Source organism: uncultured Pseudoflavonifractor sp. (assembly GCF_944387805.1).
Taxonomy (GTDB): domain Bacteria; phylum Bacillota; class Clostridia; order Oscillospirales; family Oscillospiraceae; genus Pseudoflavonifractor.
The window spans coordinates 1-40,466 of record NZ_CALXGI010000021.1 but is presented as its reverse complement, the minus strand read 5'-3'; the positions used below and the strand labels follow the sequence as shown (position 1 = coordinate 40,466).

The 40,466-nt window shown below is 61.9% G+C and carries 36 protein-coding genes and 1 tRNA gene; 25 read left to right on the top strand and 12 right to left on the bottom strand.

What is annotated here, in order from left to right; all coding sequences use genetic code 11:
* Together nrdD and nrdG are read left to right on the top strand one after the other, a co-directional pair.
* A partial coding sequence (gene nrdD / locus Q0K06_RS07370; protein WP_294550606.1) for an anaerobic ribonucleoside-triphosphate reductase occupies window positions 1-1,176 on the top strand: 1,176 nt, incomplete at its 5' end.
* A gap of 366 nt (window positions 1,177-1,542) precedes the next feature.
* Window positions 1,543-2,070, top strand: a complete 528-nt coding sequence (nrdG, locus tag Q0K06_RS07365; protein ID WP_294550603.1) for an anaerobic ribonucleoside-triphosphate reductase activating protein — start codon at window positions 1,543-1,545, stop codon at window positions 2,068-2,070.
* On the opposite strand, the gene Q0K06_RS07360 is transcribed toward nrdG, so the two are convergent.
* Window positions 2,051-2,305, bottom strand: coding sequence for a hypothetical protein (locus tag Q0K06_RS07360; protein ID WP_294550601.1), 255 nt, complete (start codon window positions 2,303-2,305; stop codon window positions 2,051-2,053). The genes nrdG and Q0K06_RS07360 overlap by 20 nt on opposite strands.
* A 68-nt stretch (window positions 2,306-2,373) precedes the next feature.
* Between Q0K06_RS07360 and Q0K06_RS07355 the strand changes: the two genes are divergently transcribed.
* Genes Q0K06_RS07355 through rsmI form a run of 4 tightly spaced genes read left to right on the top strand, consistent with a single transcriptional unit; the run spans window position 2,374 to window position 4,725 of the window.
* On the top strand, window positions 2,374-2,607 hold the full coding sequence (locus Q0K06_RS07355; RefSeq protein ID WP_294550599.1) for a helix-turn-helix transcriptional regulator: 234 nt from the start codon (window positions 2,374-2,376) through the stop codon (window positions 2,605-2,607).
* On the top strand, window positions 2,594-3,220 hold the full coding sequence (locus Q0K06_RS07350; protein ID WP_294550596.1) for a CatA-like O-acetyltransferase: 627 nt from the start codon (window positions 2,594-2,596) through the stop codon (window positions 3,218-3,220). Before Q0K06_RS07355 ends, Q0K06_RS07350 begins: the two co-directional genes overlap by 14 nt.
* A 1-nt stretch (window position 3,221) precedes the next feature.
* Window positions 3,222-3,869: a methyltransferase gene (locus Q0K06_RS07345; protein ID WP_294550594.1), complete on the top strand. Its 648-nt coding sequence runs from the start codon at window positions 3,222-3,224 to the stop codon at window positions 3,867-3,869.
* 22 nt (window positions 3,870-3,891) lie between these two features.
* Window positions 3,892-4,725 (top strand): 16S rRNA (cytidine(1402)-2'-O)-methyltransferase, encoded by an 834-nt coding sequence (rsmI, locus tag Q0K06_RS07340; RefSeq protein WP_294550593.1) that lies wholly within the window; start codon window positions 3,892-3,894, stop codon window positions 4,723-4,725.
* A 457-nt stretch (window positions 4,726-5,182) separates the two neighbouring features.
* Here rsmI and Q0K06_RS07335 read toward each other — a convergent pair whose 3' ends face one another.
* A complete protein-coding gene (locus tag Q0K06_RS07335) occupies window positions 5,183-5,434 on the bottom strand; it encodes an AbrB/MazE/SpoVT family DNA-binding domain-containing protein (protein ID WP_294550590.1) in 252 nt (83 codons plus the stop codon).
* A gap of 250 nt (window positions 5,435-5,684) precedes the next feature.
* Between Q0K06_RS07335 and Q0K06_RS07330 the strand changes: the two genes are divergently transcribed.
* Complete coding sequence (locus Q0K06_RS07330; protein WP_294550588.1) at window positions 5,685-6,293, top strand: spore maturation protein A; 609 nt, start codon at window positions 5,685-5,687, stop codon at window positions 6,291-6,293.
* Window positions 6,293-6,805, top strand: a complete 513-nt coding sequence (locus tag Q0K06_RS07325; protein WP_294550608.1) for a nucleoside recognition domain-containing protein — start codon at window positions 6,293-6,295, stop codon at window positions 6,803-6,805. Before Q0K06_RS07330 ends, Q0K06_RS07325 begins: the two co-directional genes overlap by 1 nt.
* A gap of 66 nt (window positions 6,806-6,871) precedes the next feature.
* Here Q0K06_RS07325 and Q0K06_RS07320 read toward each other — a convergent pair whose 3' ends face one another.
* Genes Q0K06_RS07320 through Q0K06_RS07305 form a run of 4 tightly spaced genes read right to left on the bottom strand, consistent with a single transcriptional unit; the run spans window position 6,872 to window position 13,131 of the window.
* Window positions 6,872-7,576: an L-ribulose-5-phosphate 4-epimerase gene (locus Q0K06_RS07320; protein ID WP_294550585.1), complete on the bottom strand. Its 705-nt coding sequence runs from the start codon at window positions 7,574-7,576 to the stop codon at window positions 6,872-6,874.
* A gap of 5 nt (window positions 7,577-7,581) precedes the next feature.
* Window positions 7,582-9,063, bottom strand: a complete 1,482-nt coding sequence (gene araA / locus Q0K06_RS07315) for an L-arabinose isomerase (protein WP_294550582.1) — start codon at window positions 9,061-9,063, stop codon at window positions 7,582-7,584.
* 18 nt (window positions 9,064-9,081) lie between these two features.
* On the bottom strand, window positions 9,082-10,680 hold the full coding sequence (locus tag Q0K06_RS07310) for an FGGY-family carbohydrate kinase (RefSeq protein ID WP_294550579.1): 1,599 nt from the start codon (window positions 10,678-10,680) through the stop codon (window positions 9,082-9,084).
* Window positions 10,681-10,734: 54 nt separating this feature from the next.
* A complete protein-coding gene (locus tag Q0K06_RS07305; RefSeq protein ID WP_294550576.1) occupies window positions 10,735-13,131 on the bottom strand; it encodes a glycoside hydrolase family 2 TIM barrel-domain containing protein in 2,397 nt (798 codons plus the stop codon).
* A gap of 779 nt (window positions 13,132-13,910) precedes the next feature.
* On the opposite strand from Q0K06_RS07305, the gene Q0K06_RS07300 reads away from it, so the two are divergent.
* The 8 genes from Q0K06_RS07300 to Q0K06_RS07265 all read left to right on the top strand — a co-directional run bounded on the left by Q0K06_RS07300 (window position 13,911) and on the right by Q0K06_RS07265 (window position 21,330).
* Window positions 13,911-14,975 (top strand): GntR family transcriptional regulator, encoded by a 1,065-nt coding sequence (locus Q0K06_RS07300; protein WP_294550574.1) that lies wholly within the window; start codon window positions 13,911-13,913, stop codon window positions 14,973-14,975.
* Between the two features lie 23 nt (window positions 14,976-14,998).
* A complete protein-coding gene (locus Q0K06_RS07295) occupies window positions 14,999-15,949 on the top strand; it encodes an aldo/keto reductase (RefSeq protein WP_294550572.1) in 951 nt (316 codons plus the stop codon).
* Window positions 15,950-16,050: 101 nt separating this feature from the next.
* Window positions 16,051-16,668 (top strand): uridine kinase, encoded by a 618-nt coding sequence (gene udk, locus Q0K06_RS07290; RefSeq protein WP_294550568.1) that lies wholly within the window; start codon window positions 16,051-16,053, stop codon window positions 16,666-16,668.
* Window positions 16,669-16,850: 182 nt separating this feature from the next.
* Window positions 16,851-17,624 (top strand): DUF4358 domain-containing protein, encoded by a 774-nt coding sequence (locus Q0K06_RS07285; protein WP_294550565.1) that lies wholly within the window; start codon window positions 16,851-16,853, stop codon window positions 17,622-17,624.
* An 89-nt stretch (window positions 17,625-17,713) separates the two neighbouring features.
* Entirely contained in the window at window positions 17,714-19,117 is a 1,404-nt protein-coding gene (locus Q0K06_RS07280; protein WP_294550563.1) for an MBOAT family O-acyltransferase, read from the top strand.
* A 17-nt stretch (window positions 19,118-19,134) separates the two neighbouring features.
* Window positions 19,135-20,292, top strand: coding sequence for a DHHW family protein (locus Q0K06_RS07275; RefSeq protein ID WP_294550560.1), 1,158 nt, complete (start codon window positions 19,135-19,137; stop codon window positions 20,290-20,292).
* A 99-nt stretch (window positions 20,293-20,391) separates the two neighbouring features.
* On the top strand, window positions 20,392-20,625 hold the full coding sequence (locus Q0K06_RS07270) for a hypothetical protein (RefSeq protein WP_294550557.1): 234 nt from the start codon (window positions 20,392-20,394) through the stop codon (window positions 20,623-20,625).
* Between the two features lie 432 nt (window positions 20,626-21,057).
* Entirely contained in the window at window positions 21,058-21,330 is a 273-nt protein-coding gene (locus Q0K06_RS07265; protein WP_006571580.1) for a DUF6514 family protein, read from the top strand.
* A gap of 140 nt (window positions 21,331-21,470) precedes the next feature.
* Here the strand turns inward: Q0K06_RS07265 and Q0K06_RS07260 are convergent, their stop codons facing one another.
* The 5 genes from Q0K06_RS07260 to Q0K06_RS07240 form a co-directional block, all read right to left on the bottom strand.
* Window positions 21,471-21,965, bottom strand: a complete 495-nt coding sequence (locus tag Q0K06_RS07260) for a hypothetical protein (RefSeq protein ID WP_294550553.1) — start codon at window positions 21,963-21,965, stop codon at window positions 21,471-21,473.
* 15 nt (window positions 21,966-21,980) lie between these two features.
* Entirely contained in the window at window positions 21,981-23,252 is a 1,272-nt protein-coding gene (locus tag Q0K06_RS07255; protein WP_294550550.1) for a hypothetical protein, read from the bottom strand.
* Window positions 23,233-24,579, bottom strand: a complete 1,347-nt coding sequence (locus Q0K06_RS07250; protein WP_294550547.1) for a type IV secretion system DNA-binding domain-containing protein — start codon at window positions 24,577-24,579, stop codon at window positions 23,233-23,235. The genes Q0K06_RS07255 and Q0K06_RS07250 overlap by 20 nt, the downstream gene beginning before the upstream one ends.
* A gap of 13 nt (window positions 24,580-24,592) precedes the next feature.
* Entirely contained in the window at window positions 24,593-25,516 is a 924-nt protein-coding gene (locus Q0K06_RS07245; protein ID WP_294550544.1) for a DNA/RNA non-specific endonuclease, read from the bottom strand.
* A 69-nt stretch (window positions 25,517-25,585) separates the two neighbouring features.
* On the bottom strand, window positions 25,586-26,788 hold the full coding sequence (locus Q0K06_RS07240) for a transglutaminase domain-containing protein (protein ID WP_294550542.1): 1,203 nt from the start codon (window positions 26,786-26,788) through the stop codon (window positions 25,586-25,588).
* A gap of 35 nt (window positions 26,789-26,823) precedes the next feature.
* Between Q0K06_RS07240 and Q0K06_RS07235 the strand changes: the two genes are divergently transcribed.
* From Q0K06_RS07235 to Q0K06_RS07205, 7 genes are all read left to right on the top strand, one after another.
* Window positions 26,824-27,030 carry a hypothetical protein gene (locus tag Q0K06_RS07235; protein ID WP_294550540.1) on the top strand — a complete coding sequence of 69 codons (207 nt, stop codon included), beginning with the start codon at window positions 26,824-26,826 and terminating at the stop codon, window positions 27,028-27,030.
* 141 nt (window positions 27,031-27,171) lie between these two features.
* Window positions 27,172-29,298 (top strand): vWA domain-containing protein, encoded by a 2,127-nt coding sequence (locus tag Q0K06_RS07230; RefSeq protein WP_294550539.1) that lies wholly within the window; start codon window positions 27,172-27,174, stop codon window positions 29,296-29,298.
* Window positions 29,299-29,352: 54 nt separating this feature from the next.
* Window positions 29,353-32,673, top strand: coding sequence for a tubulin-like doman-containing protein (locus Q0K06_RS07225; RefSeq protein WP_294550538.1), 3,321 nt, complete (start codon window positions 29,353-29,355; stop codon window positions 32,671-32,673).
* Window positions 32,674-32,757: 84 nt separating this feature from the next.
* Complete coding sequence (locus tag Q0K06_RS07220) at window positions 32,758-34,428, top strand: hypothetical protein (protein ID WP_294550536.1); 1,671 nt, start codon at window positions 32,758-32,760, stop codon at window positions 34,426-34,428.
* A gap of 3 nt (window positions 34,429-34,431) precedes the next feature.
* Window positions 34,432-34,983 carry a hypothetical protein gene (locus Q0K06_RS07215; RefSeq protein WP_294550533.1) on the top strand — a complete coding sequence of 184 codons (552 nt, stop codon included), beginning with the start codon at window positions 34,432-34,434 and terminating at the stop codon, window positions 34,981-34,983.
* 26 nt (window positions 34,984-35,009) lie between these two features.
* Window positions 35,010-36,671 (top strand): hypothetical protein, encoded by a 1,662-nt coding sequence (locus tag Q0K06_RS07210; RefSeq protein WP_294550530.1) that lies wholly within the window; start codon window positions 35,010-35,012, stop codon window positions 36,669-36,671.
* Window positions 36,672-36,675: 4 nt separating this feature from the next.
* Window positions 36,676-39,186: a hypothetical protein gene (locus Q0K06_RS07205; RefSeq protein WP_294550528.1), complete on the top strand. Its 2,511-nt coding sequence runs from the start codon at window positions 36,676-36,678 to the stop codon at window positions 39,184-39,186.
* 56 nt (window positions 39,187-39,242) lie between these two features.
* Here the strand turns inward: Q0K06_RS07205 and nrdR are convergent, their stop codons facing one another.
* Window positions 39,243-39,698 carry a transcriptional regulator NrdR gene (gene nrdR / locus Q0K06_RS07200; protein WP_294550525.1) on the bottom strand — a complete coding sequence of 152 codons (456 nt, stop codon included), beginning with the start codon at window positions 39,696-39,698 and terminating at the stop codon, window positions 39,243-39,245.
* Window positions 39,699-39,844: 146 nt separating this feature from the next.
* On the opposite strand from nrdR, the gene Q0K06_RS07195 reads away from it, so the two are divergent.
* Together Q0K06_RS07195 and Q0K06_RS07190 are read left to right on the top strand one after the other, a co-directional pair.
* Window positions 39,845-39,994, top strand: coding sequence for a hypothetical protein (locus Q0K06_RS07195; RefSeq protein WP_294550522.1), 150 nt, complete (start codon window positions 39,845-39,847; stop codon window positions 39,992-39,994).
* Window positions 39,995-40,227: 233 nt separating this feature from the next.
* Window positions 40,228-40,301: transfer RNA gene (locus Q0K06_RS07190), tRNA-Gln, on the top strand.
* Window positions 40,302-40,466: the final 165 nt, after the last annotated feature.

Sequence of the window (40,466 nt, the reverse complement as noted above, 5' to 3'; positions counted from 1 at the left end):
AACGGCGAGACCCCCATCTTCCCCATCCAGATCTTCCGGGTGAAGGAGGGCGTCAACTACAACCCCGGCGAGCCCAATTACGACCTGTTCCAGCTGGCCATCCGCTGCTCTGCCAAGCGGCTGTTCCCCAACTTCAGCTTTATCGACGCGCCCTTCAACCTCCAGTACTACGATCCCAAGCGGCCCGAGACCGAGATTGCCTACATGGGCTGCCGTACCCGTGTCATCGGCAACGTGTACGACCCCAGCCGGGAGATCTGCAACGGCCGCGGCAACCTGTCCTTCACCACCATCAACCTGCCCCGTCTGGCCATCAAGGCCAAGGGGGACCTGGACGCCTTCTTCGAGGGCCTGGACCGGATGATGGACCTGTGCGTGGACCAGCTGCTGGAGCGGTTTGAGATCCAGTGCCGCAAGCACGTGCGCAACTACCCCTTCCTCATGGGCCAGGGCGTCTGGCTGGACAGCGACAAGCTGGACTGGGACGACGAGGTCCGTGAGGTGCTCAAGCACGGCACCCTGTCCGTGGGCTTCATCGGCCTGGCCGAGACCCTGAAGGCCCTCATCGGCGTCCACCACGGCGAGAGCGAGAAGGCCCAGGTGCTGGGCCTGGAGATCATCTCCCACATGCGGGCCCGCATGGATGCGGAGAGCGACAAGCGGGGCCTCAACTTCTCCCTGCTGGCCACCCCAGCCGAGGGCCTGTCCGGCCGCTTCGTGAAGATGGACAAGGCCCGCTTCGGCGTCATGGAGGGCATCACCGACCGGGAGTACTACACCAACTCCTTCCATGTGCCTGTGTACTACCCCATCTCCGCCTATGACAAGATCCGCATCGAGGCGCCCTACCACGCCCTCACCAACGCCGGCCACATCAGCTACATCGAGATGGACGGCGACCCCACCGAGAACCTGGAGGCTTTCGAGAAGGTCATCCGCTGCATGAAGGAGAGCGGCATCGGCTACGGCTCTGTGAACCACCCGGTAGACCGTGACCCTGTGTGCGGCTTCTCCGGCATCATCGGCGACCAGTGCCCCGGCTGCGGCCGCACCGAGGCCGACGGCGTGCCCTTTGAGCGCATCCGCCGTATCACCGGCTACCTGGTGGGCACCCTGGACCGCTTCAACAACGCCAAGCGGGCCGAGGAGCACGACCGGGTGAAACACTCGGTGTAAGTATGGGATAAAAGCAGTGCCCCTGCCGCATGGCGGCAGGGGCACTTTTTCAGTCAAAAGAGCGGCTTTGCCGCTCTTTTGAGGAAGATGCAGCCCACTGCGCGCATAATTTGTCCGCTTGATGCGGACAAATTCCACACTTGTGGGCTGAGAAGAATTTTCTCCGACGTACATGCCGCCGGAGAAAATAGATTTCATTTGATTCGCGCCTGCGGGCGCGAACGCTGCGAGGCCTTTTGCCTGAGGCCGGTGGTCCAGCTGCCTATGACAAAGCAACTTTTGAGCCTGCGCCCCCTGATTTCCTTGTGCTTTGGCGGGGGAGCGGCTATAATGGAGAAAACAGCGTTTACAGAAAGGAACGAGCCTATGAGAATCGCGTCCACCATGTCCGATTCCATTGTGGACGGCCCGGGGCTGCGCTTCACGGTGTTCACCCAGGGCTGTCCCCACAACTGTCCGGGCTGCCACAACCCGGAGACCCACGACCCAGCCGGAGGGCGGGAGGTGACCGTGGAGGAACTGGCGGAGAAGATGGGCAAAAATCCCCTCACCGACGGCCTGACCCTCTCGGGCGGCGACCCCTTCCTCCAGGCGGAGGAGTGTGCCAAGCTGGCCGCCCTGGCCCACGGCCAGGGGAAGAACGTGTGGACCTATACCGGCTATACCTGGGAAATACTTACCGCTGCGGGACGGCCCGACTGGGACGCCCTGCTGGCTGAGACCGACGTGCTGGTGGACGGGCCCTTTGTGGCGGCGCAGAAGTCCTATGACGCCCTGTTCCGGGGCTCCACCAACCAGCGGCTCATCGACATGCCCGCCAGCCGGGTGGCGGGCAGGGTGGTGCTGTGGACCCGGCCCGACCCGCTGGCCCATTTCACGATTCCCGAGTCGTAAGACACGCCGGTACGGCGGCAGAGCAGTCCCGGGCCAGTCCGGCGCCGGTGCGCAGGCCCAGATAGAAGGCGTGGACGGCCAGGAAGCGGAAGAGGGCCTCATGCTCCTGCCGTGCCTGTACGGTGTGGCTGTTCTCCCACAGGGAAAAGAGAGATTCGGCCTCCAAATCCCTGGGCTGCCTGTCCAGATAGGGCTTGATGTAGCTGCTGTACAGAAAGCGGGAAAAATCGGTCATAACACCACCTCCTAAGTCGTGCTTATTATACACCACTCAAAATGTCGTGTCAAGGGGGAATAATGCCCATGGAGAAGATTATGGAGCCGTTTGGAAAACGGCTGAAAGAGTTGCGGGAGCGGGAACATAAAACCCAGGTAGATATGGCGAATCTTTTGCAGTGCACAGACCGCCACTATCAGCGCATGGAGTACGGCTATGTGAATGTTCCCTCACTGACGCTTATTTTTCTGGCAGATTATTTCCATGTAACCACCGACTACCTGCTGGGACGGGAGGAGAAGCACCATGACGGTGATTGACAAGGAGACATGGCCTCGGCGGGGACACTACGAGTTCTTCGCGCCCATGTCCAACCCTTTTTACAGTCTGACCTTTCCGGTTGACGTAACAACCCTGAAATTCTATACAAAACGGAATAAACTCTCTTTTTATTACAGTTTGGTGTACCTTGTCACCAAGGCCATGGACCAGGTGGAGGCCTTCCGGTACAAGTGCCGGGGGGAGGAGATTGTGCTCCACGACTGCCTCGTCCCCAGCTTTACCGACCTGAAGCCGGGGAGCGAGCTCTTCCACATCACCACCCTGGAGGCAGGGGAGGACATAGCCGACTTCTGCCGCCGGGCGGGCGAGGTGTCCAGGGCCCAGACCAAGTTTATCGACAACGGCCCCTGGCCGGGAGACCAGCTTATCTACTTCACCTGCCAGCCCTGGTTCCCCATTACCTCCCTGACCAACGAACGGGACCTGAACCCGGAGGACAGCGTGCCCCGGGTGGCCTGGGGCAAGTATGAGGAGAAGGACGGACGGCTGGTGCTGTCCATGTCCCTGGAGCTGAACCACCGCCTGGTGGACGGCGTCCACGTGGGGCAGTTCTACCAGTGTCTGAACGCCCTGATGGAGGCCCTGGGCTGACATGGCGCATACGGAACAGCTGGGGCCCTATACCCTCCGTTGGGAGGAGGGCTGCTTCCCCCTGGGGCAGGACAGCCTGCTGCTGGGGGCCTTCGCCACGGTGAAGCCGGGCTGGCGGGTGTGCGACCTGGGCTGCGGTCCGGGAACCCTGCTCCTGCTGCTGTTGGGCCGGGTTTCCACCTTGACAGTGTGCGGTGTGGAAATCTCTCCCATAGCTGCCGGCGTTGCCCGGCGCAATCTGGCGGATAACGGCCTGTCCGGGGAGATTATCACCGGAGATTTGAAGGACATTGCCAGCCTGCCAACTGCGGGACAGTGGGATCTGGTGGTGTCCAATCCGCCCTGGTTCCCGGACGGATCCGGCCGTTCCGGCGGAGCGGCCCGGATGGAGGAGCAGTGCACCCTGGAGCAGCTGTGCGCCGCCGCCGCCCGGTGCCTGAAAAACGGCGGCCGCTTTGCCCTGGTCCACCGGCCCGACCGGCTGACCGACCTGCTCTGCGCCCTCCGCGGGGCCGGTCTGGAGCCCAAGCGGATGCAGCTGGTGCAGCACAGGGAGGGGAAGGCCCCCTCCGCCGTGCTGCTGGAGGCGGTGCGGCAGGGCCGCCCGGGCTTGGAGGTCCTGCCTGTGCGGACAGGACCGTTAAAATGATTGATTTTCTGGAGGTAGCCCAATGGCCGGAATACTCTATCTGGTCCCCACGCCCATCGGCAACCTGGGGGACATGTCTCAGCGGATGATTGACACCCTGGCGGAGGCGGACTTCATCGCCGCCGAGGACACCCGGGTGTCCCTGAAGCTGCTCAACCACCTGGGGCTGAAAAAGCCCATGGTGAGTTACTACCGCCACAACACCGAGACCGGCGGCCAGACTGTGCTAAATCGCCTGCTGGCGGGGGAGAGCTGCGCCCTGGTTACCGACGCGGGTACCCCCGCCATCTCAGACCCCGGCGAGGAGCTGGTGAAGCTGTGCGCCGGCAACGGCGTGGAGGTCATCTCCATCCCCGGCCCCTGCGCCTTGGTCACGGCGCTGTCGGTGTCCGGCCTGCCCACCGGCCGGTTCACCTTTGAGGGCTTCCTGCCCATGAATAAGAAGAACCGGAAGGCCCATCTGCTCTCTCTCACCGGTGAGCAGCGGACCATGATCTTCTATGAGGCCCCCCACAAGCTCTCCGCCACCCTGGCCGATCTGCGGGACACCTTCGGCGGGGACCGGCGGATCTCTCTGTGCCGGGAGCTGACCAAGCTCCATGAGGAGGTGCGCCGCACCACCCTGGACGAGGCCGTGGCCTGGTACCAGGCCAACAGCCCCAAGGGGGAGTTTGTGCTGGTGGTAGAGGGCGCCCAGCCCGTGGAGGAGGAGGGCGTCAGCCCGGAGGACGGCCTGGCTCTGGTGGAGCGCTACCGGGCTGAGGGACGCTCTCTGCGGGACGCCGCCCGCCGGGCGGCGGAGGAGACCGGCCTGCCCCGCAAAGAGCTCTATGACCGGGCGCTGGGAAAGAAATAATCCTTTGTCCAGAATGATTGGACAGTAAAATTATATGCAATCAGCATACAGAGGCGCGGCGTCACCCGACGCCGCGCCTCTGTATGCTGATTGTCTTATTCCACAAGCCGAGAGAAGAAAAATTGACGAGAAAAGAAGAAGGATATCCTATTTTGTAATAAATTGTAAAAATATATTATACGAATAGTATATAGATGGAAGTTTATAACTTCACAGAATCATCAAATTCGCTTCGAATATCAAAGAAAATACGCAAAAACGCGCATATATATTTTCGATGCAAAAAGGTCATATGAGAAGAAAAATGTAACAAAATACAGGTAAAATGTATGGATAAAAGGAGAAGATGTTACTGGTTGAATGGGAGAAAAACAGGGCGGCCCGGCGCCCAAAGAAGAAAAAGAACATATAAAAAGCTCCCCGTTCTCATGAGAAAGGGAAGCTTTTAGATGTATATTTAGCGGCGATCCTTGCCGAGAAGTTCCTTAATGCAGTTGGGGCACACATTTTTGCCCTTGAAATTGATCACGTCTCTGGCGTCATCGCAGAAAATGCAGGCAGGCTGATATTTCTTTAAGACGATAGAAGAGCCGTCCACGTAGATCTCAAGGGAATCTTTCTCGGCAATATCCAAGGTGCGACGGAGCTCGATCGGGAGAACAATTCGCCCGAGTTCGTCCACCTTTCTTACAATTCCAGTCGATTTCATTCCTTTTTCTCCTTTCACCGACTCAAAGTAGTTTCCGCGTTTTTCCACTATTACCTAGAAACTGACATCATTATAACACAGAGTATTCCAAAGTCAATGAAAAAATGGAAAATAAATTACTATTTACAGGAAGTTAATGATTTTCCTAAGTTAAGGGAACGAAAAATTTTTAAAAATATTTATATCAAAACGGGACATGTTTGGCGGCAGAGTTGAATAGCATGGGGGAGAGAAGGCGAGGTGGAAGTGGATGGCAATGTCGGCGATCTGGACGGCCATGGTGGTGGTGTCCATCCTGTGCGGCCTGGCCACCGGGCGTGAGGGCGAGGTGGCGGCAGGGGCCGTAGAAGGAGCCGCGGCGGCAGTGGAGCTGTGCCTGGCCATGGCGGGGCTGCTCTGCCTGTGGATGGGGGTTATGGAGATTATGAAGCGGTCCGGCCTGTCGGAAAAGCTCTCCGCCCTGCTCCGGCCTGTCCTGAGCCGCCTCTACCCCGATTTTGCAGGGGACCGTGCGGTAATGGACGCCATCTCAGCCAATGTGTCGGCCAATCTGCTGGGCCTGGGCAACGCGGCCACGCCCCTTGGCATTCAGGCGGCCCGGAGCATGAGCAAAAAGACGCCGGGGGTGGCCTCTGACTCTCTGTGCATGCTGGTGGTGTGCAACACCGCGTCCATCCAGCTGATTCCCACCACCGTGGCGGGGGTACGGGCCGCGGCGGGCTGCGCCGCCCCGTTTGATATTCTGCCCGCCGTGTGGCTGGCCTCCGCCCTGTCGGTGACGGCGGGGATTCTGGCCAGCCGAATTCTGGCCCGGTTATGGCGGCTGATGGAGGGACGGAGGAAAAAGACGTGGAGCTGATGGTCAATCTGCTGATGCCCGGCATCATCGCCTTGACCGCCCTATGGGGGATGGTCAAAAGGGTGGACGTGTACGATGCCCTGGTCGCCGGCGCCGGGGAGGGGCTGGGGGTGCTGATCCGCATCGTGCCGCCCATGATCGGCCTGCTCACGGCGGTGTATATGCTCCGGGCCTCCGGCGCCCTGGAGCTGGCGGCCAGGGCCCTGGGACCGGCGCTGGAGCTGCTGGGCATCCCGCCGGAGACCGTAGCCCTGCTGCTGGTGCGGCCCATCTCAGGCAGTGCGGCTCTGGGCGTAGGGGCGGAGCTTATCTCCACCTACGGCCCGGATTCTGCCGTCGGCCGCACTGCCGCCGTCATGCTGGGCTCCACTGAGACTACCTTCTACACCATTGCCGTCTATTTTGGCGCCGCAGGCATCAACAAGACCCGATACGCCGTCCCTGCCGCCCTGTGCGCCGACCTGGTGGGATTTGCCGCCGCCGCACTCGCTGTGCGGCTGTTCTTTCCGTGATGAGATGGATGGAATCATAATAGGGAGGGACAAAAGCGCCCCGGACAAAGTGTCCGGGGCGCTGGGTTATGTATGCTGTCTCTGCCCGTAGTACGCGTTGGGGCCGTGCTTGCGGAGAAAATGCTTGTCCAGCATGGCCTGGGGCGCGGCCTGGGCGGCGGGAGAGACCTGCCGGGTGAGGATGGCCATCCTGGCTACCTCCTCCAGCACCACGCTGTGGTACACCGCCTGGGCCGGGGTGGCGCCCCAGGAAAAGGGGCCGTGGCCGGCGCAGATGACCCCGGGCACATGGACGGGGTTGATATTGCGCTGCTGGAAGGTCTCCACAATGACCCGGCCTGTGTTTCCCTCGTAGTCCCCGTTGATTTCCTCTTTGGTCAGCCAGCGGGCGCAGGGGATAGGGCCGTAGAAGTAGTCGGCGTGGGTGGTGCCGTAACAGGGGATGTCCTCCCCCGCCTGGGCCCAGGCCACGGCGTTGGGACTGTGGGTGTGGACCACACCGCCCAAGGCGGGAAAGGCCTTGTAGAGGACCAGGTGGGTGGCAGTGTCGCTGGAGGGGTTCAGATCTCCCTCCACCGTGTTGCCGTCCAGATCCACCACCACCAGGTTTTCCGGTGTCAGAGCGTCATAGTCCACACCGGAGGGCTTGATGACCACCAGGCCCCGATCCCGGTCAATGCCGGACACGTTGCCCCAGGTGTAAGTCACAAGTCCGCGCCTGGGCAGTTCCACGTTGGCCGCCCAGACGGCCTGCCGCAGTTCTTCCAGCATGCCGCTCACCGCCCTCTCAGCTTCCAGGCCAGGTCAGAGAGGAACAGATCGTGTTCCAGCTTCTCCGGCGTGGTACCGGCGGTGATATGGACAAACTCAATGTCCATCATTCGGGCCCAGTCCCTCATCTGCCCGGCGGTCACGTCGTAGCTGAGGACGGTGTGGTGGGCGCCGCCGGCGGTGATCCAGCACTCCACACCGGTGGTCAGGTCGGGAAGGGGCTGCCACATTACCCGGGCTACCGGCAGGTTGGGCATGGGGAAGATGGGCTTGACACAGTGGATATCCTGGCAGATGAGGCGCAGGCGGCCTCCCATATCCACCAGGCTGACCACGATGGCGTCCCCCTCGTGGCCCTCGAATACCAGCCGGGCGGGGGGCTCCCGGTCGCCGATGCCCAGAGGGTGGACCTCAATGCGGGGCCGGGCGGCGGCCACGCTGGGGCATACCTCCAGCATGTGTGCCCCTAGGCTGTACTGATTGCCCGGCTCCAGGTGGTAGGTGTAGTCCTCCATAAAGGCGGTGCCGCCGGTCTGGCCCTCGCTCATGGCCTTGAGGATGGCGGTCATGGCGGCCACCTTCCAGTCTCCCTCGCCGCCGTACCCGTAGCCCTGGGCCATCAGATGCTGGGTGGCCAGGCCGGGCAGCTGGCGCATGCCGTAGAGGTCCTGGAAGTTGTTGGAGAAGGCCCTGCAGCCCTCGCCGTCCAGCATGGCCTTCATGGCCAGCTCCTCCCGAGCCTGGTAGCGGATGGCCTCCAGGTCGTCAGAGCTCAGATCGTATTGCTTCCGGTACTCCTCCACCAGGGCGTCAATCTGCCCGTCGGTGACGGCGTCCATAGTCTCCACCAGTTTGCCCACCGGCCAGGTGTTCACCTGCCAGCCCAGCTTGATCTGGGCCTCCACCTTGTCGCCTTCGGTGACGGCCACCTCCCGCATGTTGTCGCCAAAGCGCATTACCTTCAGCGAGCGGGAGAAGGCCGCGCCCACGGCTGCGCGCATCCAGTCGCCCAGCCGCCGCTGGACAGCCTCGTCCCGCCAGTAGCCGGCAATGACCTTTCGGGGCAGGCGCAGCCGGGCGGCCAGAAAGCCGTGCTCCCGGTCTCCGTGGGCGGCCTGATTCAGGTTCATAAAGTCCATGTCGATCTGCTCGTTGGGGATATCCCGGTTGTACTGTGTGGCCAGGTGGCAGTAGGGCTTGCGCAGGTCCACCAGCCCGTTGATCCACATCTTGGCAGGACTGAAGGTGTGGCACCAGGCCACAATGCCGGCGCAGCGGGGGTCGTGGTTGGCCTCCCGGACCAGGTCGGTGATCTCACCGCAGGTCTTGGCAGTGGCCTTGTAGACCAGCTTACAGGGCAGGCCGCCGGAGGCGTTCAGCTCTGCCGCCATCTCCGCGGCCCGGCCGGCAACCGTCTCCAGCACTTCCTCACCGTAGAGGAACTGACTGCCCACCACGAACCAGAACTCATAATCATGCATGCTCATGCCTGTTAACTCCTTTGCTTATAATGCGCTTACAGCGGCCCGCTCCACCGCCAGGGCGGCGCGGTACCGCTCCAGAAAGGCGGCGAAACCTGCCCGATCCTCTGGAAGGGGCGCTGTGCAGTGCGCTTGGACATTGGAAAATACCCGCAGGGACAGGTAGTCCGCCAGGGTCTCGCCGGGGGCCCTGTTCACTGCATAGGCGGCCAGCAGGGCCATACCCCAGGGGCCGCCCTCCCCCGCCGTCTCCATCACGGCCACCGGCACGTCCAGCGCGCCCGCCATCAGCCGCTGGGCCACACCCTCCACCTTAAAGAGGCCGCCGTGGCCGGTGAGCCGGTCCAGAGCCACCTGCTCCGGGCCGGTGAGAATGTCCATACCCAGCTTCAGGGTGGCCATGGCGGCGTACAGGTGGGCCCGCATCAGGTTGGCAAGGGTCAGGCGGCTGTCCGGGCGCCGCACCAGCAGGGGACATCCCCCGCTCAGACCGGTCACCGGCTCGCCGGAGTAATAATTGCAGGCGGTCAGGCCTCCGCAGTCTGCCTCTCCCTCCAATGCCTTGCGGTAGAGCAGGGTATACAGCGCCGAGGTATCCAGCGGGGCGCCGGCGGCAGCCGCCGTCTCACCCAGCAGGCTTACCCAGGCGTCCAGGTCGGAGGTGCAGGTGTTGCAGTGGACCATGGCCGCCGGAGCTCCCGCCGGGGTGGCTACCATATCAATCTCCGGATAGACCCTGGACAGGGGGCGCTCCAGCACCACCATGGCAAACACCGAGGTGCCCGCGGACACATTGCCCGTTCTGGGGGCCACGCTGTTGGTGGCGGCCATGCCGGTTCCTGCGTCTCCCTCCGGGGGGCAGCAGGGGACGCCGGGCTCCAGGGTGCCGGTGGGGTCCAGCAGCCGGGCGCCGGCGGCGGTCAGACGGCCGGCCGCGGCTCCTGCCGGGAGTACCTTGGGCAGCGCCTGCCGCAGAGTGAAGCTGTGGCCGTGGGCCTGGAGCAGACCGTCAAACCGGTCCAGCATGGTTTGGTCATAGTCTCCGGTGACAGGGTCGATGGGAAACATGCCGGAGGCGTCTCCCACTCCCAGCACCTTTTCTCCGGTGAGCTGCCAGTGGACATAGCCGGCCAGGGTAGTGAGAAAGTCCAGCTGCGCCACGTGGGGCTCGTTGTCCAGCACCGCCTGGTACAGGTGGGCGGCGCTCCAGCGCTGGGGGATGTTGAAGCCCAGGCAGTCGGTCAGAGCCTCTGCCGCCTGGGCGGTGTTGGTGTTGCGCCAGGTGCGGAAGGCTGCCAGCTGGCGGCCCTGCCGGTCAAAGGGGAGATATCCGTGCATCATGGCGGACACGCCCAAAGCGCCCGGACGGCTGAGAGGGACGCCGCACCGCGCTCTGACCTGGGCGGCCAGTTGGGAAAAAGCTGTCTGGATGCCCTGCCATACGTCGTCCAGATGGTAGGTCCACAGCCCGTTCTCCAGACGGTTTTCCCAGCTGCATGCGCCGGAGGCCAGGGGCGCGTGGTCAGGCCCGATGAGAACTGCCTTAATGCGGGTGGAACCCAATTCAATGCCAAGCGCCGTGCCGCCGCTGAGGACGGCCCGGGCCATTGTCTCCTGTTCCATAAACAATCTCCTTTATGCTGGCCGCTCAGGGGCGCGGCTGTCTGGTATGGCTGCTCATCTGGCGCCTTCCTTTCGGCATGGGACATTGACCCGGGCGCTGCCGTAGGGACTCTCCGCCCGCACAGTCACGTCGCCGTCTGCCCGGATGACGGCCAGAGCCTGACCGTAGTAGGTGTCGGTTGTGTCAGTGAGATAGCCGCGCTCGTTGTAGGGGCAGGCGCTGCCCAGGGCCAGCAGCTTGCCGCCCTCCACTTCCACCCGGATATCACCCCGGGCCAGGGGCTTGAGCAGGCCGCTGTCGTCGGTGTAGCGCAGTCGGACGTAGCACAGCCCGTCGGGGCGGATCGTATCCTGCTCCGGCTCAGCGGTGAGGACGGTCTTTTCCCCGGCGCTCCTCAGGCTGGCGCGGCCCAGCTCGGCCCCGTCGGAGCCGTAGGACACTGCGGTCAGCTCTCCCGGCTGCCACACCACCCAAAAAACTGCCCGTCTGTCCCGGTCCGGCGATTTTTCTCCCATGGGCTTGCCGTTGAGAAAGAGGGCCACCTTGGCCCCCCGGGCGTATATCTCCACCCGGGTCTCTTTTCCCTCGCAGCCGTTCCAGGCCCAGCTCTCGTGGGTGTTGCTCATGCGCCAGGCAGAAGGGGAGTGGGGCTCGAAGGCGCGGTCGGCGGGGACCACGCCGATGCGGATGGGGCACATCTCAAAGGCCACCTGGGTGTAGGCGGTCTGGCCGGTGGAGGCGCCGGTCAGGTCCAGCACCCCCACGCCGGCGGCGATCCAGCCCGGGCCGTGGCTGAAATCAGGGGCGTAGTTCCTGTACTCCATGGCCCCCAGGCCCACTTCGCCCAGGTAGTCCATGCCGGTCCATACAAAGTCGCCGATGAGGGCGGGATGGGCCTTGGCCAGGTCCCAGAACCGGGCCGCGTCGGCGCAGAAGGTCTCGCTGCCCAGGATAACCCGGCCGGGGTACTTGCGGAAGTCCCGCAGGTAGCGCTTTTCGCCGTAGTTATAGCCCGCCACATCCAGCTTGGAGAAGGCATCCCGGCTCTTGCGGTCGCTGCCGCCCAGGGTGGCGCCGAACTTCATAAACTCCGAGCCGAAGAGCCCGGCCAGGTTGTTGAAAAACTCGCTGCCCACAGCCTTCTTCCTGGCCGGAGCGCCCTTGCGCTGCTCAGCCCTGGCGGCTTCCTCCTCTGCCTTTTTGTCGCTGTACACGCCGAAGCCCATGGAGGAGAGGAAGTTGAAGAAGATGTTGATGCCGCAGGTCACCGGCCGGTCATCCAGCTGGTGGAGGTACCCGGTCATGTCCTCGGTGAGCTGGATGCCCCGGGGCTGGGCGGTCTCGGAGACCTCGTTGCCGATGGAGTACATGACCACGCTGGGGTGGTTGAAATCCTTGTCCACCAGGTCCCGCAGGTCGCTCTTCCAGCTGTCCGGCATAAGAGAGGCGTAGTCATACCGGGTCTTGTGGATGTACCACATGTCGGCGTACTCGTCCAGCACCAGCATGCCCAATCTGTCGCAGGCGTCCAGCAGGGCCTTGGAGCAGGGGTTGTGGGCCGAGCGGATGGCGTTGTAGCCCGCCTGTTTCAAAAGGCGCACCTTTCGCTCCTCGGCCTCGGGGAGAGTGACGGCCCCCAGAATGCCGTTGTCGTGGTGAACGCAGGCCCCCCGGAGGATGACCCGCTGCCCGTTGAGGCAGAAGCCGCTCTTGGCGTCACAGGCGACCACCCGCACGCCGAAGGGGATCTCCCGCACGTCCTCCCCAAAGGTGACCCGGCAGGTATAGAGGCGCGGGTCCTCCACGCTCCACAGCTCCGCCCCGGGGAGGGGCAGGTCCAGCGCCCCCGTCCGGTCCACCTGTGTCTCCCCGGCGGCCAGGATGGCCGAGCCGTCCAGCACCTCCACCCTGGCAGCGCCGGCACAGTTGGCGGAGAGACTGATATGAACTGCGGGGTTCTTCCAGTCCGTGGCGTGAATTTTCACCCCGTCCAGGTCCAGGTGCTCCCGGGGCAGGACGTGGAGCCACACCGGGCGGTAGATGCCCGCGCCGGTGTACCAGCGGGAGTTGGGCTGGTCGGCGTTGCGGGCGATGACCCGGAGGGTATTCTCCTCTCCCGGGCGGGCTCTGCCGGTGAGGGGCACATAGAAGCCGGTGTAGCCGTAGGCGTGGAAGGCCAGCTGTTCCCCGTTCAGCCACACCTCGGCGTTGTGGTAGACCCCCTCAAACTCCAGAACCACATCCCGGTCTGCCCACTCCGCCGGGGCGGAGAAGGTCTTCTCGTAGACATAGTCCCGGCCGGCGAACCAGCCGGTGTTGGTGCCCCCTGCCGAGTCCGCCGAGCGGGGCTCGGCGAGCATGGCGTCGTGGGGGAGAACAACGGGGGCGGCCCTGTCCTCCTCCCCCAGATGGGCGACAGTCCAGCCGGTCGAAAATAAGACTTTAGACATGATAGATCCTCCTGATGAAGCCGGCCCGACAGACAACTCTGACGCCAGGGCGCGACTGCCTCATATTCCACATTTCGGGTCAGACCATTTGCCAAGCTGCTGCTGGCAGACACATATGTAGAAACCGTGTTGCAATTCACGCAGCAGCCCGTGTAGATAGCTGCTGTTATTAAAAAAGAATATACTCGTTTAATTCTGATGCGCGCAGGTTCTCGCCGACGATACACCAGAAGCCGGTACCTCCGGCCAGGCTCTCGATGGCGTGCTGATAGGAGGCATGGCGCAGACAGAAGTGGCGGTTGCCGCGAAGCCGCACGCGCTGCGGAGCACATTCCCCAGCAAGGCGGCGCGGTCCTCAATTCGTTGTTGTTTGGAAGGCCGTCCTGCTTTCATCCCGCTGACACGCTTGGCGGACAGAACTTTGTCGCCTAACCCTGAAGAGCCTGATGGACAGGCGCGTTCCCGCCGGCAGATTGGTGAAACTTGATGCGGCCGTACCATCTGCTGAGTATAAGGTATCAGACCATCGGTATTTTCGCAATTGATTTGTCTTTAAGAAAAGAATTTATAGTCAATCAAACAATATAAATTTTTGCTCGAGAGAAAAAATAAATACAATATTGAAATACATTGCGATTATCATTGATAAAAACGAAAAATATGATATAATGCATAATAAATTGTGTTGGAATTCAAAGAACAGAAATAGTCGGACAAAAATATTTGTATTCTTTTTTGCGGGGAAACCTATCTGATGTGCAGAGAGAGGGGGCAAAGTTATGGCCTTCAAATATCTCCAGCTGGCGGCCCAGCTCCAGGCGGAGATCGCCCGTGGGACCTTCCCGGATAAGCTGCCCACCGAGCAGGAGCTGACCCGGATTTACTCGGTCAGCCGCCAGACGGTGCGGCAGGCCCTGGACAAGCTGGTGGAGCTGGGCCTGATTGAAAAGCGGCAGGGCAGCGGCTCCCGGGTGCTGGACCGGGGACGCTCCGGCGGCAGTGACCGGGTGGCGGTGGTCACGTCCTATTTAAACGACTACATCTTTCCGACCGTCCTCCAGGACATCCAGGCGGTGCTCAGCCGGAAAAACTACTCCACCCTCCTCTACGCCACCCAGAACAAGGTGTCCAACGAGCGGGATATTCTCCAGGGGCTGCTCCACCAGCCGGTGGGCGGGCTGATTGTGGAGGGATCCAAGACCGCCCTGCCCAACCCCAACCTGGACCTGTATGGGAAGCTGGACCTGGCGGGCATCCCGGTGGTGTTCATCCACGGCAGCTATGGGGCGCTGCCGGGGGCGGTGTGCGTGTCGGACGACAACTTCGGCGGCGGGTACCAGCTGGCCCGCCATCTCATTGCCCGGGGCCACACCAAAATCGCCGGCATCTTCAAGAGCGACGATATTCAGGGCCACCAGCGGTACCTGGGCTACCTGACCGCCATGCGGGACGCCGGGCTGCCCCTGCCGGACGACCGGGTCATGTGGTACACCACCGAGGAGCGCCGCTACCTGCTGGACTATGGCCACAATGATCTGCTGAAACACTTTACTCAATTTTACCTCAAGGACTGTACGGCGGTTATCTGCTACAACGACGAGATTGCCGACCGGCTCATCCGTATGCTCCTGGGCAGCGGCCGCCGTATTCCGGCGGATACGGCGGTGGTCAGCTTTGACAACAGCTATTACAGCGACCTGTGCCCTGTGCGCATTACCTCCCTGGCCCACGAGGCCCACCGGCTGGGCGGTATGGCCGCCGAGCTGCTGCTGGAGCGGATGGCCGGGCGGCAGGTGCAGTCCCAGTCCATCACCTGGCGGCTGGTTCGCAAGGAGAGCGGCTGAGCAAGAGAAACAGGGGGAATACCATGGAATACGGAACAATTTCCGGGCTGGACAAGCCCGTATCCCGGCTGGTGCTGGGCTGCGCGGATCTGAAGGACACTGCCGTACTGGACGCGGCGCTGGATGCGGGCATCAATGCCTTTGACACGGCCCATGTATACGGCGGCAGCGAGGAACTGCTGGGCCGCTGGCTGAAGGGCAGGGCCCTGGACAAGCTTGTGATTGAGACCAAGGGCTGCCATCCCCTGGCTCTGCGGCCCGACCGGGTGACCCCGGCCTGCCTGGTGAAGGATGTGGAGGCATCTCTGCGCCGGCTGGGCGTGGACTGCATCGACCTGTTCCTGCTCCACCGGGACAGCCGTCATGCTCAGGTGGGAGAGATTGTGGAGACACTCAACCATCTGCGAAAGCAGGGCAAGCTGCGGGCCTTCGGCGGCTCCAACTGGGCGGCGGCGCGGATTCGGGAGGCCAATGACTACGCCGCTGCCCACGGCCTGACGCCTTTTACCGTCTCATCTCCCCACTTCGGCCTGGCCTGCCAGGTCCGGGACCCCTGGGGCGGCGGGGCGGGCTGCGTCACCTTGACAGGGGAGGGGCAGGAGAAGGAGCAGGCATGGTACCGGGAGAGCGGCACAGCGGTGCTGGCCTTCTCCAGCCTGGCCCGGGGGCTGCTGTCGGGCAAAATCTCCTCTGCCGATCCAAACCGGGCGGATAAGCTGGACGCCGCCGGGCGAAGAGGATATGACTGTCCGGAGAACTGGGAGCGTCTGAGCCGGGTGGAACTTCTGGCCAGGGAGAAGGGGTGTACCGTGGCCCAGCTCTCTCTGGCCTGGCTTTTCCATCAGGGAATGAACGCCTATGCCATCTTCTCCACCGGCAGCCCGGCCCGCATCGCCGTCAACTGCTCCGCCCTGGAAGTGGCGCTTACTCCGGAGGAGTGCCGCTGGCTGAACCTGGAGACAGGCGGACGCTGAGAAATTTTACCCGAGGCGCCGATAAATATGGACAAAACACCTTTCCACCGGGATAGAGAATGTGGTATACTGAATCAATAACAAAAAGGGGGAAGCCCAGGATGAATACCATGGTGATCGGCATTGCAGGCGGCACCGGATCCGGCAAGACCACCCTGACCAAGCATCTCATCGACAGCTTTGGCGGCAACATCTCAGTGGTGTACCACGACAACTACTATAAAGCCCACCCCAATATGACCTATGAGGAGCGGGCGTCCCTGAACTACGACCACCCTGACGCCTTTGACACCGACCTGATGGTAGAAGACCTGCGCACTCTCTGCTCGGGCAAGACCATCCACTGCCCTGTGTATGATTACACCATCCACAACCGCTCCACCGAGACGGTGGAGGTCAAACCCACCAAGGTGGTCATTGTGGAGGGCATCCTCATCTTTGAGAACAAGGCGCTGCGGGATCTGATGGATATTAAGATTTTTGTGGACACTGACGCGGATGTACGTATCCTCCGCCGGATTCTCCGGGACGTGAAGGAGCGGGGGCGGAGCCTGGACAGCGTGATCGACCAGTATCTCACCACCGTCAAGCCCATGCACGAGCAGTTTGTCCAGCCCTCACGGCAGTACGCCGACATTGTTGTGCTGGACGGCGGCCACAACCTGGTGGCTCTGGAGATGATTACCCAGCGGATCAGAAGCCATGTGGAAGAGCCGTAACAACCAGACCAATCAAGCAGCCGCCCCGGAGGGAGAAGGCACTCCCCCGCGGGCGGCTTTTTGCGGAAAGTTTTTTTCACAGGGCGGGAACTTTTTCCCCATGGGGTCCGTCAAAGACTGCGGTTTCCCAAAAGGGAAGTACATATCCCGTTTGATATCAGAATCAAAGGAGTTTGCGTGATATGAATAAGAAGATTTTTGTCCTGGCCCTCTCCGGGGCCCTGGCGCTCTCTCTGCTGACCGCCTGCGGCAGCCCTGACACTGAGGGTTCCACACCCCCTGTCAGCACGCCCCCCGTCACCGAGAGCCTGTCGCCCAGCGCCACCCCCAGCCCCGAGGTCACCCCCAGCGGGACCCCTGAGCCCACTGAGAGCGCCCAGCCCAGCGAGACTCCCGAGGCCTCTGAGACTCCCGCGCCCAGCGAGAGTCAGCGGCCCTCTGAGAGCCCTGCGCCCAGCGAGAGCCAGCGGCCTTCTGAGAGCCCTGCGCCCAGCGAGAGCCAGCGGCCTTCTGAGAGCCCCGCTCCCAGCGAGAGCCAGCGGCCCAGTGAGACGCCCGCGCCCAGTGAGACGCCCGCCGCCTCCGTGGTCCAGTCCATCTGGAACCAGGTGTCCGGCCTGGAGCGGCCTGAGATGATGGACCTGGACGCCGCCCTGCTCTCCGACCTGTACGGCATTGACCCCGCCGACCTGGTTGAGTTTGTGGCCAAGATGCCCCTGGTGAGCGCCAACATCAACGAGTTTCTCATCGCCCAGTGCGCCCCCGGCCGGGTGGACGCGGTGAAGGCTGCCTGCGAGTCCCGGCTGGCCACCCTGCAGAGCAGCGGCAGCCAGTATCCCGAGACTGCTGAGCTGTTGGACAACTACAAGCTGGTTACCAGCGGTGATTACATCCTCTTCTGCATCGACGGGAACGCCGACGCCATGGTGGAGGCCTTTAACGCCTACGCAAAATAATGCGTGACGGCGGCCCAATCCGGGCAGACTAACAGAGAGAAAGGCGGAGCGGGCATGCCTCCGCCTGAGATCCGGCAGGAGGGTTTGGTTTGGTATTTTCCAGTGTTCTGTTTTTATTCTACTATTTTCCGGTTGTCCTGCTCATTCACTATCTCTCGCCGGTAAAATGGCGCAATGCGGTTTTGCTGGTGTTCAACCTGATTTTTTACGGCTGGGGAGAACCGATTTACATTCTGCTCATGGTGTTTACCATTGTGGTGGACTATGCCGACGGGCTTCTGGTGGGCCGCTTTAAGGCCCAGGGGCGTGACGGCGCGGCCAGAATTGCGGTGGCGGCGGCCATCGTGATCAATCTGGCCCTGCTGTTCTTCTTCAAATACTGGGACTTTATCGCAGGCAGCCTGGCGGCCGTGGGGCTGAACTTCATGCCGGCCCTGGGCCTGCGCCTGCCCATCGGAATCTCCTTCTATACGTTCCAGACCATGACGTATCCGGTGGACGTCTACCGGGGAGACGCCAAGCCTCAGCGCAGTCTGGTCCGCTTCGGCACCTTTGTCACCCTCTTCCCCCAGCTCATCGCCGGCCCCATCCTGAAATACAAAGAGCTGGCCGACCAGGTGGACGAGCGGAGCTGGAGCGTGGAGCAGTTTGCCTCCGGCGTACAGGTTTTTGTTGTGGGCCTGGCCAAAAAGGTGCTGCTGGCCAACAACATCGGCATGCTGTGGGACTCCTATAAGGCCATGGACCCCAGCCAGCTGACTGTGGCCGGCGCCTGGCTGGGTGTGGTGGCCTTTGCGCTCCAGATCTACTTCGACTTCTCCGGCTACTCGGATATGGCGGTGGGTATGGGCCGGATGCTGGGCTTTGAGTTCCTGCGCAACTTTGACTACCCCTATATCTCCAAATCCATCACAGAGTTCTGGCGGCGGTGGCATATCTCCCTGGGCTCCTGGTTCCGGGAGTATGTGTATATCCCCATGGGAGGCAACCGGGTGGGCCGCCTCCGGCTGTGCTTCAACCTGATGGTGGTGTGGGGGCTGACAGGCATCTGGCACGGCGCCAGCTGGAACTTTCTCCTCTGGGGACTGTACTTTGGCGTGCTTATCATCGCGGAGAAGCTCTTCCTTCTGAAGTGGATCGAGAAGTGGCCTGCCGCCTGCCAGCACCTATATACGCTCTTCCTGGTGCTGGTGAGCTGGGCCATCTTCGGCCTGGAGGATTTCGGCCAGATGGTGGATTATATGCAGGCCATGTTTGGCGGTGCTGCCGGAGGACTGGCGGACAGCACCTTCGGCTATTACCTGCGCTCCTATCTGCCCATGCTGGTCATTGGCGGCGTAGCTTCGGCCCCCCTGGCCCGGGGCCTGTGGGACAAACTTCCCAAAAAGGCGGAGAAGGTTGTGCTCCCCGTGCTGCTGCTGGCCGGCCTGGTGCTGTGCACCGCCTATCTGGTGGACTCCACCTATAATCCCTTTATCTACTTTAACTTCTGAGTCAGGAGGACCATGGAATGAGTAAACGGTACTGTATTTTTCTCACCGCGCTGTTCTGCGTATTTCTGGGCGTGCTGACCACGGCCACCGCGCTGGCGCCCGACCGGGAGATCTCCGAACTGGAGAACCGCTCCCTTCAGCAGCTGCCCACCCTTACCGCCTCTGATTTCAAGCTGGCCTGGCCGGTGGAGAACAGCGGCAGCTTCTTTAACGGCACCTTTATGAAAGAATTTGAGACCTACTGCAACGACCAGTTCATCCTCCGGGACAGCTGGGTGGCCCTCAAGTCTACCTCCGAGCGGGCTGTGGGCAAGCAGGAGAACAACGGCGTCTATTTCTGCGACAAGGACACCCTTATCACCCGCTTTGACCAGCCCGACCAGAAGCGGGTGGACACCAATGTGGGCTATGTGAACCAGTTTGTGGCCAACGCCGGCGTGCCGGTGTACATGACCCTCATCCCCGGCGCGGTGTCCATCTGGGCCGACCGGCTGCCTGCGGGCGCCCCCAACGCCGACCAGAAGGAGGTTATCGACGGCATCCAGGCCAGCAGCGACGCCATCTGGTACGACAGCTATCAGCAGCTGTGGGACCATAAGGACGAGGATATCTTCTACCGCACCGACCACCACTGGACCAGCCTGGGCGCCTATTACGGCTATGTCTCCCTCATGAACGCCCTGGGCATGGAGCCGGTACCCCTGGAGAATTACACCAAGCAGACCGTGTCCGACAGCTTCTACGGCACCGTATTCTCCACCTCCGGTGTGCGCTGGGTGCAGCCAGACGACATTGATATCTATGTCCCGGATCCCGGCGTGGAGGTCACCTCCTGGTTCACAGGCGAGCCGGAGGAGGGCGCCCTGTACAACTGGGATAAGCTGGACATTAAAGATAAGTACACCTTCTTCATGGGCGGCAACCAGTCTCTGGGCGTTGTCAAGAACCCCAACGTGGACGGACCCAAGATCCTCATCCTGCGGGACTCCTACACCGACAGCCTGGTGCCTTTCCTGACCCAGCATTTCTCTGAGATCCACCTCATCGACCTGCGCTATTACCGCTACTCCATCCCCCAGTATATCAAGGACAACGGCATCGACATGGCCGTGGTGCTGTACAGCGTGTCCAACTTCGTCACCGACACCAACCTGTTTACCCTCCGCCAGCCCTGAGCCGGCTTGCCAGCGCTTGTATTTTCTTGTATTTTAAGGTGTCATAAATGGGCGGACGCAGCCGCGTCCGCCCATTTTTTATGAAACAGGTGTTGATCTATGACCAAGCTAACCGCCAATCCCAAGGCGGCGCTGTTTCTGGGGGTGCTGGGAGCGGCCTTCTCCTCCTTTTTTGTCCGCTGGTCCCAGGCGCCCTCTCTCTTCACCGCCACCTGCCGCCTGGGCTGGACGGTAGTCCTGCTGCTGGACCACAGCCTGGACCGGGACAGGCTGTGGGGGGGTGCCGGTGCTCGCCGGCGTGCATCTTTACACCAGAGCAGAATAAAAAGATAAAGAACGGCGTTTCCGCCTGGGCGGAAACGCCGTTCTTTGCATATGAGCAGTCTGATTTCTTTTCCCCTAAAATCCAACAAAAAATACTAAATTCTACATTTTTGTTTAATATTATCTTATTTTATAAAAATATACAAAAATAGAATAAATATAATAAAAAGGATGGATAAGGGGTAAAGTAACCGGTATTTCCCGGGAAAATATACCAATATAAGAGGGAAGATATACTGCAAGGGGAAAGTTTTTCTCGACAGGAATCCCCATAAACCGCGCACCTTCGCCCTTCGCGGCGGGGAGAGGTTTACCGATAGCAGCGGAAGGCAACATAATGCCGGCGGAACAGTCGAAAAGTGCGAAATATTACCCTTTCTAATTATTGGATAGTACAATATAATGTAGCCAGTGTGTAAAAGCAAAGGAGGAAAACGCAAGATGAGGGAAATGTTTGTAGGTACCCGAGAGGAGCAGGGCGAGGACGGGAGCACAGTCCAATGTGACTACTACGTCCTGATAGACCAGATGGAGGTAGGGGGCAGCTTTGCCTGCGAGAGCTACGGCGTGGGAATTGCCATACCGGGCGGCGAGCGGACGGATCTGCCCAACATTACCACCAGCGCCGCCCGAATCGACGAGCTCATGGAGCTTCTGACCCGCAACGCCGTAACGCCAGCCTCTCTGCGCGATGTAGTGGAGGACTGGCTGTAAGCGGAGCCGCCGGGTACCGTATATATCCCTTCTCCGGCATAGTATGATGAGATGCCCCAGTACACACGAATACACCTAACCTGCGAAAACAGCAGCCCGCCAGGCCATTGACCTGACGGGCTGCTGTTTATTTCCGTTTCTCAATCATCCCAGTCATCGCTGTTCCAGCCGCCATCACTGCCGGAGGAGCCCGAGTCCCAGTCGTCGTCCCAGCTGTCCTCCCGATGGGCGGCACTCCCGGCCCGAGGGCGGGAATGGCCGGAGGAGGGGAAGTGGGGCCGGAAGGGGGTGCCCATGGTCCGGTCCTCCTGGATGGCCTGCCATAGCCGCAGAATGGCGATGACGATTCCTGCGATCCAGGCCACAACGATGATAATGCCCACCACAAAGAGGCAGAGCAGGGCCAGAATCAGGATGCCGATAGGGTTCTTGAACACAATGGACATAATGCCCGCGTTGCCGAAGGTCTTGAGGGCGCCCAGCAGGGCAGGCAGCACGAAGCGGATGCCATAGAACAGACCGATGACATAGAGGGCGAAGGGCACGATAGCCCCAGGCCCTGCATACAGCAGGCCGATAACCAGCCCGGCGGCGGCGCACAGTCCCAGCCGGAGCAGCTCCCGTCTCAGCATCATGGAAATGACCTCCTTCTATGAAATACCTGCGGGCCGCAGCGCCTGAAAGATCAGAATGCCCCGCTTCCGTTCCGCAGGGAGGACAACCGCCGCATAGCCGTCCGGCAGGGTGCGCAGCTCCTCCTCTTCCATTACACGCCTGATTTCCTCCTTAATTACACAGCTGCATCCCTCGCTGTGCCGCAGAATGGCGGCGCTGTCCCTGGTGCGGGAGTAGGTCTGTTCCAGGAAACGGTGGCGGTAGGACCCCAGATAGTGGAGCCAGAAGTCCTTGCCGGTGGGAGAGGTGTGGAAAAAAATAACCGCGTTGGCGCCGCCGTCGCCACTTTTTATCATACTCTCCAGCAGGCCGGGGCAGGTCTGGAGCTGGACGGGCACGTCCGGACCGGAAAAGAGGAACCGGACTCCCGGCGCAATTCCGCGGAAGAACTGCTGCATCTGAACCGTACGCTCGGACAGGCTCAGCCCGTCGCACACCACCAGGAAGCGCCGGCCATTCTCCATCAGCCGCCGGAGCACCAGAAAGCACAGCTCCTTGGCGGCCAGATTGCTGTCCGACACCAGGTCAATGGAGGCCAGGCCGCCCAGCTCCACCGCCTGGGCCATGCCCAGCATTGCCTGGTCCGGATCGCCGGGCGTGGCAATAGCTCCTCGCCGCAGCTTGCGCAGCAGCTGGTCCCCAGTCTCCAGAGCGCCGGCGGGCAGGGCGCTGAGCCGGTCCAGCAGTGCGGCGGTTCTGCCGCCGTCCAGAGCGCCCTGCCGTCTGAGCCGGTCCAGTTCCTCCGGCAGGTTCCGGCAGGAGCAGCCGCACAGGGCGGAAAGGGTAACGGGATCACCCCGGAGAGAAAGTACATCCAGCACCAGCTCCCACAGTCCGCCCAACGGTGGAGCACTGGGATTTAGCGCTTGGCTCAGGTCGGTGAGCAGTTCAGCAACCGCGTCGGGAGAGCTGCCCAGCAGGGGATCGCAGTGGAAGAGCTGCCCGTCGGGCAGCACCGCCCCTGCCGCCATAGCGGAGCAGGACAGCCAAGGACTGCCGCAGTGGAGCACCACAGTGGGTACGCCCTGGGCGGCGTACTGCCGCAGAATACCATGGACTACCGCGGCTCGAAAGGGGGCGCTGCCGCCGGATGCTGCGGTGGAGCGGAGGGCATGCCGGTAGGTGGAGAAAAATTTATCTGTCCGGGCGCCCAGGTAAGGCAGGCGGGAGCGGTTATTGACCTCGTCCAGCTGCCGCTGCCGCACCACATCTGCGCTGGAGAAAAAATCAGAGAGCAAATGAGCCATGGCGCACCATCCTCTCGGAAAAGCGTTCAAAGTGGAAGGAAAAGGGCGGAGCCTCCGCCAGGCCTACCACCGCGTCCCCCTTGTTCAGCGCGGACAGATCCCAGTCCTCCACCGTCCAGCCCTCCCGGCGCTCGGGAGCGGGGGCGCGGCTGCCCAAAAGCTGCTCCAGCACCACGTTCCGGCCGAAGTGTTCCCGGATAAAGTCCCGGGTCACCGCGTCGTTGGGGCGAAAGGCAAAAAGAGAGGCAAAGCCGGTGGCGATGACCCGGCCCTTGTGTTCGCCGTACAGGGCATAGAGCTGGGACAGGCTCTGGAGGCCGGCAATGACCTTTACTCCCATACTGCGGCCGAAGTTTACCCCGTCGTCCAGATGCTGGAGATAGGGCAGAAGTTTCAGCTCGTCCAGCACCAGGTACACGCTGCCCTCAGTTCGCTCCTGGCTGAGGGCCTCTTTGAGCGCCTGGTCAATGAGCAGGGAATATATGGGGGCCAGGGACTCGCCTGCGGCCAGGTCGTACTCCACGTAGAGCACCCGTCCTCCCTTTTTCCGGACAAATTGCCGGATGGAGAAGTCCCCCTGCCGGGCAAAGACCCCCTGAAACAGCTCCTGGACCATGGCAGACAGTTCGCCCATTACACCCAAGGCCTGAAGGTTCTTTCCGTCCCCCAGGTATTTGGAGATGCCGCCCAGATCCGGATAGGAGGCGGCCAGTTCGCTGTACTGCTTGGCGCCCGCCTGGTCAAAGTAGCGCCGGAGCGTACGGTTGCTGCACGCCCGGTCCCCAAAGGCCGGATCGGCCTTTGCGCTGCGCAGCATGGCCAGCAGCCAGAGGCCGAAGATGCTCCGGGCGGCGTTGACAAAGAAGGGCTGCTGGGTGGAGCCGCGCCCGGCGAAGAGTCCCCGGGTAATCTCATCGATGCTCTGGATGATGAGCTCTTCGTCCAGTCCCCCGGCAGTCAGTTCAGGGAACAGGTTCCAGTTGGCAGTAATGTCCCGGAGAGCGGGGGAGTTGGACAGAACCAGGTCTCCACGCTCGGGACAGTAAAACCGGTTGAAGAAGTCCCGCTTGGCGTCAAACACTACCGCCACGTCCTTTGGGCCCATGGAGGAGAAGAGCTGCTCCAGCAGAAGCAGAATGGCGTTGGTCTTTCCGGTCCCGCTGCCTCCTACAAAGAGAGCGTTCCGGCTGAGCAGCTCCTCGTCCAGCCGTACGGCATCCGGCCTCCCGCAGCAGGCGCCGGGGAGACTGACCAGGGGGGCGGACACAAGAGGGGGGACCCCCTGGCTCAGGACATGCCCCCGCAGTACGGTTTGCATCAGTTCCATTGTGTAGCTCCTTTCAGGGCTCCATATCCTGTCCGCCGGAGGTACCGCCGCCCGGCGCCGCTCCGCCGCCCTCCTGCTCCTGTCCGCTGGAGGATGCTGTTCCGCCGCCTGCCGGAGCGGCGTCTGTCTCCTGAATGGCGGCGGCCTCCACACCGGCGGTAAAAGCGCTTGCCCCGCCTGCGGACTGGGGGGCGTCTTCCCCGGCAGACAGGGCGGACACCCCGGAGGCAAAGGCTGCCGCGCTCTGGCCTGGTTCGCCGGTCTCCTCCTGGACAGACAGAGAGGACACGCCGGACTTGAACTGGGCCTCCTCCTCGGACTGGGACAGTTCCTGAAACTCCTCCGCCATAGTTACAGTGAGGGCGTTGGGGTCGTCCTTCTGGAACACCCGGCCCTCGTCGTATTTCACGCTGGCCTCCAGGTCGGCCTGGGTGACGCCGGGAGGCAGCCGGCTCGCCGGCGCGTCCTCCAGCCCGCCCGCGTCCTTGGCCAGGTCTCCGGTGTGCATATTCTCGTTGGTGAAGGAAAAGTGGTCGGTAAAGGTGGCGCCGTCGGGCCGGACCACGGTATAGGTGCCCGAGAGGACGGCAGGCCGGTCCTGGCTGCCGGGGTAGCTGCTCTCAATGCTGACGAATACCCGGTTGCCCTGCTGCAGATCCCTGGCCCAGGAATTTTCCAGCCGCTTGTAGTCGCTGCGGTTGACCACCTGATTCTGGGCAAACAGGTTGTCCGCGCCCGGGCTGCCGTTGAAGCGGGTGCCGATGTAATGCCCGCCGTCGTCTTCCGGCTGACGGGCGGCGCCGCCCGCCGCCCGCTGGGCCGCTCCGTCCCGCTGCGGGCTGTCCGTCAGGCGCAGCTCACCGTAGGCCTGTATTACCCGTCCCTGTTCATCGGTACGGTAGCCGTAGCCGTTGGAGATATAATCCGCTTTTCCCATAGCCTGCACCTCTGACATATTCTTTCCGTTAGTTTAAAGTGGTCCGGCAGGGCTGTCAATTAACCAGGTTTATTGGAAGGTGAAGTAGATGGTGAAGATGTTCAGCTTCTCATCCGTGCTGTGGTATACCGTGCTGGTGTCCAGGATACCGGAGCCGCCGTCGGTATCCTTCACCAGGTCAAGAAGATCGTATTGCCTGGTAAGCGCGTCCACCGCCTGGACCAGAGCCTGGGAGGTAGTGAAGCGGAAGGCGGCGCTCTGCCGCTGTGCCGCTGCCCGGCGCATGATGTCCAGCACGGTGTCGTAGTCGTACCGGTCCAGGAGCAGGCCGCTGCGGACAAAGTAGTTGCAGGCTGTGGCGGTACACTGGGGGAGGGGAAAGGTGTCATCCGGCGTATGGGTCTGGAACAGCTCCTCACTGGTGACGCAGAAGTAGTTGTAGGACACATAGTCCGGCTCCTTTTCGCCGCCGGAGAAGAGAGGGTCGCCCCAGGTAGGGTCCAGGTAATACCAGTCGCCGTCAGCCAGCACCAGGTTCCAGCCGTGGGCGCCGCCGCGGGCCGTGCCCGTCACATAGGTGCAGGGGATGCCCAGCCGGTTGAGCAGGTACTGGGTGGTCTTGGCGTAGCCGGCGCACACGCCCCGGCCGCAGACCAGGACGGTATACAGGCTCTGGTCCGCGGCGTCCACGTCGTACTCCGTGCGGCGGATGACCCAGTCGTACACAGCCTTGAGCTTGTCGTAATCACTCCAGGCGGGGTCAATGCCGCTGAGGCACTCCTGGGCGGCCGCCTCTACGCGGGCCTGGGCGGCGGCCGGATCTGCGGCTTCCCCGCTGTACCGGAACTCAATGGCCGCCTCGGTGGGCACGCCGTTCACAGTCGTGATGGTGCTGGAGTTGACGCCCAGCAGCCAGAAGAGTTCGGGGTAATCGGCGCGCACATAGTCCACCATCCGGCGCATGGTGTCCAGGTCGGAGCTGGAGCAGGTGATGGCAGGCTCTGCGTTCTGCACAGCTTCCAGCACCCGGAGGTAGAGGTCCAGCTCATGCCCGCTGAGCAGCTGCCGGCAGTACCGCAGCAGGCCGGCCTGGGCGGCAGGGGCGGCAGGGAGAACGGCCTGCTGCTGAGAAACTGCGGGCTGAGAGACCACAGGCGGCTGGGAACTGGCGGAGGAACTGGGACGGAGGAAGAAAAGGGAGGCGCAGCCGCTGCACAGCAGCAGAGGGGCAAAGAACGCAGCTGTGAGCAAGAGGCGAAGAATCTGTTTCATGAGAGACACACTCCTTCTGCCGGAGGACCGGCGGTATGAACGGACCGGGGCTTCCGGCTGTGCTGCAAAAGAAAACGCCTGAAGAGCTGGATTGTCACAGGAGAAAAATAAAAGTTTTTCGAAAAAAGCCTGTGACAATCAAAAGAAGCTTCCGTTTTCTCTTACAAAGTGCGGGGAATGCAGTGCTCACAGCAGCGCAATATGGGCTGAGAAATGAAAAGGAAAATTCAGGAAGAAAATGAAGTTGCAATAATAAACGAGTGATATTGACTTGAAAAAAGAAAATACTTACAATTTGTCTATATTTAACATAAAAAGAAGAATAATAGTGGAAATGTAATACAAATACTTGCCTGGGACAACGTTTGAGGGAGGAACCGGAGATGGAGAAGAGAAGCAATATGAGCAACGCATGTCTGAGACGAATCGCATTGGCAGTGGCACTCTGTCTCCTGTGCAGCTGTTTCGGCCTGTGGGCTCCGGCTGCCGGCGCGGCGGAGAACTCCGGCAGCTATCAGCCCTACAACATTGCCCTGCTCATCGACAAGAGCGGCTCCATGAATGCTACGGACCGGGAGCGGCTGGCCGTGTCGGCGGCGGGGATGTTTGTCAATTCCCTGTATACCGAGAGCCTGATGGGCCAGGCCGGCGGAGCGGAGACGGGCAGCTCCAAGGTGGGCGTCATCTCCTTCAGCGCGGACACGGAGACAGAGACCATCCCGGTGGAGTTGGCCTCCGAGACCGAGGTAGGCTTCATCACCGGCAAAATCGATGCCATTGTCTATGACACCGTAAACACCGGCGCCACCGACCTGGGCCGGGCGGTGCTGGCGGGCACAGAGATGATCAAGAACGCCCAGGACGGCGTGCGGAAGAACATGATTATCCTGTTCACCGACGGCTACACCGACGCCCTTTCCGCTGAGGGGATGGCACGCTCCTCCGCCATGATGGCGGAAGGCCTGGAGGCGGCCCGGCAGATGAACTGTGAAATTTACGTGGTGGGTCTGAACTACCAGGGGCGGATCAACGACCAGGGCCGGGCGGAGATCTGGAACATTGCCAACAGCACCCAGGCCGGGGATGGACTGATGCTCCCCGACAGCGATGACACCGGCGCGGCGTCCCGGGTCAATTACCTGATCACCGACTCCCGCCAGGAGGTCAGCACATTCTACACCGCCATCTTCGGCATGATGATGGGCTCCGACAGCACGACGCTCCCACCCTGGTACCAGGACGGCTGGACCTACTATGACGTGGACCTCACCAGCCCGGGCATCTTCTGCGCCAACATCTACATCATCGGGGAAGGCGCCATCGGCGGGCTGTCCCTGTGGGACCCCAGCGGAACCGCAGTGGATCTCGGCGGAGACAGCGTCCGCTTTGTCCGTGGCAACGGATATGCCATGATGACCATTATGGCCCCGGTTCAGGGGGTGTGGACCCTGGGCGCCGAGGGTGAGGTGTCCTATAACGTCAGCCTGGTGCCCGTTACGGGCATTACCCTTCAGATGGAGAGCAGTCTCTACGGCGGCACCGCCGAAATCAAGGTGCAGGCCGTCTACATGGACGAAATGCAGGGCGCGGAGTTTTACGCCGGCCTCAGCAGCGCCGTCTGCACGGTGACTCCGGAGGCAGGGGGAGAGAGCCAGACGGTGTCCCTTACATACAGCGAGGCGGAGAACGCCTTGGTGGGACAGATTACCGTCCCCGCTCCTGGCCGGTATGTGGCCGAGGCGGCGGTTGCCGCCGCCCAAATGGCCCGCACCACGGCCCAGACTCTGGAGTTCACCATGGGCGGCGACCCTGTTCTGGTGACTGTGCCCCACAAGGACAGCGTGGACGTGGACCTGCATCAGCAGTTTATGGCCGGCTGGGATAACGTGAGTCTGGAGGTGGACAGCGCCTCCTGGGACCCCCAGGACCGGCTGGACATCATCTCCGGCGAGAACGGCGTCATCACCATCAAGGGGCTGAGCCTGGGCCAGGCGTCTTTTACCGTCCACGCGGTGGACAGCCTGGGCCAGACCTGGGACATCCCTGGAACAGTGGAGGTCACCTTCAGCCTGGCGGCCTGCCTGCCCCTGATACTGGCGGTGCTGGTACTGCTCATCGCTGCGGCTCTGGTGCTGCGGAGACGGACCCGGTATCTCCGCGGCGACTTTACCGTCATCTGTGCCTGCGGCGAGGGGTACAGCGTGGAGACCATTCCTGCGCCCCGGGGCGCCTCTTTTACCCTGTACACTCTGGTGATGTCCAGTCTGGACCCCGGCTCCAGCAGCGCGGGCATGCAGCGCATTGTAAAGGCGGTGCAGGCGGCAAAGACCGAGCTCACCTCCGACCGCTACCGCATCCGCATCACCACCCGCACCAGCGGCCGGACCAAATATGAGACCTACCGCTACGGCAGGGACAGCCGGGCCCTGAGCGGAGAGATCTACCGGAACGATGAGAGCGGACTGACCATTGAGGTGGAATTCCGGCGGCCGGACGAGGAGGAATTCTGAGCCCTGGCCTCCGTACCATATCACCTGAGCGGAAGAGAGAAAGGAAGGATATCCATGTCTATGAACGAAGCCCAGAAGCGAAAGGTAGAAGCCAATCTCAAGACGCTGGACTATCTGGACGGTACCGGCGTCATCTCCACCCACAAGCGGAAGCTGGTAAACGAGATGTTTCTCTTCATCAGCAGCGGCGGCAACGGCCACAAGACCCTGTGCACCATCCGGGACCAGCTGCGGTGGAAGGTGGACCCTCTGGAGCTTGCTGAGAAGACCGCCTTCCTGGCGGTGGACGCGGCCCACAAGGAGCTGGACGAGCTGGAGAATGAGCGGGGCTTTGACAGCACCGAGGTGCTCCGGCTCCCCTACGAGGGGGCCCACGAGTCCATCAATCCGGCCAGGATCTCCCCTCAGATGAAGGCCTGGGTGGACCCCAAGCTGTACGATGAGACGGGCGGCATGGCCATCACCGCCCCGTCCCAGTCCGGCTTTGACGAGACGGGCGCCGGCGCCTGGCGTCAGCCCGGCCGTGTCCGTCTCTGCCAGCCCAACACCATCGCAGCCCTCACCAACGGCTTGACCGCCGCAATCAACCGCCTGTTGGTGGGCAAACCGGCCAGCGTGCGGCTCAATGTGTTCTTCCTGGGCGGACTGGCCGGCGGCACTGGCAGCGGCACCATGGTGGACCTGCCCTTTCTCACCCGGCAGATTATCTTCAACATCAGCGAGGATCGGTACAGGCACACCGGCGTATCCGCCTACCTGATGCTGCCCAGCGCCTGCGGCAACGAGCCCGACCCAGTGCGCAAGAAGAAGGGCAACCGCAACGCCTATGCCGCCCTGAAGGAGATCGACTATTTCATGGGCCTTCAGAGCCGGGGCGAGGTGTTCCGCCACCAGTACGGCACCTTTGATGTGGAGATCAAGGAGAATATCTTCGATTTCTGCACCCTGGTGGAGGGCATTGCCAACGGCGGCGTGATTTTCGGAGACCCGGCTGACACCGCCCGAAAGGTGGTGGCCAACTCCATCCTGAACCTGATCTCCACCACCGAGGCCAAGGCGGGCAGCAAGCCCTTCCTGGTGGATTCCTTCCTCTCCAACCGCACCGCCCTCAGCGGCGAGGCGGTGGGCCGCCAGAGCCACCAGGTCTTTCCCCGGGACGCCAACTACTGCTACAACGTCATCGGCTACTCCTCCTGCGTGGTGCCCATTGACCTGATGACGGTCTACGTGGCCAACAAGGTCTTTGACAAGGTTTGGGATAATTTTTCCAAGTGCAGAGATGCCACCAGCGAGGCTGCCGAAAAATTCCTGCTGGACGCCAGGCTCTCGCCCCACGACGTCAAGGCAGCGCTGGGAAACAAGAGAGAGCTCCGCAAGCGGTTTGAGGACAGCGCGGAAAAGGAGCTCCAGGCGAAAGGCCCCTACTACATGATTAACCTGATGGACCAACTCCACGGCGTGCTCTATGACACCGGCAAGTTTGTAAACTACGCGGCGTCCAGGGTCAAGGGCTTTTTCGGCGGAACCAATCAGGACTGGGCCGACACAGAGCGGTGGTACAGGCAGCTGGACGAGAAGATGATCCTGCCCATGGGCAGCGGCCTCTACAATGTATATACCTTTGTCATCAAGGAGCTGCAGAGGCTGCTGAAGAAGAACGCAGGCCTCCTCACCGACTCCAAGGAGCATGAGGCGCTGTTCGGCCGCTCCTTCTCCTGGTCTCCCATTGACCTGACCGGCGGCGAGCACGCCACCAAGGTAGTGATGCGCTACCTGGACGACCTTATTCCGGATACGGAGGTGAGCCGGAAGGCCAAGAAGTTTGTCTCCCTGCTGTGCAGCAAGAAGGACGAGTGGACCCAGCTGGACCCGCCCCAGGGCAAGAGCCAGGCGGCCTTCGACGCGGCCAAGATCATCCGGGACTTCATCCAGGAGGAGTTCGGCCAGGTAGTCAACTCTACCATGGAGAACTTCCTGGTGAAGCTATACTCCGGCGACAAGGACGCGGTGGTACCCCAGCTGCCTCCTGCTCAGGACCCCGACGGCCACAAGCCCCTGGAGACCGCCGCCCAGACCCTGGTCAACCAGCTGAGCATGAACGCCAGCCCGCTGCTGCAGACCAGGACCGGCTTCTCCCTGGACAGCTGCGGCTGCAACAAGTACCTCACTGTGCCATATGGCTGCAAGTGGCTGGACCAGCACATTGAGAAGTACGCCACCAGCCACGGCGTGGTGGACCCGGGCAGCGTGTACCGCAGCTCCGCCCGGGAGGAGATTGTGCTCTACCGGCTGTATATCTGCGTGCCCGCCTGGGCCCTGTCCTGGGTGGAGCAGGCGGAGAAGGACTATGAGTCCAATCCCCACGAGGTGGGCCTCCATATGGAGTACGGCGAGAATGGGCGGGACTGGAGCCGCTTCCCCAACCTGGTCAACCAGACCCTGTTCCACGGGGACATCCCCGAGTGGGACCTGCGGGAGGCGGGGCTGGCCAAGGAGGCGGCGGATGACCTGAAGAAGGCCGCTGGTCTGGGGCTGGTGGTGCGGACCAACCCCGGTGCCACTGGCGCCACGGCGGAGTACGCCCTCTATCTGCCCAATCCGGACGTGTCGGCGGCCGGCCTGCTGGCAGCGGCGGAGCTGGATGACAGCACATCCTGCACCATGGAGGAGCTGTGCGGCATTCTGGCGGGCAGAAAGATCAAGGATGCCAAAGGCCTGCTCAAGCCTGCCATGCGCAGAGAGGACCTGAAGTATGTCAACCAGGTCATGACCACCACCGACAACCCCGCCCCTGCCGACCTGGGCGAGCGGCTGGCCGAGAGCGGCCTGCGGCGGAAGATGTCGGTGTGGACCGAGCTGAAGGCGGACTTCCCCGCGGCGGAGGAGCTCAAGCAGCTGCTGGAGGCCCACAACACTGCCGCGGCCATCCAGGCCAAGTCGGGCAAGAGGAAGCAGACCTTTGTGGACTGCCTGGCGGGCGGACTTATCGAATACAACAAGCTGCGCGGCCGCTGGAACATAGAGGTGGGCGACGAGAAGCCTCTGGGCGGCAAGCTGACCAGCCGCCTGGAACGGGACTGCAAGGAGTACTATGCCGCCCAGGCCTTCTATGCCCTCGGAGACGACGACTATGAGCGCTTCATCGACGCCCTGAGGGACCAGGAGGACAACGCCACCGACGCCCAGCTGGAGGCCATTCAGGCCAGACGGGCGGAGCTGAAGGCGTACCTCAAAGAGCTGCGGGCGCTGAAGCGGGAGAGCGATGAGCTGGACATCGCCTACCCCATGGCGTCCCGGGACTTTGAGGATGAGGCGGGCAGCGAGCTGGCGGAGAAGATCCGAAGCTTTTACGACTGGCTGATCAAGCAGATGTAATTCAACTCCGCGCCGGCCATGCCGGACAGGGCCGGGCCCTGTCCGGCGCTGCGGCGGCCGTTTCGAAAGAGAGGTTGACTGCCGGTGAAACCCAATCTGAGAGAAGAACTCCGGAGCCGTGTGCAGAACGCCCTGCCCCGCATGGACCTGCTGCCCCGGAGGAGAGCGGCGGTGCTGGCCTGGAGGGAGTCGGATGCCGCCGCCGCCCGGCTGTGCGGCGCCGCGGCCCCTTTCCGGGCGCTGTACCGCCCCTGCCCTCTGGGAGACGACCCGGAGCAGACCCTCCGTGCCTGCCTGGAGGACCTGGCGGAGGAGCGGAGAGAGGGGGCTGTTGTCTGCCCTGACGGTCTGTATCTGCTGTGGGTATGGAGCGAAGCGCCTCCCGACAGACTGCGGGCATTGACAGAGGAGGTTCGGGGCAGGCTGCCTGTCCGGGCGGAGCAGTGCCGCCTGACGGCGGATGCGGCCTGTCCCCCTAACGGGCAGGGCCGTATCTGGCTGGTGGACCCGGGGGTGCCTGGCGCTGCTGACGCTCTGGCCGCGCTTTTGCTGACAGGCAGCCTGAACGCAGAGCTTGCCGCCGGTGACCCGCAGGCGGCGGTCAGGCTTCAGGCCACCCTCCACAGCGCGGTGGAGCGGGATCTGGCCCGTCAGCTGCGGGACAAGCTGGAGGCCCTGACCGAGGGAGATCAGGCGGGAGAGAAGGAGCGCTTTCGGGGGGAATTCGGCCCCACCGAGCGGGACCTGGAGACCCTGATGGAGCGGATACCCCTGCTGCAAAATATGCCGGTCACCGGTTGGAAGGCCCTGGCGGAGCGCCTGAGGCCGGAAGAGGGGCTGTTGAACCGGATAGCCCGCGCCTTCCGGGACGGGCAGAACGGCGGAAAGGCCATTCCGGTGCGGGCCGCCCTGGAGGGAATGTTTGGACGGCCGGAGGGACGCGCGCCCCATGAGTGGCTGCTGGAACGGGTGCTGCCGATGCTGCCCCGGCTGTGCAGGGAGTACATCAGCCGTCTGGAGCTGGAACAGCGATGCTTCCGCCAGCCCCTGCGTCTCCTCACCGGCGAGGCCGCCGGACTGGCTCTCTACTTCCAGGAGCAGGCCAGAGAGGTGCAGAGCCAGAAGAAAATCCAGCTGGACGGGGCTATGGGCCGGGAACTGAAGCCCCGGAGCGCCCACCCCGCCCAGCTGCTGGCAGAGGTGGAGCCGGAGCTCAAGCTGTGGGAAGGATGCGTCCGCAGCGGCCTGGAGGCGGCCTGGTGGGGCTGTGTCAGCGAATTTTTCGGCGCGGACAGCAGCCTGGTGCGGCAGGCCCGGGAAAAACGGGAGGAGCTGATCCGGGGGCTGACCATTCTCAGCGCTATGGAGCTGGGGCCCCGGCGGGAGCCGGCCGGTCAGACTGGGGACTGGCGGAAGGAGACGCCGTCCACGCTGCTGGCCGGGCTGTACAGCCGGGCGGAGTTTACCGCCGGGGACGCGGCTCTGCTGGCTGAGGGCGCCCGGCGGCGGGCAGAGCAGTCCTTCCGGGCTACGGGCCGGGAGGAGACCGTTCTCCTGTGGGACGGGGACAGCATGGAAATGCTGAAGGAGAGCAGAAGCCGCACTGGACAGCCCCTGTTTGAAGACAGAAACGGTGTTCTGGCTGCCCGGAGCAATACGGGAAATGTACGTGTGCTGCCGGTGCAGGGGCTGGGACGGAAGGTCATGTGGGAGCTGCGGATCAGCCGGCGGCCGGAGGGCGGAGAGGAGCGTTGAGCGGTGGAGCTGAATTTCTTTGAGGACCAGAGGTACCTGGCCGTCTGGGCCGAGCATGAACTGGATGGCCGGAGCAGGGCCGTACTGGTCATTCAGCCTGTCCAGTGCTTCGGAAGCAGCCGGGCCCAGACGCTGGAGGTGCCGGTATATCGGGCCCAGGACTACCGGCCGCGGAAGCTGGAGACCAGGCTGCCCGACGGCCTTTACCGCTACTTTTTGGCTGACAGCGACAGCGGGCAAGCCTTGACGCCCAGCCGGGAGGTGTTTTTCGGGCAGCGAAAGAAGGTGGACATTGAGATGGAGCGGGAGCAGGGGGGCTTCCGCCGGTTCACCATTGTCAGCCCCCTGCCTCTGCGGGCGGGGGACTGCAGCCTGGACTACGGCATCTTCGGGACCATGCCGCTGCCCGAGGCGGACCGGGAGGGGGAGCGGTATGCAATCTCTTTCCTGCTGCTGACCCGGCGGGAGCTGCCGGTAAAGCTGAGCTGGACGGAGGCGTTGAAAAAAATCCTGGTGCTGCCGGAGAAACTGGACGATATCTCAGGCTGGCAGTGACGAGCAGAGGAGAGAGGAGAACGACCATGGAATGTATCTGCCCCTACTGTGGAAAGAAGGACAAGAGCTCTAACCTGTGCTTTGACCTGAGCGAGCAGTTCAAAAGATGGAAGAATATGTACTTCGGCCAATGTACGCAGGAGGAGCGGGAGCGGTTTTCCGGCGCCTTTGACGGCCTGGTGAACTACTGGCACAACCAGGGCCATGGCCCCACGTTCTTTTCTGAGGCGGAGCTGCTGGAATATTCGGACAATCTGACCGACACCGGAGCACAGGGCGTGTCCAGAGGCATACTGGAGATTCTGACGTCCAAATGGAAGGAGAAGCTGCACGAAAAACGGGACGAGGTACCAGCCGAGTACCGGGACCTGATGGAATTCATGCTGGGCGACAGCTTTGGCTGCAAGGTATATATGCTGCGGCTGGAGGTGCAGTACTATAAAGAGGGGGACGGAGACGTCCGGATTACCTCCATCCGCGATATCAGGGGAAACATGATTGCCGACAAGCGCCACTGTCCTCACTGCGGCGGCGTCATGTCCTACTGGGCGGGGCGTTATCCCGAGGTAGTGCTGACCGTGCTGGGCGGGCCCCGTATCTCCAAGTCCACCGCCCTGGCGGCCTGCGCGGATGTGTTTGTCTATGACCGGGCGGCCTGCGCCATTAGCTGGCAGAGCCACGGCGTCCGCACAGTGGACGGCAGTGAGGTCCGGGAAAAGGGGGACAAGAGCTGGATTCAGTTTGAAACCGACTGCCTGGAGCCGTACAGCAAGAACAGAAAGGTGGCAGCCACCAAGACGGGCAATACGGAGGCCATCCCCCGGTTCTCTGTGCTGGTGCGCATCGGCCAAAAGACCAATCTGATCCTCACAGTGGTGGACCTGCCCGGCGAGTACAGCCTGGACCGGGATCGGCTGGGCGTGTCCGAGAATATCTTCACCAAGTATCAGGAGTTCTACCGGAATGTGGACTGCGTCTGGTACTGCACCGACGTGGTGGAGCTCAAGCAGCTCAACGTCAGCGAAAAGCAGGAGCTGAATAAATATGGCTATGATGAGGGGCGCAGGCTTACGCCCACAGATGAGCTGGTGGCGCGGATAAGACAGCTGTCCGCGCTGTTCCGAAAGGACGTGCCGGTGGTGTTCCTGCTGGGCAAGAGCGACACGGTGGAGGCCCAGGGACGGATTCGTTCCATTCTGTACCAGGACAACTACCGGCCCGGCGCGTCCAGCGACTGGCTGGACATAGAGGGGAAGCGGCCCCCCATCCTGCGGGCCAAGGACTTCTGCGACAGGGCACAGCAGCTGCGGGCCTATCTTGTGCAACAGAATGCCCGACTCATTGAGTGTTTTGAGGAGCATTTCCCTGTTCATACATTCCTGGCCACCTCCAACTACGGCCACGGCTTTGTGGACACAGAGGTGGAAAAAGGCGTTCCCACCGGGGATAAGCGTCCCTTTCAGACCGAGGCGCCCTTCCTGTGGATGCTGGCCATGCTGGGCTATCTGCCGGTGTCGGAGGGAAATACGGAGTACTACACTGTGGACCGTGAGGGGCGAAAGGATGCGGACCAGCTGACCTGGGAGAACCTGGGTATGTACGGCCGGAGTGCCGGAGGCTACCGCTCTCACGGAAACCGCCATGGCGGCGGAGGCGGCCTGCTGGGCGGCCTGTTCGGAAGGAGGTAAGGGCATGAGCGGAAATCAGTTAGCGGGCGAAATTCTGAAGGGACACGCCGGACAGTACCGCAGCTTCTCCTGGCCCAAGGGAGCGCTGACCCCGGAGGAGGAGGAGCGGTGCCTGAGCGGTATTCTGCCGGGAGACCGGAGCAGGGGCAATCAGACCCTGCGCTGCGTCACCTGCGACAGCCGGCGTCTGCTGGTGTCGGCCTACAGCGCCGCGCAAAAGAGCAGCTCGGTGGATGCAGTCTATCAGCATGCCGTCTTCTTTGAAAATTTTCAGCAGCAGTTTGGGGGCAATGCGGCCCATGAGATGGCTTTTTTTCGCTTTGCGGGCGAGGGGGATTTTCAAAACGTTGCCAGCGGGGGGACGCAGCTGAGCAATGGCTGGCCCCGGCGGGGTGCCGGACTGCGGGAGACACTGTGCCAGCTGCCGCTGACGCCGGATCAACAGGCGGACCTGGCCTGCTGCTGCCTCTCCAAAGGTATGACCAACGACTTTGGCAGCCTGGTCATCCTGGTCCCGAGCAGTGAGGACTATGCCGCCTACTGCCGTACCGTTATAGAACGGGTACTCAGCTGCGTGCCCGCCGGCCTGTGGCGCTATCTCAGCTTTGCCACCAACCCGGACGAGACGGGCAAGCGGAGCTTTGCCGTTCTCTTCGCCCCGGAGGGCACTGCGGTACGGGCCGGAGAGCGGACGGCCATCCGGCTGGAGGATGGCGCGTGGCCTGTCAGCAGCTCCCTCCGCCCTGAGACGGCGGAACTCATCCATACCGCAGCGTTCAATCCGGAGATACTCCGGACCGTGGCCGGCGAGGTGGAGCGGGACGAGACGCTGGACCGCCTGACCGAGGAGCGCTATGTCAACTTCTGGCGGCAGTATCAGCTCAGCCGCAAGCCGATGGACTGCACTGCCCTCAGGCAGTACTGCGGCCAGCTGAAGCAACATCTGAGCCAGCGGGAGCGGAGCAGGCTGGAGGAGGAGATCAGGGGCAGACTCAGCGCCCAGGGAGCCCTGGAGCGCGCCCTGGGACAGGACGAAGACCTGCTTCGGGCTGCCGGACCGGAGGAACTGGACCATGGCCTTTCGGCCTATGGGGAGATATTCCGCATTCTGGGCCGGGGACTGGACAAGGCGTTCTCCGCAGAACTGCTGAACCGGATAACCTCTGCCGGGCCGCGCACCCTGGAGCAGCTGACAGAGGACGCTGCCCGTCTGGACCGCTGCCGCAATGCCGGGGAGCAGGGAGTTCTGGACAGGGCGGCAGTGCGGGAACGCCGCGAGGTGCTGCGCCGGGATATTGAGGCGGCAAACCGCGTCCGGCAGGAGGAGTTTGAACGGGCCATCCCCTGCGGATGGGACTGGAGACAGCTGCGGGAACAGGTGGACAGCCTGAACTGCTGCCAGGAGGGCGTGCGGCACAGCTGCCTGAACAAGCTGGCAGGGCTGGCTATGGCCCGGCTGAAGGATGGGACGCTGTCTGAGGAAAAGACCCGGGAGTTCTACGCCAATATCCGAGGCCTGATAGACAGCGCACCGGAGCAGATGGAGCTGGAGCGGTGGTATCAGAGCTGGCAGCAGCAGTTGGAAGCGCGGCGGAAGATGCTGGAGAGCATGACCAGCTACCGGGCCTATTTGCAGCTGGAGAAGCCGGATGAGGAGTGCCTGCACCGCCTGTGGGACTGGTTTGATGAAAACGGCTACCAGAATGCGGGCGTGTGGGATCTGCTCCAGGCGGCAGAGCTGAAGTGGGGCGAGGCGTGGCCCCGACTGCTGGAGAGACTGGACGGACTGCTGCGCACTATGAAAAAGGAGCGGAGGCTGGGTATATGGCTGGCGCCTGGGAAGAGCCGGGCGAACCTGCACTCCGAGCTTCTGGCCTGCCGAATGATAGAGCAGCAGATCGGGGGGATCGAGCTGCGCGTGTGGAATCAGGTGTCAGAGAAAAACAAAGCACCAAGAACAGTGCGTGTGGATAAAATTCTAAAAATGCTCCGTCCCATGCTGCTGAAGGAGAAGCAGAGCGGGGGAGTGAGCCCGGACCAGGATGAATTTCCCCCAAAAGGGACTGCTGCCAGTGCGGCTGACACAGAGGACGATGATATCCTTCGGGATATGATGGATGAAGGAGGGGGGGAGCAGCCCAGAGAGAGCAAGGGCCGCAAGCCGAAAAAGCTGCGGCCGGTGTTTATAGCGCTGGTGGCCTCTGCCGCTCTGCTCCTGTTGGCCATCGGTATGGCCCTGGGGCTGTTTCTGGCATCGGCGGTCAACCAACCCCAGCCGTCTGAGACGCCCGCGATCGTGCACAGCGGCGAGCCCTCTGCCGTACCGAGTCCTTCGGAAAGTGAAGAGCAGGTGCAGCCCTCCCGGACGGAGGGTACCAGCCCTTCTTCCAGCCAGGACGGCGGCAGGGTCACACCCAATCAGCCGGAACCCTCCGGACAGCAGGGGGAGAACGGCGGGACGGAGGTCACGCCCACCCGGCCCTCGCTCCCGGCAGACAGCGGCGGGAAAGAATAAAACAGCAGGGACCGCAAATGCGGTCCCTGCTGTTTTTACCTGAGGGGCAGGTGTGCTCAGTGTTCCTTGAGCAGCTTGTTCAATTCCTCCATAAAGGTGCTGATGTCTTTGAACTGGCGATACACAGAGGCAAAACGGACATAGGACACCTCGTCCACATCCTTGAGCTTTTCCATCACCAGCTCGCCGATGCGTGCAGAGGGGATTTCCCGGTCCATCTCGTTCTGAAGGGTGAGTTCAATTTCATCGGCAATGCGGTTGAGTGTGTCAAAGGGAACCGTCCGCTTCTCACAGGCACGGATCATGCTGTTGAGCAGCTTGCTTTTGTCAAAGGTCTGGCGGCTGCCGTCCTTTTTTATAACTACCATGGGGAGGCTCTCCATAGTCTCGTAAGTGGTGAAGCGCTTGTGGCACACCAGGCATTCCCGGCGGCGGCGGATGCTGGCGCCCTCATCCGAGGGGCGGGAGTCCACAACCTTGCTCTCTGGGTTGGAACAGAAGGGGCATCTCATGGCCGACTCCTCCTATCTGAAAATATGTCGTGGGGCTCTTCTGAGAGAAGTATAACACGGGCTGGGCGAATATGGTATTCCTATTTAAAAAATTTTTGGCTGATATGAAATATTTGCGTATAAGCCGCAGAAAACAGGGGGAGAATATGGCCAGTGAAAGCGAGGTGAGCTTTGTGCAGAACGAGAAGCAGAATAAAACCAACATGGGTCCCCAGGATAAGACCAACGGTCAGAATCCTCAGAACAAGAAAAAGGACCAGGCTCAGAACAAGAGCAATCGTCCCGAGCAGTACTAAAGCGCAGCCGGAGCCGTCCGGAGGTGGGCAGATGCCTCTCCTCCGGACGGCTTTTTGACTCCGGCTCGGTGCGGCCGGCAGAAACTTTTCAGATGGAAACTCAGATAAATAGGGATAAAAAGACAGGAATTTTCCCGTGCCGAAAAAAATAAAAAAATATTGAAAATCATGCTTGACAAATCGCGGGATTCTGGTATAATAAATCCTGCGCTTGCGAATGAGCGAAACAAAATAGCGGGATTGTGTAAGGGTAGCACGACAGACTCTGACTCTGTTTGTGAGGGTTCGAATCCTTCTCCCGCTGCCAAAAAGAAACCCCAGAGCCGCAATGGCTCTGGGGGTTTCTTCTATCTATCCGAAAAGGGCCGGCAGCTTCTCAAAGGAGAAGCTGCCGGCCTTTTCTGTTGCTTAAAGAACCACTGGGTCTGCCAGTGGATAAAGAGCTTATAGCTATGGACAAAAAAAGGACTCC

Excerpts from the sequence above, each read along its gene's own strand:
- Q0K06_RS07270 (WP_294550557.1), top strand. The coding sequence starts at position 20,392 with ATGACCAAGCTAACCGCCAATCCCAAGGCGGCGCTGTTTCTGGGGGTG.
- Q0K06_RS07305 (WP_294550576.1), bottom strand. The coding sequence starts at position 13,131 with ATGTCTAAAGTCTTATTTTCGACCGGCTGGACTGTCGCCCATCTGGGG.
- Q0K06_RS07205 (WP_294550528.1), top strand. The coding sequence starts at position 36,676 with ATGAGCGGAAATCAGTTAGCGGGCGAAATTCTGAAGGGACACGCCGGA.
- Q0K06_RS07230 (WP_294550539.1), top strand. The coding sequence starts at position 27,172 with ATGGAGAAGAGAAGCAATATGAGCAACGCATGTCTGAGACGAATCGCA.
- udk (WP_294550568.1), top strand. The coding sequence starts at position 16,051 with ATGAATACCATGGTGATCGGCATTGCAGGCGGCACCGGATCCGGCAAG.
- Q0K06_RS07300 (WP_294550574.1), top strand. The coding sequence starts at position 13,911 with ATGGCCTTCAAATATCTCCAGCTGGCGGCCCAGCTCCAGGCGGAGATC.
- Q0K06_RS07265 (WP_006571580.1), top strand. The coding sequence starts at position 21,058 with ATGAGGGAAATGTTTGTAGGTACCCGAGAGGAGCAGGGCGAGGACGGG.
- Q0K06_RS07295 (WP_294550572.1), top strand. The coding sequence starts at position 14,999 with ATGGAATACGGAACAATTTCCGGGCTGGACAAGCCCGTATCCCGGCTG.
- Q0K06_RS07195 (WP_294550522.1), top strand. The coding sequence starts at position 39,845 with ATGGCCAGTGAAAGCGAGGTGAGCTTTGTGCAGAACGAGAAGCAGAAT.
- Q0K06_RS07255 (WP_294550550.1), bottom strand. The coding sequence starts at position 23,252 with ATGGCTCATTTGCTCTCTGATTTTTTCTCCAGCGCAGATGTGGTGCGG.
- Q0K06_RS07210 (WP_294550530.1), top strand. The coding sequence starts at position 35,010 with ATGGAATGTATCTGCCCCTACTGTGGAAAGAAGGACAAGAGCTCTAAC.
- Q0K06_RS07345 (WP_294550594.1), top strand. The coding sequence starts at position 3,222 with ATGGCGCATACGGAACAGCTGGGGCCCTATACCCTCCGTTGGGAGGAG.
- Q0K06_RS07320 (WP_294550585.1), bottom strand. The coding sequence starts at position 7,576 with ATGCTGGAAGAACTGCGGCAGGCCGTCTGGGCGGCCAACGTGGAACTG.
- Q0K06_RS07275 (WP_294550560.1), top strand. The coding sequence starts at position 19,135 with ATGAGTAAACGGTACTGTATTTTTCTCACCGCGCTGTTCTGCGTATTT.
- rsmI (WP_294550593.1), top strand. The coding sequence starts at position 3,892 with ATGGCCGGAATACTCTATCTGGTCCCCACGCCCATCGGCAACCTGGGG.
- araA (WP_294550582.1), bottom strand. The coding sequence starts at position 9,063 with ATGAGCATGCATGATTATGAGTTCTGGTTCGTGGTGGGCAGTCAGTTC.
- Q0K06_RS07355 (WP_294550599.1), top strand. The coding sequence starts at position 2,374 with ATGGAGAAGATTATGGAGCCGTTTGGAAAACGGCTGAAAGAGTTGCGG.
- Q0K06_RS07225 (WP_294550538.1), top strand. The coding sequence starts at position 29,353 with ATGTCTATGAACGAAGCCCAGAAGCGAAAGGTAGAAGCCAATCTCAAG.
- Q0K06_RS07260 (WP_294550553.1), bottom strand. The coding sequence starts at position 21,965 with ATGATGCTGAGACGGGAGCTGCTCCGGCTGGGACTGTGCGCCGCCGCC.
- nrdG (WP_294550603.1), top strand. The coding sequence starts at position 1,543 with ATGAGAATCGCGTCCACCATGTCCGATTCCATTGTGGACGGCCCGGGG.
- Q0K06_RS07330 (WP_294550588.1), top strand. The coding sequence starts at position 5,685 with ATGGCAATGTCGGCGATCTGGACGGCCATGGTGGTGGTGTCCATCCTG.
- Q0K06_RS07250 (WP_294550547.1), bottom strand. The coding sequence starts at position 24,579 with ATGGAACTGATGCAAACCGTACTGCGGGGGCATGTCCTGAGCCAGGGG.
- Q0K06_RS07235 (WP_294550540.1), top strand. The coding sequence starts at position 26,824 with ATGAACGGACCGGGGCTTCCGGCTGTGCTGCAAAAGAAAACGCCTGAA.
- Q0K06_RS07245 (WP_294550544.1), bottom strand. The coding sequence starts at position 25,516 with ATGGGAAAAGCGGATTATATCTCCAACGGCTACGGCTACCGTACCGAT.
- Q0K06_RS07310 (WP_294550579.1), bottom strand. The coding sequence starts at position 10,680 with ATGGAACAGGAGACAATGGCCCGGGCCGTCCTCAGCGGCGGCACGGCG.
- Q0K06_RS07240 (WP_294550542.1), bottom strand. The coding sequence starts at position 26,788 with ATGAAACAGATTCTTCGCCTCTTGCTCACAGCTGCGTTCTTTGCCCCT.
- Q0K06_RS07325 (WP_294550608.1), top strand. The coding sequence starts at position 6,293 with ATGGTCAATCTGCTGATGCCCGGCATCATCGCCTTGACCGCCCTATGG.
- Q0K06_RS07360 (WP_294550601.1), bottom strand. The coding sequence starts at position 2,305 with ATGACCGATTTTTCCCGCTTTCTGTACAGCAGCTACATCAAGCCCTAT.
- Q0K06_RS07335 (WP_294550590.1), bottom strand. The coding sequence starts at position 5,434 with ATGAAATCGACTGGAATTGTAAGAAAGGTGGACGAACTCGGGCGAATT.
- Q0K06_RS07350 (WP_294550596.1), top strand. The coding sequence starts at position 2,594 with ATGACGGTGATTGACAAGGAGACATGGCCTCGGCGGGGACACTACGAG.
- Q0K06_RS07285 (WP_294550565.1), top strand. The coding sequence starts at position 16,851 with ATGAATAAGAAGATTTTTGTCCTGGCCCTCTCCGGGGCCCTGGCGCTC.
- nrdR (WP_294550525.1), bottom strand. The coding sequence starts at position 39,698 with ATGAGATGCCCCTTCTGTTCCAACCCAGAGAGCAAGGTTGTGGACTCC.